Origin of the sequence: Methylobacterium phyllostachyos (assembly GCF_900103445.1) — a bacterium.
Lineage (GTDB): Bacteria > Pseudomonadota > Alphaproteobacteria > Rhizobiales > Beijerinckiaceae > Methylobacterium > Methylobacterium phyllostachyos.
On record NZ_FNHS01000018.1, the window covers coordinates 1 to 57,432 of the forward strand.

The following is a 57,432-nucleotide window of genomic DNA, read 5'->3' on the forward strand; positions in this document are numbered from 1 at the left end:
ACCATCGCGCCGAACCCGCCCCGCGAGCCCTCCTCGATCGTGATCAGAACCTCGTGGCTCTGCGCCAGATCCAGGATCAGCGCCTCGTCCAGAGGCTTGGCAAACCGCGCATCCGCCACCGTCACGGCCACGCCCTGCTCGGCCAGCGTATCCGCCGCCTTCAGCGCCTCTGCCAGACGCGTGCCCAGCGACAGGATCGCGACCCGCGCCTCCGCATCCTTGCGCACCACCCGGCCCTTGCCGACCGGCAGCACCGCGCCCCGCTCCGGCAGCTCGACGCCCACCCCCTCGCCGCGCGGGTAGCGCAGCGCGATCGGGCCGCTGTCATGGGCATGCGCCGTCGCCACCATGTGCACCAGCTCGGCCTCGTCGGCGGCCGCCATCACCGTCATGTTGGGCAGGCAGCACAGATACGCGAGATCGAACGCGCCCGCATGCGTCGCCCCGTCCGCGCCGACCAAGCCGGCCCGGTCCAGGCAGAACCGCACCGGCAGGTTCTGCAGCGCCACGTCGTGCACCACCTGGTCGTAGGCCCGCTGCAGGAAGGTCGAGTAGATCGCCACGAACGGCCGGTAGCCCTCGGTCGCCAGACCGCCCGCGAAGGTCACCGCGTGCTGCTCGGCGATGCCCACGTCGAAGGTCTTGTCCGGATGCGCCTTGCCGAACAGGTCGATGCCGGTGCCGCCGGGCATCGCCGCGGTGATCGCCACCACCTTGTCGTCGGCATCGGCCGCCTTGATCAGGCTCTCGCCGAACACCCGCGTGTAGGCCGGCGCGTTCGGCTTGGCCTTGGCCTGCACGCCCGAGACCACGTCGAACTTGACCACGCCGTGGTAGCGGTCGGCGGAGGCTTCCGCGGGCGCGTAGCCCTTGCCCTTCTGGGTGACGACGTGCAGCAGGATCGGGCCGTGCTCGGCGTCGCGGACGTTCTTCAGCACCGGCAGGAGGTGGTCGAGGTTGTGCCCGTCGACCGGGCCGACATAGTGGAAGCCCATCTCCTCGAACATCGTGCCGCCGCCGACCACCAGCGAGCGGGCATACTCCTCGGCCGCGGCCGCGCGCTGGTAGATCGCCTTTGGCAGGAGCTTGCCGAGCTGCTTGGCGGTCTCGCGCAGGGATTGGTAGGCGCCGCCGGACGCGAGCCGGGCGAGGTAGGCCGACATGGCGCCGACGGGGGGCGCGATCGACATGTCGTTGTCGTTGAGGATGACGATCAGGCGCGAGTGCAGGGCGCCGGCGTTGTTGAGCGCCTCGTAGGCCATCCCGGCCGACATCGAGCCGTCGCCGATCACCGCGATGGCGTTGCGGCGCTTCTGCGCGCCGCCCGTCTGCTTGGCGGTGGCGTTGTCGAGGTCGCGGGCGACCGCCATGCCCAGCGCGGCGGAGATGGAGGTGGAGGAGTGGGCGGCGCCGAAGGGATCGTAGACGCTCTCGCTGCGCTTGGTGAAGCCGGAGAGGCCGCCGCCCTGGCGGAGCGTGCGGATGCGGTCGCGGCGCTCGGTGAGGATCTTGTGCGGGTAGCACTGATGGCCGACATCCCAGACGATGCGGTCGTCGGGGGTGTCGAACACGTGATGCAGCGCGACGGTGAGCTCGACCACGCCGAGCCCCGAGCCGAGATGGCCGCCGGTGATCGAGACGGCGTCGATCATCTCGGCGCGCACGGCGTCCGCCACCGCCGGCAGCTCCGACTCGGGCAGACGGCGCAAAGCCGCCGGGTTCGGGACACGATCCAGCAACGCCGATTGCTCAGGAGATATTGCCAATGGTCGCATCCGCTCGTTCGAGTGTGGCGACGGCCGCTTCGCGTGCCCTCGGCCCTCGCGACGCAGGCACCCGGAGGTCCGCGTTCATGCTAGAACCCGCCCGCCCGTCGCTGTCATGATAGTGCCAGTTACGGATGATCGGCGTCCCGATCAATGTCAGGGCATCGTTTTTTTCAATCACGTGCCCTTACCGCCACAAGAGGTCTCCCTTTGAGTCCGGCTCGTCTGTGCACAATCCTGCTCACGCTGGCGATTACGGGTAACGGCCCGGCTTGCGCCGAGCCGCGACCGCTGGATGGCAACCTCGACTTCCTCTGCAACTTCCTGGGGGATTGCCCAGCGCGGCTCGCCCCGGGTGGTCCGGATCGCGACGTCCGGCCCTTCAGTGGGAACCTCGGCCGCCCCTGCGCGTGGCGGGACCGACCGACACCGGAGGGTGTGCGGCGGGTGCGGGTGTGCTGGTGAGCCCGCGCCAGAGGCTCTTTGCCGCGGCCCTGCTGCTCGTCCCGCTCGCCGCTCCGGCGGCGCGGGCCCAGGAGGCCTGCCCGGCCCTGTTCGCCGACGGCCAGGTGCCGGTCCTCACCAATCCCAAGCTCGCGGCACGTACGGTTCCGCTGTGCTTCGAGGCCTTCGCGGTGCTCCATTCGGGGGTGACGCGCACGCCGCTCTATTCCGCGGAGCATCTGACCCGCGCCAGCGTCGCCGCGGCCCGCACCGTGGCGCGCGACGATGCCTTCCACGAGGAGCCCCGGCTGCCGGCGGATGAGCGCGCCTCGCTGGAGGATTACGTCCGCAGCGGCTACGACCGGGGCCATCTCGCGCCGGCGGGCGACATGCCGACGCTGAGCGCCCAGGCCGAATCCTTCAGCCTCGCCAACATCGTGCCGCAGAACCGGGTCCTGAACCGCGGGCTCTGGGCCGATATCGAGGAGAGCACGCGGCGGCTGGCGAGCCGGCGCGGCTCGATCTTCGTGGTCACCGGCGTCATCTTCTCCGGGGACGCGGTCCAGCAGATCAAGGGCGGCGTGCTGGTGCCGACCCAGCTGTTCAAGGCGCTCTACGACCCGGCGAGCGGCGAGGCCGGCGCCTATCTCGCCAAGAACGACGATTCCCGGGACTGGCGCGCAGTCTCGATCGACGAACTCGGCCGTCAGGCCGGGATCGACGTTTTTCCGGGACTCCCGGTCGGCGCCCGGACCGGCGCGATGAGCCTGCCCGACCCCCACGCCTCCGCCCGCGCCGACGAGCGCCGACCTCGCCACGAACAGAGCTGGCAGGACTGGCTCCAGCGCGAACTTCACCGCGCCCTGCGCAAGTTCGTCCGCGACGTGCTGCGCGGAATCTTCTGAGAGGGATGCATGCACGAGGATAAGCACCGCGCCAAAGCTGAGCCGCCAGCCGATTCCTTCACGCCCTTCGCGGACGATGCCGGGGTGCGCACGATCGCCGCCCTCAGCTTCGAGAACGGCACTGACCGGATCGCCCTGCACGGCTCACTTGACCTGACCCGGGACAAGACCGGCCTCGCCCAGGCCCGCCTGCTCAGGCAGACGCTCGACGCCATCGTGAAGGCGCTGGAAGGCGAGGACCTGCCGGAAAAAGTGGCCGAGGCCCCGGAGGCGGCCCCGAAATCGGTCCCGAACCCGTTCGCCTGAGCGGCCCGTCAATGAGGGGCCGCGCCGGCATCCGCGCCGCCATCCTTGCCGCGTCCCGGCGGGCCTGATAGTCGAACAGCGTGATTCCTATATCGTCGGGGCGTGCGTACAGGACGGGGGATGGGCCCCGCGCCTGCCCCGTGCCGCTGGCACGCACCGCGCATCCCGCACACCACGCCGAGGATTTCCGCGATGGCTCGCGAATTCATTTACCACATGAAGGGCCTGACCAAGGCCTATACCGGCGGCAAGAAGGTCCTGGATAACGTCAACCTGTCGTTCTACCCGGACGCCAAGATCGGCGTGCTCGGTATCAACGGCGCCGGCAAGTCGACCCTGCTCAAGATCATGGCGGGCATCGACAAGGAGTTCACCGGCGACGGCTGGGTCGCCCAGGGCGCGCGCGTCGGCTACCTGCCGCAGGAGCCGCAGCTCGATCCGAACAAGTCGGTGCGCGAGAACGTCATGGAGGGCGTGGCCGAGAAGCAGGCGATGCTCGACCGCTACAACGAACTCGCCATGAACTACTCGGAGGAGACCGCCGACGAGATGACCGAGCTCCAGGACCGGATTGAGTCCCTGGGTCTCTGGGAGCTCGATTCGAAGGTCGATCAGGCCATGGAGGCGTTGGGCTGCCCGAGCGACGAGCAGCCGGTCGCGACCCTCTCGGGCGGCGAGCGCCGCCGCATCGCGCTCTGCCGCCTACTGCTGTGGGAGCCGGAGCTGCTGCTCCTCGACGAGCCGACCAACCACCTCGACGCCGAGACGGTGAACTGGCTCGAAGGCCACCTGCGCCAGTATCCGGGCGCGATCCTGATCGTGACCCACGATCGCTACTTCCTCGACAACGTGACGAGCTGGATCCTGGAGCTCGACCGCGGCAAGGGCATTCCCTACGAGGGCAACTACTCGGCGTGGCTGGTGCAGAAGCAGAAGCGCCTGGAGCAGGAGGGCCGCGAGGATATGGCCCGCCAGCGCTCGATCGCCCGCGAGCAGGAGTGGATCGCCGCCTCCCCGAAGGCGCGCCAGTCGAAGTCGAAGGCCCGCATCACCCGCTACGAGGAGCTGGTTGCCAAGCAGGCCCAGAAGATCGACGCTGCCGCCCAGATCGTGATCCCGATCGACGAGCGCCTCGGCAACAACGTCATCGAGTTCGAGCATCTCAACAAGGCGTTCGGCGATCGGCTCCTGATCGAGGATCTGTCGTTCAAGCTGCCGCCGGGCGGCATCGTCGGCGTGATCGGTCCGAACGGCGCCGGCAAGACCACCCTGTTCAAGATGATCACCGGCCAGGAGAAGCCCGACAGCGGCAAGATCGAGGTCGGCGAGACGGTCAAGCTCGGCTACGTGGACCAGTCGCGTGACGCGCTCGATCCGAACGCCACGGTCTGGCAGGAGGTCTCGGGCGGCAACGACATCATCTATTTCAACAAGCGCGAGATCAATTCACGCGCCTATTGCGCGGCCTTCGCGTTCAAGGGGCCGGACCAGCAGAAGAAGGTCGGCACCCTCTCGGGCGGCGAGCGCAACCGGGTGCACCTCGCCCGGACCCTGAAGGGCGGCGCCAACGTGCTGCTGCTCGACGAGCCGACCAACGACCTCGACATGGAGACCCTGCGCGCCCTTGAGGACGCGCTGGAGGATTACGCCGGCTGCGCGGTCATCATCAGCCACGACCGCTGGTTCCTGAACCGCATCGCGACGCACATCCTGGCCTTCGAAGGCGACAGCCACGTCGAGTGGTTCGAGGGCAACTTCTCCGATTACGAGGCCGACAAGGTGCGCCGGCTCGGGGCGGATTCGATCATGCCGAAGAAGATCAAATACAAGCGCTTCTCGCGCTGAAAGCCGGCCGGTCCGCGTTCTCGCGCGGACCGCCGCTGGGCGCCCGGTGGACGCGGCCATGATCGCCGCGGCGGTCGGGACCAAGTCCGTGTACCCGCGACGGGTCGATCCTATCGGCGCACCGGCAGCCCTTGACCGGCTGCGCCGATCGCCTCGGGTTCAGGCCGTATCGGGTGGGCAGGGTGCGGCGGCCGTTTTCCGAGGCTCGCGTTCCGTTCTTCATCTTTCGACAGGTTCGGGGTCGAAGCCTGCTGCGTCCTCCGGGGCCTGCGATGACGAATCTGCACCGACGAGCACGCCTCGCCTGATGCTCCACCGCCGATGATGCCCCGTACCGATCCGGGACCGCACCCGGTCTGTCGCCGGCGCCCTCGGGTCGGATTCGGCGCTGTGCGCCTGTCAGGAAAGTGAGATCCCGCGACGCGGCATGCGGACGCCGCAACCTTCACCGGGATGCCCACGTCTGATATCGCCGTCGAGATTAGAGGCTGCCAGGTTAGACTATTGCATCTTGCGCTCTCGATGATAGCAGCCGTGTCGACCGCGCTCGTTCTCGGCGCCTCCGCATCCGCGGCAGCCTCCGACATCACGATCGCGGCGATCGCGACAGGCCGCCTCTACGTTCTCGGACGTACCGAGCATCCACACACGACCGTCGTGCTGGACGACCAGTTCCGAACCGAGTCGGACCAGACGGGCAAATTCCAATACGAACTCGTCTACCACCCGGCCCGCTGCATCGTATCGGCCGCGATTGACGGCAAGACCTACGAGGCCGCCGTCAGCAATTGTGGCGAGCAATGCCAGCCGACCGCGTCGGAGCAGGCACGGCCGATGGCGGCGGCGGTCCCCTCCCCTGATCAGCCTACGCCGGCGACGGCTTCTCGATCGTCTGGGGAGCCAAACGCGAACCGTTCCGCGAAGGCAACTCCACCCTCCGGGGCTGCCGCACCGCCGCCGTCCCTGGCGGGTGCAGCGGCGGGGGTGGCTACGGACTCCCTGTCCTTGCCCAGTCGAAACGCCAGTCCGACCGCCAACGATCCGGGGCGTTTCAACGCCATCACCAATCCCCCGCTCCCCCCGGCCCGGCCACATCGGCCCGCTCCCCGGTCCGAGGCCGCGACGCGTGTGCCGAGGCCTCTGCAGCCGCAGAAGCCAAAGCCCACTCCGCGCCAGGATCAGGACGACCCGGAGACCGTTCCGCTCGAATAGACGCGGACCCGATCAGGTTGCGCCCGTCAGACACATGTGCGGTGCACGGGACTTGGACGGGTGGAACGATCCCGCTCTCTCGGGTGCGGGCACACCGCTGTGGGCGACCAGAAAGGTCAGGACTGGGGCCGCCCACCGCGGGACCCCTCACCTGCTCCCATCTCCCTAGGAGGAAGGATGGTTCGCTCGTTCGGCGAGGCTCGCTCAGCTAACGTGTCCCGTCACGCTGCGATCGGCCACGCCTTCGAGCCTCTTTCTCGATGCGCACGCGTGCGCCGAACCGTGGGGACTTCGGCAGAGAGGCGCTAGCGCCCTGGGGTGTGCCGCCCCCGACTCCATGGCGCCGTTTGGGCGCTGTCGCCTCACGCGGAGGATGCGGCATTCATCGCGGCAGGGCCGGAATGCCGCCTATCAGCCATCATCGGACGGGAGAGAAGCGCAGCCGCTTGCGCCGATGGTCAAGATCTTGCCTGGACGTGACGGCCGGGGCTTCGACAGATCCGCGGCGTCGCGGAAACGAAGACAGCAGGCCCGTCGGAACATCATTCTTCGGACTTCATCCGCTCGCGATGACGTGCCTTTGACGCTCTTGCTCGAGGGCATTCTGTCCGTAATACCAGACAGGCGACAGGCCAGACAGTATTATATTTTTGCCCCCGCGCGATTGCACGTGAGAGAGACAATGCACACCGCACTCGCAGCACAAGTGTCGTATGGCCAACTCAGAACTTAAGCGCCTCGTGATAAAGATCGTTAACGGTCTTCGAGCGACCAATCAACTGTAAGCCCACAACTTTTCGCTTCGGAGATCATGCAGCATATTTGACATAATGCTTATCCTCAGATAGTTTGGCGACCAGAAATTGGAACAGGCTGTTAAGCTATTTGTTGAGTGCGCAAGCCACGGTGGGTGAGCCGGAGAACCGCATGAGCGATGTACTCCCACCTCATTTGCCAAAGGAGACGCTGCGCAATTTGTACATGGGGCAGTTCAAGCTATGACGAGCTGGCATCGGATCGTAAAAGCCTGTCTATTTATCTATCTCTTGGCCATCGGATGTTCTGCCGCTCAAAGCGCGGAACAGCGCGAATACGCCCTTGGTCCGCAGGATAAACTCCAGATTCGGGTTTTCGATCTCAAGCCGTCCACGGGGGAGGCCTACCAGTGGCAGGCGTACAATGGAGAGTATGTCGTCGGATATGACGGCAGCCTGTCGCTCCCGCTGATCGGCAACGTCAAAGCGCTGGGCCGCTCGACGACGGATCTGGAACGCGTCGTCTCCGACGAACTAAAGGACAAGGTTGGTCTGGCGAAGCCCCCGAGTGTCAACGTTCAGATCATACGATACCGGCCGGTTTACGTAACCGGCGACGTGGAGAACCCGGGCGAGTTTGACTACCGACCAAACCTCACGGTTCTGCAGGCTCTGGCTATCGCCGGCGGAGTCGCGAAGGAGCGCGACGAGGAGACCACCTCCCGCCGTGCGACGCGGGTTACGGAGGGCGAGCTGCGCGTCCTGCGCGCCCAGCAACTCGGTTTTCTCATCAAGAAGGCGAGGCTCGCCGCGGAGGCGGACGGTGCCTCTACGTTCAAGATCCCCGCTTCGGTCGCGGGCCTGTCCGCGGATTACGATGTCGATAAGATCAGTGCCTCCGAGCAGGCCGTGCTGGACAACCACAGATCGTCTCAGGCCGCACAGGTTAACCTGCTCACACAGGCGCGCAAGACCGCTATCGACGAGATCGCTTCGCTGCAGAAGAAGGACGAGACGCTCCAGAAGCAGATCGATCTGTCCAAGCGGGACCTGAACCAGCTCGGGGATTTGCTGTCCAGGGGCTTGACGTCCACGCAGCGTCAATTGCAGGCCGAACAGACCCTGACCACCTATGAAAGTGGCCGCCTGGACGTCTTGGTCACGAAGCTGCGGACCGAGCAGGATGTCGTGCGCATCGATCGGGAGATGGCAGAGCTGAAGAACAAGTACCGGTCCGAGGCGCTCGCACAGAACCTGGATGTTGACGCGAAGCTCCGGGAGACAAACGAGAAGATCGCGACCGCGGGGCTGTCGATCTCCGAGGGCCGTCGATCCCGGTCTGGGATTCAGCGGAACAAGGGGAACGCCGGCCTGAACTTCAGTATCGTGCGCTCGACCAACAGCCAAGCCACGAACGTCGATACGCCGGAGACGACGACGCTGAACCCGGGGGAAGTCCTGATCGTCGAGAGACAACCGGCGACGCTGCCTCCCGGGCTGGGCGACCGGACGGACGCCGACGCGCCGAACTGATCGGTCGCTCCCGGCGCCCGCTCATACCGGCCGTGCAGCGACCGGGGTAGGCTGAACCACAGCGCTTCGTGCCGAAGGATCGCCTGTTCGCCACATCGATGCGCTGAGCGACGGGCCGGCCTTGGCACCTGCCTCACTCAAGCGTCGGACAACCTCGGCGGTTTGGACTGAGTGACAGGGTTGTCCCGCAATGCCATTGTAAAGACATGACCGCGAGACATCAGAGATCGGATCTTGGCCGCAGGGCCGCGTTCTTCGACCGCGATGGTGTCATTAATATTGATCACGGATACGTCCACACGGCGGAGCAGCTCGAGTTCGTCGCGGGAGCCGCGGCGGCGCTGCGGACCTGTCGCGATGCGGGCTTTCTGATCTTCATTGTGACGAACCAGTCGGGTATCGCGCGCGGATACTACGACGAGGATGCGTTGAAGCGCTTCCACCAGCATCTCTGCGCGGAACTGGCGGCGCATGACGCCCGTGTCGACGACATCCGATACTGCCCACACCTCGAGGATGCGGCCATCCCGGCCTACCGCCAAGCGTGCGCGTGCCGGAAGCCGGCCCCGGGCATGATCCTCGACCTGGCGCAAACCTGGTCGATCGACCTCACGCGGTCCTTCATGGTCGGCGACAAGACGAGCGACATGGTCGCCGCGGCCGCCGCCGGGGTGCAGGGGTACCAGTTCCACGGTGGCAATCTCCACGACTTCGTGGAGGCCATCCTCAAGGGATCGGGGGTGTAGGCTCCCCGCTCACAGGTCGCCAAGGTAGGCTCGAAGATGACTGCCGTCGTTCGTTTGCGCCAATGGCTCCAGGATTCGGCGCTGCCCCTCTGGTCGACCATCGGTGTCGACGGCGAGCGCGGTTTCGTCGAGCGGCTTACGTCCGAGGGCGTACCGGATCTTGCCGCATCCAAGCGGCTGCGGGTGCAAGCCCGGCAGATCTACGTCTTCTCCCACGCACATGTGCTGGGCTTGGCCCCGAACGGTCTCGCTGTCGCGACCCTGGGCCATGATTTCGTGATGCGGCATGGCTTTCCCGACGGCGTGGAGAAGGGCGCCGTCCACGCGCTCGCCCGCGAGGGGGCGGTGCGCGACGCCAAGCGCGACACGTACGACCACGCGTTCCTGCTCTTCGCCTTCAGCTGGTATTATCGCGCCAGCGGTCGCCCCGAGGTTCGCGCCACGATCCGCCGGCTCGGCGATGCGATCTGGGCCCTCCTCCGGCATCCCGGCGGTGCAGGCTTCGCGATCGACGACAGCGGTCTCGACGATCTGCATCAGAACCCGCACATGCATCTCTTCGAGGCCGTGCTCGCCGCCTACGAGGCGACGGGCGACGCGGTGTTCCTCGATCGGGCCCATGAGCTCTTCGCCCTGTTCCGCAGCCGGATGTTCGATCCCGAGCGGGGGGTGTTGCGGGAGTTCTACGACGCGCGCTGGCAACCCGTAGCCGGTGAAGCCGGGCAGATCGTCGAGCCCGGCCACCATTGCGAATGGATCTGGCTGCTCAAGCGCTATGCCGATTGTGCGGGCGAGACGCTCTGCGACGAGGCCTATCAACTGAACGCATTCGTCGAGCGGTATGGGCGGCCGGGCGGTGGCATACTCCTGTGCGACGAGGTGTGGATCGACGGCCGTGCCAAGAAGTTGAGCACCCGTTCGTGGCCGCAGACGGAAGCGGTCAAAGCCGACATCGCGCTGGCCGAGGCCCGCGGCGAACCACTTGGCCCCCGGGCAGATGCCACCGTCGACGCGCTGCTCGACACGTTTCTCGACCGCTGGATCGCGGGGGCCTGGATCGATTGGGTCGATGTCGGCGGCACGCCGCTCGTCCAGGCCATCCCGGCCAGCACCCTGTATCACATCTTCCTGGCGTCGTCGGAGTATCTGCGAGCGCGCAACGCCCTCGCCCCCTCGTGACCGGGGCCTCCGCCGGCCAGCGCCCGGCTCAACGGTACGGATCGTCCTGCCGCAGGTAGCCGCGGACGTAATCCGACACGCCGTCCTCAAGCGATGTGAACGGCTCCGCATAACCGGCCGCGCGCAGGCGCTCCATCTCGGCCTTGGTGTAGTACTGGTACTTCCCGCGCAGCTGCTCGGGCATCTCGATGAATTCGATGGCCTCCGGGAGATCCAGTGCAGCGAACAGGCTGCGCCCGAGGTCCAGCCATGAGCGGGCTTGGCCCGTTCCGAGGTTGAATAGGCCCGATACCCCCGGGTGTTCGAGCAGCCAGGTCACCACCCGGGCGCAGTCCTTGACGTAGATGAAGTCTCTGAGCTGGCCGCCATCGGTATAATCGGCTCGGTAGCTGCGGAAGAGACGCAGGGGTTCCCCGGCAGCGACGCGCGCCGCGTTGTGGGCGACCACGCTCTTCATGGACCCCTTGTGATACTCGTTCGGACCGTAGACGTTGAAGAACTTGAGCCCGACCCATTGCGGTGGCGTCGGCTGCCCCTGGGCGACGATCCGCGCGATCCGCCTGTCGATGAAATGCTTGCTCCAACCGTAGGCGTTCAGCGGGCGGAACCTGGCCAGCGCGTCCGGTGAGAACATGTCGTCGAAACCGGCATGCCCGTCGCCATACGTTGCCGCGGATGACGCGTAGATCAGCGGAACACCATGGTCAGTGCACCACGCCCAGAGGTCCAGAGTCAGGCGGATGTTGTTGTGGGTGATACTGTCGACATCCGTCTCCGTCGTGGCGCTGATCGCGCCCATATGGATGATGCCCGCCACCGCGTTTCCGTTTTGCGCGAGCCATCGGAACAGGTCTTCCGGCATGATGATGTCGGCGATCTCGTGCTTCGCCAGATTCCGCCAGCGCTCGTCCTGGCGCAGCCAGTCGCACACGACCACCGCGTGGCCGGCCGCGGCCAGCTCGGCCGCGATGTTTGAGCCGATCATGCCGGCACCACCGGTGACGAGATACATGCTCACGAGACCTTCCGTGTCAGCCGATCGATGATATCGCTGGTGCTGTGCCCAGCCGCGATGTCGGCCAGGAACACCTCGCCGCCGTATCCGAGCACCAAGCTCGAGCCTACGACTTGGTCGACCGTGTAGTCCTTGCCCTTGATCAGCACGTCGGGGCGGATCGCGTCGATCAGCCCGATCGGTGTATCGTCATCGAACAGGATGACGAGGTCCACCGATTGCAGCGACGCGAGCACGATCGCGCGCGAATCCTCGTGCTGGACCGGCCTTAACGGGCCCTTGAGCCGCTGGATCGAGGCATCGGTGTTCAGCCCGACGATGAGATGATCGCACGTGCTCCGAGCCTGAGCGAGCTGGGATACGTGCCCGGGATGGATGAGATCGAAACAGCCGTTCGTGAACCCGATGCGCTTGCCGCTGGACCGCCACCGCGCGACCTGCGTCAGCGCCTCGTCGGGAGACTTGATCTTGCGGTCCGTGGTCTGAACCCATTCCTGGCGCAGCTCGCGCGCGAGCTCATCGGCGGTGACGACCGCGGTCCCCGGTTTGGCGACTGCCATGCCCGCGGCCACGTTAGCGAGTTCGACCCCCTCCATCAGCGGCAGACCCGCCGCCGCACTCAGCGCCAAGGTCGCGATCACGGTATCGCCCGCGCCCGACACATCGAAAACCTCCCGCGCCAAGGCAGGCAGATGCCGGACGTCGCGGCCGCGTTCGGCCAAAGTCATCCCGCGCGGTCCGCGGGTGATCAGGATGGCCGGCGAATGCGCCATGCGTTGAAGCAGCTGCTCGGCCGCCTCCGTGACCGACCGGTCGTCTCCGTCGCACGGGATGCCGGTGGCGGTGCTCGCCTCCCCGGCATTGGGCGTCATCAGCGTCACCCCGTCATAGCGCGAGACGTCGCTGCTTTTCGGGTCGGCGATGACGGGTTTACCCGCGGCCCGCGCCTGCGCGATCACGTCCCGGAGCAGGTCCGGGCTCAGCGTCCCCTTAGCATAATCGGACAGGACGACGGCATCGGCCTGCGGAAGATGGCGCGCAAACGCCGCCAAGAGGGGTTCCGGCGCGGCCGCGTGGGTCTGCTCCGCATCGACGCGCAGCATCTGCTGCTGAGCGGCGATGTAGCGCGTCTTCTGTGTGGTCGGGCGGCCGTCGCTCACCAGATCCGCCTGGATGCCGGGTTCGCTCGTCACCTTGGCCCGTAGGGCGAGACCGGCGGTATCGTGACCGGCAAGCCCAATCAGGATCGCCTCGCCGCCGAGCGCCGCGATGTTACGCGCGACGTTGCCGGCGCCGCCCAGCATGACGTCCTCCCTCCCGATACGGACCACCGGAATCGGCGCCTCCGGCGAGATGCGGGTGCACTGGCCGTAGACGAACGTGTCCAGCATCACGTCGCCAAGCACGATGACGCGCCTTCCCTGCAGCTCGTTCAGGCGCTCGGCAGACCAAAACGTCATCGACATCACCGTTTTCAGACTGCCCGGCCGGGCGGTTGCAGCTCAGGCGGTCGCCATCGGGAATGCCGCAGGCGACCCTCGGATACCGGTCTCAAGCCCTGTCGACGAAGCGGCTTGGCTCGATCCGCAGCACTTGAGTTCCACGCCCGACTCTGCCGCGGGGTCCAGTCACGCGTTAGACGGCGCGAATATAACTGATTGCGGCGATCATGACACCGTGCTGACCGAGGGCGTCCAATACCGAGGCGCGGACACCGCGGCCTTACACACATCCAATACGCGTTGTCAGTAGTCAGAAGCGGCCAAGGATCTGCAGGCGCCGTCGTCAGATGCGCTCCTTCGCGCCTCACCCATATCGCCTGCCGAGCGGCGCACAGGATTGCAGAATGGTTCTGCCGCCTCACTCCGACCAACCGATCGCCGCGCACAAGCCATCGGCGAGCGTACGACACCGGGGATGCCTGTAGCGCGATGACGGTTATCGCAGGCGCGCCCGACCCCAGGGGGAGCGGCTCAGCCCTCAACGTCGACGAGGATCGTCGATATGATATCCGCGTTGGACGAACGAATGAGGTTGAGACAGAACTGGTACTGATCCGGGAGCAGCCGCCCCGTTTCGGCGACCAGGATGGCGCCGTCGATGTAGTCGAAGAGCGTCCTCGCCGCCTTGCTGGTGCGGAGATCGGGCAGGTCGATCAACACCAGCGGACCGGCATGTTCGGTGTTCCTGAGATTGGTCAGCACGTTGTCGAGCGGCTCACAGAGATCGTAAGATTTCCCAGGAGAGTAGCAGTAGATGCGTACGTACTGCTCCGCGGGGGACTCGCTCTCCATCGACGTCTTGGCCAGCGGATACATCGATGAATCCGATGACGACGTCTGGGCCGCCTGTCCGCGCGTCACGAAGGAGCACGCATCGACCACGATGACGTGGCCGCCGCCATTCGAGATATGTTGCGCCACGTCGCGCAGCAGCCGCGATCCGATCCGGGGCTTGTTGTAGGATACGAAGCCGATCGCCGTCGACCGGCGGTGGCGGGAGATGAACCTCAGATACGTATCGATGTCTCCGATCGCGTCCCTGTGCGGCCGGCCGCGCAGCTTGCTTCGGCCCGTGGGATCGCTCGCCTGGACGGTTGCGATGCACTCGACCCGGGAGATGCGCTCCAGATCGTCCGCGCCTTTGATCGCCTCGCTCAATTGGTGCCATATCGTCGAGGCGATGATGGCGCCGATCGGGCCCAAGATAGCCGCGTAAATGATGACGAGGATGGGTTGCGGATATGAGCGGCCCAGTGGCGCGACCGCGCTACCGATGACCCGCGCATCCGCGTCCGGAAAGAACATCGTCGGGACGGTGCCGTCGATGACGGCACGCTCGGCCGCGTTCAACTCGGACTTCAACCGCTCGATGCGCACCTGCAGATATTCGGAACCGCCCTGCGCCGCAGCCGCCTTCGCGGCGATCTGCTCATAGATGTACTGCATCACGACGGCGTTGGAGAGCCGCGCCGCAAGTTCCGGCGTCTCCGCGTACGAGGAGATCTCGATGACGTAGGAGAGACCGATGCGGCGGGCGTTCACCCGCTGCATGAAGCGCTGGAAGGCGATCTCGCGCTTCACCTCGCTGCTTTTCTCCTGATCCGGGCTCGTATGCGCTGGGGTTGACCCGCGGAAGAGGCCGAAGATTTTGCGTGATGCCGTCGACAGGATGCCATGGTTGAGGCTGAGCAGCTGGACGTCTTCCGGCTTCAACTTGTTAAACACAGCCCTCAACAGGATCTCGGATCGGATGACCTGCAGCTGGCTATCGGCCTGCGCGCTATCGAGCATGACCGGCTGGTTCGCCGACGCGTCGCTCGCCGACCCCACCTGTCTCCGCGGCTCGAGGGTCAGGCTCGCCGTTGCAACGTAAATGTCGGCCGCGAGACTCAAGTAGAAGATGGCCGAGAAAGCGGCGGCCAGCGACCACCAGAAGATCCAGCGCCGGTTTCTCTGGATGCTGTTTCGCAGATCCGAGAGTTTTAGATTCAGAATTGCGCCGGATTGCTCATGGGGCGGAACGATTTTCTGCGGCGCGATCTTTCCATCATTATTTGCGACTCGCTTTGTGGCAAAGTTCAAATCATGCTGGTTCATACATCGCTCCACGAGCGGATGAGGTTCCTCACCTCATCCGCGGACATCGCCGCAACCGCTTTAGAAGACCACATTTGCCGCCAAAATGATTATGATATGTTGCGCACCCGTATTACGCACCCGAAAATTCGGTTTTTTACTAACACTTCCGCCATTTTCGAACAAGGACGGCTCCCTTCGGCGCGGATGCCGTCGGCACTGACGTTTCCGATGACGCGGTCGTGCGGCGATCCGCCGAAACGGCATCGGTCGCGATGTTTGCCTTGATCGACACTCCGCTGGAGAATCCCGGCCGAGGCTCGCCCAGACAATTCTGCCTGCGCAGGGCTCGAAGGGGGCACACGCCGCCCTGCCAGAAGGCGAACGTCGTCGCCGCGGCTTGCTTCGTATTTGATTCGATCTTAGAATTCAAAACTAACACTGCGCTGTAGACGACTCCGCAGCCGTAAAATATTGAGATCAAAATGCATTTTAGTTCAAGCGTTAAAATCCTTTCGAAAGCGATGATTTGTGCGGTCGCGCTGTTGGCCGGCGTCGTAATCTTCGACGGTCGCCTGCTGAGGGGTGCAGCCTCTCCCGCCGCGGAGAGCGACGATCACGACAGTCCTGTGGGCCCGTCAACCGTCAGCGCTTTCCTCGACTCGCTCGGCATCTGTATCCATCACGCCCAAGGCGTCCCGATGCAATCGTACATCGCGCCATTGAGATACATTGGCTTGAAAAACGTTCGAGATGATTTTGGAAACGATACGCAGAGTTACATCAATCTCTATCAAGCGATTGGCGTACGGGTCAGCCTGATCGCACGGGCCGAGCCCATGGACCACAATATCAATCGCTTGCGGCAGATCGCTCAGGCGGGGGCCCTGCTGTCGATCGAGGGTCCGAACGAGCCCAACAATTTTCCGATTGTCTATAATGGAAAAAAGGGCGGAGGCTCGGGCCTGTCGGCGGATTGGACCTCGGTCGCGGAGTTCCAGAGGGATCTGTACGCCGCCGTCAAGAAGGACGATGTCCTGTCGGCGCTTCCCGTCCTCGGCCCGTCCGAAGTTGGCGCGGAGCACCCGAATGTTGGGCTCCAGTTCAAGGCGCTCGACGAATCGTCAGGCACCGCCTTTCCAGCTGGAACCAAGTTCTACGATTTTGCGAATGTGCATAACTACGTCTCATCCAATAAGAACGTGTATGTCGACAACCAAGCTTGGCAGGCGGCCGATCCGCTGCTCAACAGCTATTGGGACGGCCTGTTTGGCAACCACGGCGTCACCTGGGGCTTCAAATACAAAGGTTACCCCGATGCCGCACTGGCCCAGCTTCCGCGGATGACAACGGAGACCGGCTGGGACTCGAAGAAAAATCCCGGCGGCGAACGTGTTCAAGGTATCATCATACTCAATACCTTGTTCGCCCAATTCAAGCGGGACTGGTCCCGCACCTTCATCTACATGCTGCGGGATGGCGAGGGCGGCGTAGAGAATCAGGGCGTGTTCAATGCCGACTCGACACCCAAACTCGCGGCGACGTATCTTCATAACCTCACCCGGATCCTGGCGCCCGACGGTGTCACCCTTGCCTCGGACCTTGCGGCCTACAGGATTACGGGCCGGCAAAATACCGTGCATGACTTCTCCCTCAAGGCCGCCGACGGTTCGCGAATCCTGGTGATTTGGAACGAGCGGGTCGAGGGCGGCAATCCGATCACGATCGACTTCGGACAGGTGAAATCCGACGTGCGCGCCTTCGATCCGGTTCAGGGGGTCGATGCGATCGCGACTTATCAGGCGGTGGAAAAAATCACTTATACAATCAAGGACCAACCGCTCATTCTGAAGGTATCGTCTCCGAAACGGTGATCGCCCGCCGCCTGGATTTAGAACCGCGCCGTCGGTCGCAGGGGTCGATGCCGACAACCCCTGCTGACGTAGAAACGCTGCACGCGCATTTCGTACCGCTACCGATAGCTGTCGTTTCCCAGGCGTCGGAGGTCGGCCTCGACCATGAGCGTGCAGAGGGCATGAAGGTCGGTCGACGGGAACCAGCCAAGGGTCTTCCGTGCCTTGGTGAAATCGCCAATGAGCGTATCGACCTCAGCCGGTCGGAAGAATGCCGGATCGACCTCCACGACCCGCTGCCCGGTCTGCCGGGACAAGGCAAATTCGTCCACGCCGGAGCCGGACCAGTCGAGATCGACGTCCGCCGCCCGGAAGGAGAGCGTCACGAAGTCCCGGACCGATGTGGTTTTATTCGTGGCGAGGACGAACGTGTCGGGCTTGTCGGCCTGCAACATGAGCCGCATGCCTTCGACGTAATCTTTGGCATAACCCCAATCGCGCATCGCATTCAGATTGCCCAAGCGCAGCACGCCGCCCGATCCGCGGACGATACGGGCCACGCTGGACGTGATCTTCCGAGTCACGAATTCCGTGCCGCGCAACGGCGACTCATGGTTGAACAGGATGCCTGAGGCAGCGAATATATCGTAAGACTCCCGGTAGTTGATCGTCATCCAGTGCGCGAACAGCTTCGAGACGCCGTACGGGCTTCGCGGATAGAACGGCGTCGTCTCGTTCTGTGGCGTGCCCTGGACCAATCCGAACATCTCGGCCGAGGACGCTTGATAATAACGCGTCTCCGCCTTTCGGGCCCGGATGGCTTCGAGAAAACCGAGTGGGCCGAGGCCTGTGATCTGAGCCGTGGTGAATGGTTGTTCGAAGGACACCTGAACGTGTGTCTGAGCCGCCAGGTTGTAGATCTCGTCCGGCGAAGATCGGTCGAGCAGACGCAGCGTCGAACCAAAGTCCGTCATGTCGTGCTGAAGCAGGACTAGATTCGAATGATTGCGAATATTTAATGCTTCGAGCCGCCAAAAATTCTCGGAGCTCGACCGGCGATACGTCGCATAGACCTTGTACCCACGCTGCAGCAAATTTTCAGCGAGATATGTGCCATCCTGGCCAGTCACCCCGGTAATGAGTGCCGTTCTCATACTAAGGAATCCTCATTGATGAGAAAAGACTGGTGTTCAGCCAACTTTTCGCTGACGTAGCGCTTGAATTTTTCCCGAAATACGGCCGTCGAGAAATTTTCTGCGTGGGCGCGGATCGCTTGGCGGTCGAATCCGTGGTCCATCGTCTCGAAGCGGGCAACGGCATCGATGATCGATTCCGTGGTCTGCTCGTGGAAGTGCAATCCGGTGACGCCGTCGACGACGGTCTCTCGTGCTCCGCCGCGGCCGAAGGCGATCACGGGCGCTCCGCAGGCTTGAGCCTCCAGCGGAGCGATCCCGAAATCCTCCTCCGACGCGAAGATGAATGCCCTGCATCGGCGCAGGTGATCCTGCAGAACATCGTTGGGCTGAAAACCGAGAATGGTAATATTGGGCGTTGCGATGGACTTCGCGTATCGATATTTCGGCCCATCGCCGATGACCACAAGTCGCTTGTGTGGCATCTTCGTGAAGGCCTCGACGATCAAGTGCATTTGCTTGTAAGGCACCATCCGCGAGGCGGTGACATAGAAATCCTCCCTCGCCACGTCGCTTAGATTATAACGGTCGGTATCCACATTGGGATATATAACATCCGAATTGCGGCGATAGGTTTTCCAAATGCGTCCGGCGATATATTTAGAGCACGCGATATAATGATCGACACCATTCGATGTTCGCTGGTCCCAGATGCGGATCTTATGGAGGTAGTAGCGCGCCAGGGCGCGCCGGATCGGTCCGAAGCCGGATTCTTGGATGTACTGGTTTTGCAGGTCCCACGCATACCGCATTGGGGTATAACAGTAGCAAATATGCAGCTGGCGGCGTGTAGTGATCACGCCCTTCGCCACAGCGTGACAATTGGAGATAATCAAATCGTATTTTGAGAGGTCGTGTTGTTCGATTGCCAGCGGCATCAAGGGCAGCATGTAGGTGTAGTATTTTCTTGAAAACGGTATTTTTTGTAGAAACGAAGGCTTGATAGAGGCGCCCTTAAAATTCCCCCGATTGTTTTCAGATAAAAAATCGATTAAGCAAAATATGTCAGCCTCGGGAAAAATACTTGCCATCTCCGCCAAAACTTTGTCTGATCCAGCATATGTCGTAAGCCATTCATGGATCAAGGCCACTTTCATCGTAGACACTTCTCGAAGCCGCATAACCAATTCGAATTTAGCATAACCGGAAAAATTTGGAACCCAATCAATTTCCAGACCGGTTTAGCAAATCTGATGCCAATATCAGCGCATCTGATACACGACTTGAATGACCTTGCTTCATACGTTTCGTCGGCAATCCGGTTCGTTCCGATCATCCGTTGACTCTCGGTTGGTGCGAGATGGCTCGCAGGGAGGCCCCGCACTGCGGCGAGGTTCGTGTCGGTGCAGCGATGGCTCGGTCGATCACATCCGGACGGCGTATCTCGGGTAAAAAACGCCCGGGCACGCCAGCGGAAGCCAAGCACCTGTGATAAGCTCTCTGGTGGAGCCCGGGCGGGCATATCGCGGTCGTGCGGCGCACGGTCCCGGCCATGCTCGCTCAGCGTGGAAGCCGGTAGGGCTGGTGGCGCGAGGCCGTGTCGTGCAGGACCAAACTCGGCGGGACGACAATCCACTCTGGTACGACTACGTCCTGCCAGACGAAAAGCCGGCGCGATGGCTTTTGGCGCTCGCGAGCCTGTTCAGCCTCCTGGTGGCGGCCGCGCGGGCTTTTGGCTGGATCTATGGTCTGCCGGCCAATCTTCGGCGCATGACAGCGCGGGTCTCGGACATGTGGCGGCGTTCGCGTGCCCGATGATGTTCGTATCTACGATGGAGCAGGCACCGAGATCGACCCATCAGCACGTCCCCGCCCGGCTGCGAATGCTTTGCACCGAAGGTCTGGCTGTCTGCCGCATCACTTTGGGGCTTGATGTCGGATGCCCCGGCTCGGTCTAGCGGTTCGCGTGCGCCATGCGGCCGTCGATGGCTTTATGGGCCAGCGTGCGATGCCGTCTGACTGCATCTCGCCTTAGTGGTTTGAGTTTGCTCTATCTGCGGGTGCCGTCCTCGGGACGAATTGCCGAGACCGCCGCGACCCTGCACCCGCTCCGACCGCAGCGTGCATTCGATTTGTAGCGTGCACCCTTGCTCCCGGCCATCGCAATGCCGTAACGGTCGGCCATCGGGCGGTTAGCTCAGTTGGTAGAGCGTCTCCTTTACACGGAGAGGGTCGGGGGTTCGAGTCCCTCACCGCCCACCACGCCGTGACCCGGATCCTGTCTTGCAGCACCGGCTTGGCGAGCGGCGTCCGCTGATCCTGTCGGGGCAAGAATCTGCTGGGCGGAATTAGGTGTTGGAGCGGATCGTCCGCGGCTCAATGCGCTGAATACGCGCGAAAGCTTTGAACACAGGGCGACGATCCATCGGTCGCGACGGACAAAACGCCGCCCGCTCCCCGGGATTTCGCGTGCGTTCTGAACCCACCATCCGTTTTGGCAGCCCGCCTGACGATTGCCGGACCGGCAATCTCACCACGCGACCACTGGTATGGTTTGCGACAATCGGTGGACACACCTGTCTCCATTCGTGACACAGGAAGTGGTAAATGATTTGCTAAGACCTCGTACCGCGGCAAGCCTCGCGGTTAGGAGGGTGTCACCGTTGAACAAGGACAAACCGGACTCGAGTTTTGACCCAATCTGGTACGATCGGATCGAGCCCGACGTGCGGCCCGGTCCAGCGCTGAACGCAGCGGCTTACCTGCTGCTTCTGCTGATCGCCGGCTTCAGGATAGCTGTGTCCGTCTACGGGCTTCCGGACAGGCTCTGGTGCCGCACCTCCGCCGGCATCGCCCGTCATCGGGCTGCGAGAAACTAGGTAGGCGATCCCGGCCCGCGCCGAGCACTTCGACGCGTTGCGCCGGAAGGTCCAGTCCAGACTATCCTCAAGGCCTGGGTCATCGGCCAGACCGGTTCAGCATCGACCCGCACCGCCTCATCCCAGAGCCGTGCGCGGAGCGGCAAGTCCGATCGAGCCCCCATCCCGGTCCTCGGACCGACAGGCACTGTCGCGCCGAGATGGTCTCCCATTCGGCGGCGCGATTCTAGGCGGTCGGGTCGGCGCGCGCCTCCGGGGCCGTGATCGCCGACGGGGCCAGCGATCCGTCCGTCTGACCGCCAAGGGTGAACCCGGTAGCCTGCAGTTTGGCACCGCTGACGCGAAACCAACCGATCGGATGACGGGGTTGAAGGGTTCGGCCGATAACGACGCCTTTCAGGAGATCCAAGATCACCGGCAGGTAGAACCCCGTCGGTCTCCCCGCGGCGCGGTAATGGTCCGCATAGGTTGGGGAATTGACGTCGCTGACGTTGTACACCTCGACACCAACCCCGGCAGTAGTCAGTGCGCGCTCCGTGAGGTGGACGAGTGCCCGGGCGACATCCCGGGACGCGATGAAGTGGCTGTTCCGGTAGAGGGAAAACAACCGTCTGGCCCGTGGCCATTGGAATGACCGGTCCAGAAATCCGGGCGGTTGCGCAACCGCGATCCGGCACAGGTCGATGCGCATCACGTCCGCGAACGATCTCAGGAGAACCTCTCCCAGAACCTTCGTTCTCGCATAATGGCGCATGTAGTTCTCGGCGAAGTATTGCTTCTCGATCGGAGCGTTGACGTCGATGACCGGGCTGTTCTCGTCCACGAGCTTCGTGCGCGGCGACCCATAGACGACGATCGAGCTCGCTTGGCAGAAGTAGCGAATGCCCGCAGCCCGCGCCGCCTCAGCGAGGCGACTTAGCGTGGTGACATTCGCGACCTGCATCTCGCCAACATCCGAAAGGCTGGCGGCCAGGTTGATGATTCCATCGACCCCATCCACCAATGCGGACAGGCGCGCCTGTGGGAGATCCGGATCGGCGAAATCGACCTGTACCCAATCGACCCCTGCCGTCCCCGGCAGGCGGCGACGAAACGTGCTTCTGACCCGGTAGCCCTTCGCGAGTAGGCTTGCGACGACCTCGGTGCCGATATTGCCCGTGCCGCCCGTGACCAGGATGAGCGGCCTCTCCCCCGCGCCCGGGGCATCGCGGGTCAGCGCTTCAAGACGGGCGGCGGCGATGCGGGGCCGCAGATGGTCCGCCAGCCGGATCGCCAGGGCGAGAATCATCAGCGTCGGATTGGCATGCCCGCTCGTGGGGAAAACGGACGCGCCCGCAACGTACAACTCCGCCACGTCGTGAAGCTGGCAATCGACATCGACAACGCTGGTTTTCGGATCGCTCCCCATCCGGGTCGTCCCAGCGGTGTGCGCCATGTCGTGGATGAGGAGTCGGCCGGGATCTCCCGCTACCTCCGGGGCCAGCTCGAAGCCCTCCAGGCCGGCCGCGGCGAAATCCTCGGACAACAGGTGCGCGAACCGGACGATCGCCGCACGGAGTTCGCCATCGCTGCTCCAGCAAACGCGCGCCAGCGGAATCCCGTGGCGATCACAGCGCTCCGAGAGTTCGACGCGGTTGTTCGGCCGGGGCGGTTGTTCGCCGATGAGCCGTATGGTCAGCCCGTCGATCTTGCGGCCGCGTCCACGTGCTTGGTAATCGCGCGCGACGAAATTCGCGTCGATCTTTACCGCCGCGTCCGCAATGAGACGTCGGAGGCGTAGCGGTATCTTCCGGTAGTTGACCAGCTTTCGGCCGAGGGTCGTGACGACCAGATGCAGGTTGCCCAAAACGAGCCCGAGGTCTGCAATAACGTTCTTGCTTTTTCCGCGTCCGAGGCGCGCCAGCGCAACGAGCGGGTCCGCCTCGGAAATCTGCGTGACCGCGAAGACCGCCATGTTCGGCAGCCGCAGCTTGCGCTGGCGCTCAGGCCGCAGCGCCAGCCCATGCGAGTACATGTAGATCCTCAGGTTCCGCTGAAGCGGGTAGAAACCCAGGATCTTGGCGGCCGCGTCCCGATGTTCGGCCTTGAAGCTGCCGATCTCAACGCTCGGGTGGTCGGTCAGATATCGGCCGATCACGTCATGCGCGTCACCCAGCACGGATCCCAGTTGGCGCTTCGCCACGAGAAGGAGGCGCGCATTCTCGATCGCCCCTCCGGACAAGACCACGTGCGGGGCGCTCAGACCAAAAACCTTCCCGCCGGTGAGTGACGGCGTCACGGAGATTCCGGTCACGCGCTGGTCGGCGACCGAGATCGATGTGGCGGTCGCGTTGAGGAAGACCACGACATCCGAGTCGCGCAGGCTCCGGAAATCCGCCCCGAGCCGCATCACGTCGGTGAGGTGCGATCGGGACCGCGCGAATTGCCAGAAGAACGGATGGAAGGACTGCAGACGGCCGATCGGCCCCGGCTCCGGGATCTTGGCCGAGGCCCAGAAACCACGGTCGGCAATCAAAGGTCCAAGATCGAGATGCTCGGCCGCTCGATCGAGGTACGGCATCAGGTCCGCACGCGCGAGAGGCCAGCCCGAATCCGCGATCCACTCCCGGGTCTCGAAATCCACCTCGTCGAATGGCGCCACCTTCCCGGCCCATCCCTCCGTCGATCCTCCGAGCACGCGGCAACGGACGCCGAACCTTTGCGTGTCCTCGTTCCAGAACTTGAGCTGGGGTCCGTGGAAGGCCCGCCGGGCGTTCTGCAGCCTGGGATCGAGGAGATCGCCCGATACCTCAACGGCGTTCAGGTCTTCGTGCCGTTCCGTCTGCTCGAAGCCGCCGCTCTCGACCAGCGCGATCCTGAGACCCTGCCCCAACAACTCCCGGACGATCGTGAGACCCGCAGCACCGCCGCCAACGACGATGAGGTCAAAGGTGCCGCACTGCGCGATCTCGCCGTCCGGGCAATTCTCGAGGTCGAGAAATCTCATCGTCAGCGCCCTTCGCACATAGGTTTGCGACATACCACAAATTGAGAACCGCCGCCGCCAAGGAGAGCGGCTTTTCAATTGATCGACGGGCGATCGTCCCGGATACCCGCATGCCCAGCCCCGCGCCGGAGCGGCCTGTGGCTTCACCGGCAAACGCGCGCCGACACGGAATCGGCCGAACCGTGGGACGGCAAGTTGCAGCGTCCTTCACCGGAAGGGTCCGCAGCTCCGTGCACGAGCGCGCGGTCGAACAAGATCTCGGGGCCATGCCCGATTTGGCGGCGTCGGACAGGGCTCTAAGCCGATACTTTAGCCCGCCGCACCTCGGCCAGAACCGCGACGACGGATCCGACGGCACGTCCGATCGAGAAGCGCTCGCGGGCATCGCGATAGCCCTGCTCCGCCATGCGCGCGCGGGCCGCCGTGTCACCGACCAGCGTGGAGATCGCCCGCGCAAGCGCCGTGTCGTCGCCGGGCGGCACCAGAAGTCCGTTCACCCCGTTCTCGATGATCTCGGACACGCCGCCGCCCTCCGCCGCGATGACCGGCCGCTTGGCAAACATCGCCTCGACGATGACCCGCCCGAAGGGCTCCGGGCTCGTCGAGGCATGGACGACGATATCGACTCCGGCGAGAACAGCTTCCACGTCCTCACGGAATCCGACGAATCGCACCCTGTCTTCCACGCCGAGCTCGCGCGATAGATCGACCAGGGACTCCTCGTAGGTGTTGTCGCCGTGGATGGCACTGCCGACGAGCACGCCCTGAACATCCGGACAGTGGCTCAAAGCCTTGAGGAAGATGTGCTGGCCCTTCCACGGCACGAGGCGGCCGAAGATGCCGACGATCGGTCTGCCGTCGAGGTTGAAGCCATTCCGCAGAGCTTGGGTCGCCGCAGGCGGCGTGTCGGCGAAACTGCTCTCACTGAACCCGTTGTAGCAGATCCGGACCAAGTCCCTACGGCCGCCGCTTGCTATGAAGGCCTCAGCCGTGGCCGCCGAATTGGCCACGACGCGATCCGCAAAGCGATTCGCGAAGAAGACGGCGGCGCGGCGGATCATGGGCCGGAAGCTGGGGTCCGTGAGAATGTCGTGAAGGATCCACACCATCGGGCAGCCAGCGCGCCAGCTGGCTATCGAACACACGAACAGGGCCTTCTGCGAATTGGCGACGACCGCGTCGGCGCCCCTGATCATCTCCGACAGGGGCCTGACGATCTGCAGGATCCCGGTCAACGCTTTGACGATGCTTAGGAGAGACGCATTGCGCTTGACCTGGATCACGTGGCCCGACTTCGTGATGAGGCGCGCGTCCTTCCCCAGCTTCCTCAGGTCCGCCACGAGGGGGCCGTCCTTGAAGAAGAGGGCGCTCCATGGCTCGGTCGAATGTTTGAGCAGATCGAGGAGATAGAGCTCGGCGCCCCCCTTCTCAGCCGTCTGGCTGACGAAGAAAACGGTCATTTCAGAGCGCTCCGCGAAGATAGGTTTCGATGAGGCAAAACGGGCCGGCATCCATCGCGAGCCTTGGGACCGGGGAGATGCGGCGGTGCATCGACACGGACGCGTCCCGCGGACCTTCCGTCGTGCCGGCCGATCCCCGAATTGCCGACTGTCCGGGCATCATCGCGCCGAGCCGTCCATGCGGAATACGTCCTCGTACCGGGCCGCTGCCCGGTCCCAGGAATACTGCCGCGCATTCTCGTAGCCGGCCGCGACCAGACGAGCGCGCAGGTCGGGGTCGCCCGCAAGCCGGGCCAGCTTCCCCGACAAGTCTTCGACATCGTGGGGATCGAACAGGATCGCGGCGTTTCCGGCGATCTCTGGCATGGCAGAGACATCCGCGCAGAGAACCGGACAACCGCACAGCTGGGCTTCGAGGATCGGCAGGCAGAACCCCTCAGCCAGCGAGGGCACGCAGAGGCACAGGGCTTGACCGTAGACGGCGGACAGCTCGTCGTCTGTCAGCCCCTTTAGCCGCGTGAGGCTGAATCGCTGCTTCTCCTCGGGACTCAGCGCGGCGAGCAAGTCGCCGTCATCGTGGCCGACGTGGACCAAGGAAACATCCGCCAGGGCGGCCGGCTGCCTCGCCATGGCCTGCGGAACGACGGGGAAGTTCTTGTTGTAGGTCGCATTGCCCACGATAAGGACGTACCGAGCCGGGACCGCCACGGGCGCGCGCCCGGGCGCGCCACCGCCGTCCCGAAGGGTGGGAGCGGAGTGGATCACCTCGATCCTCGCTCGCGAGCGGGGAAACGCGCGTTGCAGCTCCAGCTTCGTCGCGTTGGAGACGCTCACGACACGTCTGTTCCCCCACAGCATCAACCTGAAGATCAGTTCCGATGTCAGCCTTCCGCGGAGCGGCGTCTGTCCGGCCAAGGTCCTGAAGTAGAGGTCGTGGACAATCACGGCGCGTGCTTTCGCGCCGAGAGGCGCGCCGTAAGGATCGGCATTCAGCAGGTAATCGATCTTATGCCGACGACAGAACAGCGGCATCGAAAACATTTCGAGCAAGACGGACAGGATCAGGATCTTGGGCCGGGCGATCGTGATGACTTCCAGCCGGGGCGACTGCAACGCGCGCGGCAGGTCTGATTTTCGCCACGACGACCGCAAGACATACGCGAAGTCGTCGTTCTGGATGAGCTGCTCCAGCAACGAGAAAATCATCTTCGAGACGCCGGAATACTTCTTGGCGTGCTGACTCGGCATATTGATCAGGACGCGTTTCATCGAGATTCCCAGCGCGATTATCAAGCAGTGGTCGCCGCGGGTTCAGCCTCGGCGCGGCGGATGTCGCGGCACCGCGGCGTCAGCGGATCGTGCGCTCGGCCTCGACAAAGGATTAGCCATGGTCTCGGACCATATTTCCGCTCATCGTCACACGCATATCAGTGCTTGTCGACGTAATGGGGGAATATAGCGCCTGTCCACAAGCTTATGCCGATTTCGCCCGACCCGTGCGGCGGCCGATGGCGCTGAAGATCAACGCCGTCAAACGCGCGTCCGGCGCCAACCATGGCCCTGCCGCTCCTGCCATGCGCGACGGCCGCGGGCGGATGCCGCAATGGACCGGCCGCGCTGTCCGGTCAGGTTCCCTCGGCGGCGACCGGCCGCCATCGGCGGAGACCGACACTGTCGATCAAGCCGAAATGCAGTCCGATGAGCACGGCCACAAACGGGCCGAGGTCTGGCGTCGTGCCGGATAGGGCCAAACCGGCAAGGATCGGGATCAGGGCCAGTTGCGGCCCGATCCCGCTCAGGGCCAGCCGCAGCCCGGCCTCGTCGAGGAAGATCTTCAGGAAGAACAGGATCAGGAACGCCGAGCCCGGAACGCCCGTACTGGCCAGGACATTGATCAACGAGTTGGACGAGCGGGCCGATCCGAGGCCGATACCGAGCCCTCCGGACGAGAAGAACGAATCGAGTGTCGTTTTGGACCATCTCGATCGTTCCTCATAGGAACTCGTAAGCGACTTCTCGAAGATGAGCTGATCCGCCAACTCGAACATCTTCTCCTTGAAGAACGGCTGCGTGTAGAGCACCAACAGGAGCACAATCGCGGCGCAGGACGACGCCAGGAAGAACTGGACTGCAAAGCGAGCGTCCCTCCGATTCCCGAACAGGACCGAGAAGGTCTGCTGAACCGCGCAGACGATGAACGCGGTGAAGATCATGCCGTAGGCGGTGGATGAAGCCGACAGACAGGAAAAGGCCAAGCAAAGCAGCAAGGAGACCAACCAGAGGGCGTCGATCCGGAAAACCCCGCGCAAGAGCAGCAGTATCGAGAAGCATCCGGCCGCCAGGAAGCCGAACGACGACGCCTCCGGGGTTGCCCCGACGATCCGTTTGATGCTGCCGATCTGCGTATCGGCCACCAGCGCGTAATTCGCGTTGCGGAAGAAAGCCAGCACCTCGTTCAAATTGAGGAGGTCCAGAGCGCCGGTGATGACGATGATGGCAACGAGCGGGTAGATCGACCCGCGGACGAGTTTCGCCACGTCCGTTTCAGTCGCCAGAAAACCGACCGAGATCGCCATCAGGAACGACAGCGTCATATACGACGCCTGCGTGATGTTGCTCGACGTTCTGGTGAGGGGCTGTAGGATCGAGATCCCATCCGTCGGGATCTGCATCGGATAGATAAAAATTTCACCTCCGAAGACGATCGGGAAGAGGTATGTCGCCACCACTCCGTAAAGGATGAACAATGTGTACAGCCCGAACAGGTTCAGGCTGAATGCAGCGGCGAAAAATCGCTTCGGACCTTCCCGCAGGAAGATCCGCACCGCGAACAACAGGAAGCAGAAGAAAGGCGCGGTGATCGAGACGCCCCCCGTCACCGCCGGTGGCGCCACCGCAAGCGCATTGAACGCGAGCAGGAAGACCGACATCTTGAACAACGCTTCGACGCCCCTGAGCGAGGCGCCCAAGATCAGGATCCAAGCAACGACAGTACCGCCATCCATGGCTGATTTCCCAGAACGCCCTCGGCCGAGGTAGAAACTGGTCCGACGCAGGCGAGCGCGTCAGACCAGGGGCTTGAACCATGGCCCGGCCGCGATGCGATCAGCCGCGGCCCCGGCCCTCGAAAGTTGCTACTCAGCAGCGGCCGCCGGGCACTTGACCGATTTCCCGAACTGGACTGCCATTGACGTTTCCCGTGGCTCCACATGCCCGATGACGCGGGCGCGCAATAGGGCCGACAATCGCACGCTGGGCGGCATGGATGTCCACGAGCCGGATTTCCGCGCAGCTCGGGGCGTCGCCGGCTTACGCATGACAGCGCTGCTCAAGGTCCGCCCACGTCGCATCGCCGTTTCATCGGAGCGGCCCAAGCAGTGGCCCGGTCGCGCCCGTGAATTCGCAGATGCCGCGCGTGCAGGCGCCGTTCTACTTCGACGGATACGCCGTTATCTCCTCGGAGATGACCGGGTGCTCTTTGGTTTTCCCCGGACGGCCTCGCCCGTAAACAGAGCGATGTTCCAGCGGTGCCTGGATGACACCGTCCCCGAAGGCGACTTCGAGGACGGTGCGATGATCGCCACGCCATCTTGTCGATCACTGTCGGCGGACGGATGTCTGCTCGGATCGTGCAGGGCCGCGGCACGTCGTATCGCGGAGCGTGATTGAACCTGTACGACCCGGCATCCACGAACTGGCTGAGCAAACTTAGTGTCCTGTCTTTACTGAGACATGGCAGTTTCGATAGTCGAAATCGACGGTTTGCACAAGCAGAACGCCATCATTGAACCCTAATCTGGCTCCAGGCGCTCCGTATTCAGAGGCATGGCTTACCAGGCCATCCGGATCCGCGCGCCCACTGCTGCGGGCCCGCGTCGCGCCACCCGGCCATCGAGCCGACCGGTCATCCGATCGGGACATTAGGTCGCGAACCCATAACGGTTGGCACGGTTGAGCCGCGCCGTCGTTAGCCCTCTGAGCAGGAGGGACCTGGATGGCGCGGTTTGACCTGACGGATGCGGAATGGGCGGTGATCGAGCCTCTGTTGCCGACAGACGTGCGCGGCAAGGAGCGGGTAGATGACCGGCGGGTGCTCAACGGGATCTTCTGGCGGCTGCGCACGGGGGCACCCTGGGCCGACATCCCGGCGCGCTACGGCCCGCATACGACCTGCGGCAACCGCTTCCGGCGCTGGCGCAAGCGTGGCATCTGGGATCGGCTTCTGGATGCGGTGTCAAAGGCTTACGAGGGCGACCTGCAGATGATCGACGCCACCAGCGTGCGGGTGCACCAGCATGCCGCCTGCGCCCAAAAAAAGACGGTCGATCCGGTGGCATGGGTCGCTCGCGTGGCGGCCTGACGAGCAAGATCCACGCGCTGGTGGATGCCGAGGGCCGTCCCGTGGCCCTCAAGATCACGGAAGGCCAAGCGCATGACGGACGCTCAGCGGCCGACATGCTGGGCGGGTTGGGTGCAGGTCAGATCCTGCTGGGTGACCGGGCCTACGACAGTGACGCGCTGCGAGCACAGATGGCCGAGCAGGGCGCGTGGGCGAACGTGAGGCCGATGCCCAACCGCAAGCAGGTGCTGGCCTTCAGCCCGTTCCTGTACAAGTACCGCAACTTGGTCGAGCGCTTCTTCAGCAAGATCAAGCACTTCCGAGCCGTCGCTACCCGCTACGACAAGGATCCCGACAACTTCCTGGCAAGCGTCAAGCTCGCAGCCCTGCGGGTCTGGCTGCGAGCTTTATGAGTCCGCGACCTAGCCCGCCGACGGGATGCAGCCGGTGCCGCGGGCCTTCGATGCGCGGAAGGAGCGGAGCCAATGTGATGTGTGCGGCGACCGCCCGCCGCGACGGTCTCGCATGGTGACCCCCGCCCGCAGTTAGCTCCTCCGATCATCGGGGCGCAGGGCGGGGCCGAGTTGCTCAGATACTCGAAAACCCATGCTCAAGACTTGACAGCCATTTTGATCAGCCGCATCAGTCGGTAATTATCGATTCGGGATAGGCCATACTTCAATTGCGGGGGCGCAATTTGCAACAGTATATCCAGCAACTCATCAAGCTCCCGACCTCACCTAAAGTTTTCTTCTCAACACTCAACCTAGCCGCATTCGGTTTCTGCCTGGGCTCACATTCGATCATAACACCGCAAACTTCGGGTTTGTCGCAATTATTTACTTCAGCCATCAAAATGCCTGTGCTCCTGATCACGAGCACGATCGTGTCTTTCATTCTCGTCGCACTGCTTAACCTGCTTTTGAGGACCGGCTTTCGCACCGTATCCATCGCGCAGGCCGCGGTCACATGCTTACTGTTCACCTCTATTATTCTGATCCCGTTCGGCTTGATTATCCTGCTCCTTACGACGTGGGAAAACTATTCTCTCATCATCCTGACCAGCTACGCCGGCCTGTCCATGGCTGGCCTCATCGGGGTTGGCGCCTTCGCGTATGTCCTGAACGCACGCCACAGATCGAGTTGGGATCGAAGGCCCTTAGCCATTGCCGCCGTTTGGTTGGTCTGCTTCGGCGTGACGAGTGCCGAACTCGGCTGGCGGTTCCGCCCCATCGTCGGGTGGAGTGGCCAGACCTTCGCCGTCTTCCGGCACGACGACACCGGAATGTTCCAGCAACTCCGGTGCGAGGTGCGGAATACCCTGAACCTGGGCGGCGTGAAGCTCCCGAAAGCCGGCGAGGAGTCGGATACGAAGGACTGGCCCTGCTGATGCGCGCCACCGGAGCCAGCCCGGCGCCGGAGCTGTGATATGCACGTCCGGCGACCCCGCGGGTGCCGGATGCGCTCCTCACCCGAGGCGCGCGCGTGCCTCGTCCAGGATCGCCGACAGGCTCTGCACGAGGGGAATGGTCGGTGTCCATCCCGTAGCCGTGACGAAGGCCGTCGGATCGCAGCCTTCTGCCCGAACACCCGCGGCCCGGACCCGCTCAGGGACGATCCGGACCGAGAAGGACGCATCCGTCAGGCCGCGCAGCGCGTCGAGGATCCCGGAGACAGGGGTCACGATGCCCGATCCGACGTTGTAGATGCCGCCGTCCGGCAATGCCGGGATGCGCTCCGTCACCCGCAGGCAGGCGGCGGTGAAATCAGCGACATCGAAGAAATCGCGTCCCGCCGAGAGGTCGCCGACCTCAAGGCAGGGCGGCGCGAGGCCGCGTTCGATGCGAGCGATCTGCCCAGCGAAGGAGGCGACCACGAAGGTCTCGGCCTGACCGGGTCCGATATAGTTCGATGGCCGGAGCACGAGGTGCTTCACCCCGGCATTCGCCAGGACATCGCGTAGGATATACTCGCAGGCGGTCTTGGTTCGCCCCGAGATGGTGTCGGGCCGCGGCGTCACCCCCTCGCCCGGGCGTGACAGATCCCGAAACGCCTCGCCGTAGACCACGGTTGCGCTCAGGAACACCAGGGTCGCGCGGGACGTCGCCAGCGCCTCCGCGAGGTTCAGGGTGCCGAGAAGATCCGCCCGCCAGGCATAGGATGGCGTCTCGCTCGACTGCGCCACCGAGGCCAGGGCCGCGAGGTGGAACACGATGGTCGGATCGAAGGCCGCGACCGCCTCGGCGAGCCGGCCCGCATCGAACGGATCGACAGCGAGAAACGCCACATTCTCCAGCGGCGGCTGGAGGGCCCGGTCGATGCCGAGAATGCGGCTGCCGGGCGGTAGATCCCGACGCAGCGCCTCGAGCAGGCGGCGGCCGAGATAATCTCCGGCTCCGGTAACCAGGACGCGCATGAAACCAGCCCCTGCCCGGCGCGATCGATGGCGGCCGAGATCGACCGACCGCATCTATACCGGCTCTGCCTGGGAGGCGAGCCACGTCCGCAACGGAGCGGCGATCAGGACCGCATGGGCCTGGGCGTCACACGCGATTGCGGCCGCCGTCCAGCGTCGAAAAAAGATGCGTGATCGGAGCCGTCACCGGAACCGCCCACGATGCATTGCGGTATGATCGCGGCGCCGACGGCCCTGCCCGACGTGCCCCCGATGACGCACACCCAGCGATGGGCCATGTGAAGATCACCCAGGACCCGGAACGCCCCGCGATCGACCTCACCCCGGCGCCGGCCGCCGGGCGCGCGGTCGCACCGCCTCCGGCAAAACCCCTCCGCGACGCACGGGTCGATGTGCTGCGCGGCCTCGCGCTGCTGACGATTTTCATCGATCACATTCCGCGCAACGCCCCGGCACTGGTCACGCTGCACAATTTCGGATTCTCGGACGCGGCCGAGATCTTCGTGCTGCTGGCCGGCTACTCCTCGATGATCGCCTATGGCGGTCTGTTCCGCCGAGCGGGGGCCCGGACGACGCTCGTGCGCATCGCCCGCCGCTGCCTGCGCATCTACCTGTTCCAGGCGGGGCTGCTGCTCGCGACGCTGATCATCGTCCGGATCTGGATGGATCTCACCGGCCTCGTGCCGCGCTTCGGGGTGGCGCCCCTGCTTCAGATGGGCCTCGTGCCGGGCCTGCTGCGCGGGCTCGCGCTGAACGCGTTGCCGAATTACCTCGATATCCTGCCGCTCTACATCCTGCTCCTCCTCCTGTTCCCGCTCGTCTATGTCGGGATGCGGCGCGGCATCTGGGGGGTGCTGGCGCTCTCCGGCACCGTTTGGTTCGCCGCCAACATCGATCACCAACTCAACCTGCCGAACGCCGTTGCGGTCGATGACGGGTGGTACTTCAACCCCTTCGCGTGGCAGTTCCTGTTCGTGATCGGTGCCGCCCTGGCGCTTGCGGTCCGGGCCGGAGACGGGCTGCTGCCCTTGCGCAACTGGGCCGCCGCGGCGGCCGGTGCCTATCTCGTCTTCGCGTTGCTCCAGGGCGGGTCCTGGGCCGCCTGGGGCCTGCCGGATCTCAGGCCGCTCGCGATCGAGGCGCCGGACAAGAGCCATGTCGGCCCCCTGCGCCTGCTCGACATCCTGTCTCTGATGTACCTGTTCTTCAGCGCTCCGGCGGTGGCGCGCCTCTGCCGATGGCGCGGGCTCCGACTGATCGACGCCTGCGGCCGGCATTCGCTGGAGATTTTCGCGGCCGGCTGCATGGCGGCGCTTATCGGCCGCATCCTCTACCGGACCTTCGACGCCACATGGCCGCTTCAAGTCGTGGTCAATGTCGGTGGCTTGGCGGCGATGCTGGGCCTCGCGCACATCCTGGATGCGCGCGCAAGGCGCAGAGACGACCGGCAATAGACAGCCGCGGGCCGGTGCGGGATGAGGACAGACGATGCCGCCGATGAGCCGGAAGGGCGACCTGCCGCAGAAGGTCTGCGAACAATGCGGAAAGCCTTTCGCATGGCGCAAGAAATGGGCGCGTGTCTGGGACGAGGTACGCTATTGCTCCGACCGCTGCCGGGCCGAGGCCCGCACGGCGCGCAGGCAGGCCGGGGCGGAGACCTGACCGTTCAGGTCAGAGCGGCGAGCGCGGCCGGCGTGTCGATGTCGAGGCCCGTGGCCGCATCGCCAGGGATTTCCAGCACATCCGTCCGCCCGCGGAGGAGCGGCCCGGCGCCGTGATCGCCGCGCAGGTTTGCGATCTCCGCACCGAGGCGGCGCAGGTTGAGGAGCACCGGGTTGCCGGAACGCCCGTCCTGCACGGGGACCACGGCAGCTGGCTCCCCATCCGCGAAGGCCGCCACGAGGCGGTCGATATGGGCGGCCGTCACCCGGGGCATGTCGCCCAGCACCACCACGGCAGCCGCGCAGGATGCCGGCAGCGCCCGGATCCCGGCCCGCAGCGAGGTCGCGAGACCGGCAGCGTAATCGGGATTCGCCACGCGAATTAATTCGAGACCGTCGAGCGCTGCCCGGACCGCATCCGCGTGCGCGCCCAGCACGACGACCACCGGGCGCGGCCCCGCACCCAGGGCGGCCTCCGCGGCGTGGCGGACCAGGGGCTTCCCGTCGAGGGGCACGAGCAGCTTCGGCTCCGGACCGAACCGGGTGCCGCGGCCCGCAGCGAGCAGGATCGTCCCGATCTCAGGCATCGGCCTCGCCGACGGTCTCGCCTCCGGCACGGGGTTGGGGCCGGGAGACGATCTCCATGAGCAGGCCGCCGACCCCCAGGGCCACGATGTCGGCCCGGGTGACGGGCAGATCGGCCAGCAGGCGATGCAGGATCCAGTCGAAGCCGTTCTCCTTGGGCGAGCGCGCACAGCCCGGGGCGCCGATCACCGGGATATCGCCGCGGCTTCCCACGAGCAGCAGGTTGCCCGGATCGACCGGCATTCCGAGATGGGCGACCCGCCCCCCGGAGGATTCGATCCCCGCCGGGATGACGTCGCGCCGGTCGGCGATAGCCGAGGCGCCGAACACCACCACCAGGTCGGCCCTGGCCCCATCGATCATCCCCGCGAGGGCGTCCGCGACGGCCTCAGACGCGTGCGGAACCCGGGTCTCGGCCACGAGGGTGGCGCCGGTGGGGGCGAGGCGCTCGGCCAGCACCCGGAGGGTCTTGTCGATCGTCATCTCCTTAAGGCTCGGCAGCCGGGTCGAGACCACACCCACCCGGCGGCGGCGATAGGGCGCCACCGCGAGGGCCCCGCCCCCGGCCGTCACGCAGGCGCGGTCCAGCAAAGCGCCCGGCACCGCGTAGGGGATGATCTTGACGGTCGCCACCATCTCGCCCGCCACCACCGGCTTGAACCGGGGGAGCGTCGCCACCGTGACGGCCTCGTCGACCGCGTTCGCGGCGTCGATCCGGGCCGGATCCAGGGTCAGCACCCCGGCGGTCTCGGCGAAGAGGTTGCAGCGGCCGGTGAAGGGGGGCTCCACCCGCAGATTCTCGCCGGCCAAGTGGGTTGCGAGGCGCGCGGCGGCGGCGTCCTCGCCGACATCGCCCGATTCGAGGGCGGCCGTCACGATCTCCGACAGGCCGGACCGGGCCAGATCCGCCGCCAGATCCTGTGGGATCACCGCGCCCTTGCGCAGAGTCAGCCCCTCACGCCGCACCGTATGGGCGCTGATCAGCCCGGCCGCCTCCGCGACCGGGACGGGCCCGAACCTCACGCGGCCTCCGGACGGGGCACGCGGCGCAGGGCGGCCACGACCTCGCCGAGCACGGCGAGCGCGATCTCGGCGGGGCTCACGGCCCCGATGGGCAGCCCGATCGGGGCGCGGATCCGGCCGATCTGCTCAGGCGAGAACCCGGCCTCGGTGAGCCGGGCGACGCGGGCCGCATGCGTCTTCCGGGAGCCGAGGGCGCCCACGTAGAAGCATCCCGCGGCGAGCGCCGCCTTCAGCGCCGGATCGTCGATCTTGGGATCGTGCGTCAGGGCGGCGAGCGCGCAGTAGCGATCGAGGGCCGGCACGCGAGAGCCCAGGACGGCATCCGGCCATTCCGCCACGAGCTCGACGCCCGGGAAGCGCTCCGGCGTGGCGAAGGCGGTGCGCGGGTCGATCACCGACAGCGCGAGGTCGAGCCCCGCCGCCATCGGCGCCATGGCTTGCGAGATGTGGACGGCGCCGATCACCACGAGCCGCACCGGAGGCACGTGGACGGTGAGGAAGAGCGTGCGCCCGTCCACCTCCACGAGGCCGCTCTTGGCCGAGGCGAGATGCTTGCCGAGCACCGGACCGAGCGGGTCAACGGCGATTTCCGCTTCCTTGACGAGGCGTTGCGCGCCATCGGCAATGTCGGTGACCAGGATGGCGGCCCGGCGGGCGGCCCGCTCGGCGTTGAGTTCGGTCAGGAGATCGGCGCGCATCAGTCGACCCGCTCGACGAAAACCCGGATCCGCCCGCCGCAGGACAGGCCGGCCCGCCACGCGGTCTCGTCGGCGACGCCGAATTCAAGGACGCGCGGTGCGCCGGCCTCGATGACCTCGATCGCCTCGGTGATCACCGCGCCCTCGACACATCCGCCCGAGACGGAGCCCAGAAAATTGCCCGCGTCATCGACGATGAGATGGCTGCCCACCGGACGCGGCGCGGAGCCCCAGGTCTCGATCACGGTGGCGAGCGCCACGGCGCGGCCATCGCGCCGCCAGGATTCGGCGGCGGAGAGGATGTCGGTATCGGTGCTGAGCATAGCGCGCGGAAGCCTTCGGCGGGCGCCCCCCCGCGGGCTTACAGGTATGGCCCCGGCGGCGGCGCGCAAGGCGGTCCGGGGCCCGCCCGTTGGGTCGCGCCTCAAGATACCATGGCGGAGAACGGCGAACGCCAATACTCTACGGGTCCTTTTGTGTGCGGAGTCGGTGTCCCAAGACGTGTCCCGCCTGTCCAATCCAACCCCTCATCCTGAGGTGCCGGAGCGAAGCGGAGGCCTCGAAGGAGACCTTCAGGCCGCGCCGCGACCTCCGAGGACCGCCTTCGAGGCGGCTGCGCCGCACCTCAGGATGAGGGCGTGGATTGGAGAGGGTAGGCAGATCGAATCCGGTGCCCCCCGATGGGCCCGGCCCAGGCGCCCGCCCCCATGAACGCCCCCGATCCCGCCCTCGCGCGTGCCCTGCGCCAGAATCCCCCGCGCTCGGGCCTGCACCGGCTGTGGAAGCGCGTCAGCCGGGCGATCGGCGACAGGCTGCCGAAGGGGCTTTATGCCCGCTCCCTGATCATCATCATCGCGCCCGTGGTCCTGCTCCAGTCGGTGATCGCCTACACCTTCATGGAGCGGCACTGGCAGCTCGTGACCAAGCGCCTCTCGGCCGCGGTCACCGCCGATGTCGCCGCTCTGATCGACATCTACGAGAGCTATCCGCAGGATAAGGATGCCGACACCCTCTCGCGCATCGCGGGCGAGCGCCTGAACCTCGACCTGGACATCCTCAAGGGCGCCAAGCTGCCGCCGCCGGGGCCGCGGCCGTTCTTCTCGATCCTCGACGAGGCCCTCTCGGACGAGATCCAGCGCCAGATCCGCCGGCCGTTCTGGATCGACACGGTCGGCCGCTCGAACCTGATCGAGATCCGGGTGGCGATCCCCGACGGGGTGATGCGCATCACCGCCCGGCGCAGCCAGGCCTACGCGTCGAACTCGCACATCTTCCTGGTCTGGATGATCGGCTCGTCGCTGGTGCTGCTCGGCGTCGCGATCCTGTTCCTGCGCAACCAGATCAAGCCGATCCTGCGGCTCGCCGCCGTGGCGGAGGGGTTCGGCAAGGGCCGGGAGATCGAGTTCCGCCCGCGCGGTGCCCGCGAGGTGCGGCAGGCCGGCCACGCCTTCATCGAGATGAAGCGGCGCATCGAGCGGGCCATGGAGCAGCGCACCACGATGCTGAACGGCGTCAGCCACGACCTGCGCACCATCCTGACCCGCTTTCGCCTGTCCCTGGCGCTGATCGAGCAGACCGACGAGATCGAGGATCTGACCCGCGATGTCGATGAGATGAGCCGGATGCTCGAAGGCTACCTCGCCTTCGCGCGTGGCGATTCGGCCGAGCCCGCTACGCCCACCGACATGCGGTCCCTGCTGCAGGACCTGCGCACCGACGTGGAGCGTCTGGGCGCCCACGTCTCGGCGGTGGACCTTGCCGGCGCACCGGAGGTGACCGTGCGCCCGGGGGCCTTCCGACGTTGCCTGTTCAACCTCGCCTCCAACGCCGCCCGCTACGGCGAGACGGTGGCGATCTCCGGCCGGCTCGAAGCCCGCGCCTTCCTGGTCTCGATCGACGACGACGGGCCCGGCATCCCCCCGGAGAGCCGCGAGGCGGTGTTCAAGCCGTTCGTGCGGCTCGACGACGCCCGCCAGGATGCCGGCGGTTCCGGCCTAGGCTTGGCCATCGCCCGGGACATCGCCCGCGCCCATGGAGGCGACATCACGCTGCAGGACAGCCCGCTCGGCGGCCTGCGGGCTACGGTCCGGGTCCCGGCCTGAGCCGGGCTCAGGCGTCGGCGGGCCGACGAAGGCGCAGGAATTCGTCCTGGGCGTTCCGCACTAGGTGGTCCAGCTTGGCCGCGTCGAGACCGGCCGCGGTCAGGCGTGCGCGCAGGGCGGCTTCACCGTTCCAAGCATAGCCGGCATCGGCCGGCAGATAGCGCAGCAGCAGGGGGCTGACGATCGCGCCGCGCCGATAGGCCGGGTGGCGCAGGAGCCTGCCGATCTGGGCCGTCAGCATCTCGATGGGGGACGCGCCGACGCCGGATGCGCCCGCACCGTTGCCCGTCCATTTGACTGCGGATCGGCTCATGCGAATTCGATCTCCCGAGATCAATATCGGGCCGAAAGATTGAGCAAGCGTGAGCGGATCGGGGGTTCGGCGAAAAACTGCAACCTTCGGGGTCCCAACCGTTGCGGCAGGGTGCTATGCAGGGGCGCGTCCCACGGGCGCGCACGCCGTTGCGCGCCGGATCCGAGTGCCGAACATGAACCCGCTCGTTCCCCTCTTCATCCTGCTCCTGCTGCCGCTCTCGGCGATCGGCCTCGTGCTCTACACCGACACGGGCATCGAGCCGGCCCTGTTCTACGCGTCGGTGAAGACCTTCGTGATCCTGGGCGTGATCGCGGTGGGCATGTCGTTCGCCGCCATGAAGCTCGGCGAGCGCACCAAGCACTGACGGTTCAATCCACGGAGGGCGCGATGCTGCACGTGGTCCCGGCCTTCTCCCGCATCGGCGAGGAGAACGCCTTCGCGGTGCTGGCCCGCGCCCAGGCCCTGGCGGCCCAGGGCCGCGACGTGATCAATCTCGGCATCGGCCAGCCTGACATGCCGACCCCGGCCCACGTGGTCGAGGCCGGCATCAAGGCCCTGCGCGACGGCCACCATGGCTACACGCCGGCGGTGGGCATCCTGCCGCTCCGCGAAGCGGTGGCGCGCGACATCCACCGGCGCCACGGCGTCGAGGTCTCACCGGATTCGGTGATGATCGTGCCGGGCGGCAAGGTCACCATGTTCATGGCGATCCTGATGTTCGGCGCGCCCGGCGTGGAGATCCTGTATCCAGATCCCGGCTTCCCGATCTATCGCTCGATGATCGAGTTCACGGGCGCGACGCCGGTGCCGGTGCCGATCCGCGAGGAGAACGGTTTCGCCTTCTCGGCGGCCGAGACCCTGGCGCTGATCACCCCGAAGACGCGGCTTCTGATCGTCAATTCGCCCGCCAACCCCACCGGCGGCGTGACCCCGAAGGCCGAGATCGACGCCCTGGTGAAGGGGCTGGCCGACCATCCCGACGTCGCGGTGCTGTCGGACGAGATCTACGGCACGATGACGTATGACGGCGAGCACCATCACTCGCTGCTGAACTACGAGGAGATCCGCGACCGTCTGGTCTACCTCGACGGCGCATCGAAGACCTACGCGATGACCGGCTGGCGGCTGGGCTGGTCGGTCTGGCCGAAGCCCCTTTATGAGGCGGCGCGCAAGCTCGCGGTGAATGCGCATTCCTGCGTCAACGCATCGACCCAATGGGCCGGCATCGCGGCCCTCGACGGCCCACAGGATTGCGTGACCGAGATGGTCGCCGCGTTCGACCGGCGCCGCGCGATCGTGGTCGATGGGCTGAACGCCTTGCCGAACGTCTCGTGCATCGCGCCTAAGGGCGCGTTCTACGCCTTCCCCAACATTTCCCGGACGGGCTGGAAGGCGAAGGCGCTGGCCGCGACGCTGCTCGAAGAGGCGGGTGTGGCGGTGATCGGCGGCCCGGATTTCGGCGTCCACGGCGAGGGCTATATCCGCCTGTCCTACGCCAACTCGGCGGAGAACATCCGCCGGGCGCTGGAGCGGATGGGGACGTTTCTCAGCGCGCGCAAGCCAGGCTGAGGCGGCCAGATCTTGAGGAACACGAGGCCGTCCCGCGAGCGGGGCAGCCCGGCGACTGTTGCCTCAGGTCCGACCTATCCGCGGCGTGACCGGTCGTCCGCCGGATTCCTTCAGTCGGAGTGGCGGACCAATTGCGGTGGAAGCTCACCGAAGCCGCGTCGCATCGATAACCAGGAAATATTGGCACGCCTCCGCCCCGAGATTGGTGAAAGCATGCCCGGCATCGGCCTCGAAATACAGGCTGTCGCCCTCCTCGACCACGACCGCGCGGTCGCCGATCGTGGCGCGCAGGCGTCCCTTCAGCACGAAGATATACTCCGACACGCCGGGGCGATGGGCGACGAACTCGCCCGTGGTGGCGCCCGGGGGAAGCGTGTTGAGCACCCAGTCGATTCCCCGTCCGGGCAAGACCGGAGAGAGGCAGCGACGCAGGAAGCCTGACGCCTCGTCACGCAAAACCGGCTGCCGGGAAGCAGGGATCAGCAGCACCTCGCGTTCGGTGGCTGGCGCCATCAGGCGCGAGAAGGTCACGCCCAGCGCTTCGGCGAGGCGCGAAAGGACAGCCGTCGATGGGACGGCCTCGCCGCGCTCGATCTTCGAGATCATCGAGCGGCTGACGCCCGACAGGGCCGCAAGGGCCTCAAGGGAGAGGTGGCGCTCCCTCCGCCTGCGGCGGATCTCCTCGGCGAGGATCTGGATCTGCGAGCGCGCCTCGGCCTCGATCTGGACCCGTCGCACCTCTGTCGTGACCGTCATCGGCGTTTCGTCCTGACCCTCCGGCTGACGCTTCGTCCTTGAGCGCCTGAAGCTGATGGCGGGGTGATTAGCACACGACGCGCGGGAGCACCCGTGCGATCCGCGGCCGATTGGCACGACGCTTGTATCTGCCTGAGTGGAAATTCATCTCGAAAAGTGGATGCCCGCGCATGGTCGATGCCGCATTGCCATTGGACGTGCCTCAGATTGCCGAGCCGGACGCGGTGACGCCGACGGACAGGCGCCAGATCGTGTGGTCGAGCGTCATCGGCACGACCGTCGAATGGTACGACTTCCTGATCTACGGCACGGCCAGCGCCCTCGTCTTCAACAAGCTGTTCTTCCCCAGCATCGACCCCGCAGTGGGTACCATCGCGGCGTTCGGCTCCTACGCCGTCGGGTTCCTCGCCCGCCCGCTGGGCGGGGCGGTCTTCGGCCATTTCGGCGACAGGGTCGGGCGCAAGGCGATGCTGTCCCTCACCCTGATGATCATGGGGCTTGGCACCTTCCTGATCGGATGCCTGCCGACCTATGGGCAGATCGGCATCCTCGCGCCGATCCTCCTCGTGGCCCTGCGCCTCGTGCAGGGGATCGGCATCGGCGGCGAGTGGGGCGGGGCCGTGCTGATGGTGGTGGAGAGCGTGCCGGCGGAACGGCGCGGGTTCTTCGGAAGCGTCGTCCAGCTCGGCTACCCGATCGGCGTGATCCTCTCGATCGGCGCGTTCGCGCTGACAGGCCTGATGCCCGAGGCGGCGTTCCTGTCATGGGGTTGGCGCATCCCCTTCCTGGCGAGCGCACCCCTCGTCGGGGTCGGCCTGTTCATCCGCCTGCGCCTCCACGAGACGCCCGCATTCCGCCGGATCAAGGCGCGGGCTGTGACGGCGCGGCTGCCGGCCCTGGAGATCCTCACCGAGCATCCCGGCATGTTCCTGAAGGCTGTCGGCCTGAAGGTCTCCGAGATCGCCTACGTGAGCATCGTCACCGTGTTCTCGATCTCCTACGTCACCGGCCAGCTCGGCCTGTCGCGGGGCGTGATCCTGAACGGAATCCTGGTCGCCGCCCTCATCGAACTCTTCACGATCCCCGCCTTCGGCTGGCTGTCCGACCGCTACGGGCGCAGGCCCCTGTTCATCGCCGCCTGCCTGTTCTCGATCGCCTTCGCGTTCCCGATGTTCAGGCTCCTCGACACGCGCGACCCGACGATCATCACCCTGACCGTCGCGGTGGCCCTGAGCTTCGGGCAGGGCATCATGTTCGGGACCGGGGCCGCCTGGATGTCCGAACTGTTCGATGCCCGCCTGCGCTACAGTGGCGCCTCCCTGGGTTTCCAGGTGGGGGCGGCGCTGAGCGGCGGCTTCACACCGCTGATCGCCGCAGCCTTGCTGGCCTGGAGCGGCGGCGCGACCTGGCCGATCTCGGCCTACCTGATCGCCCTCGCCTGCGTGACGCTCGCGGCGACCTTCGCGGCGCCAGAGACGGCCCGCCGACGGATCGACTGAGCGGCCGCGGGCCGTCCGCAGAAAGAGGGTTTCGCCAGTGGACGAACATCCACTCCAATGGAATAGTGCGCGACGCCCCGACACAAGAGGAAGACGGATTTGAACAGAACCATCATCGCCACGGATGCGGCGGCCCCGGCCGTCGGTCCCTACGCGCAGGCGACCCGTGTCGGCGACCTCGTCTTCGCCTCGGGACAGCTGCCGATCGATCCGCAGACCGGCGCGTTCCCGGAGGGCATCGAAGCGCAGACACGCCGCTCGCTGGCCAACCTCGCCGCCGTGCTGGAGGCTGGAGGCGCCAGCCTCGCGAGCGTTGCCAAGACCACCGTGTTCCTGAAGGACATGAACGATTTCGCCGCGATGAATGCCGTCTACGCCGAACACTTCCCCGGCGCGGCGCCGGCGCGTTCGACGGTGGAGGTCGCGCGCCTGCCCCGCGACGCGCTGGTCGAGGTCGAGGCGATCGCCCTGGCGACGGGACCTGTCCGATGAGCGCGACTTCCGCACCCCGCCACATCGAGGCCTTCGCGCACGCGGCCGGTTCGGTGGCGGCCGGCGTGCCTGGGGGGGCGACCGGGTGGCACGGCACGCTGCTCAACATCCATATCGCGCCGGCGGCGAGCTACGAGATGGAGGAACTGACCGAGGCCCATTGCGTCGCCGGCCGCGGCATCGAGGGGGACCGCTACTTCCTCGGCACCGGAACCTACTCGCCCAAGCCGGACACCCGCGAGGTGACGCTGATCGAGCAGGAGGTGCTCGACGCCCTCGCGCGCAACGATCCGCCGCTTCAGGGCGGCCCGATCCAGCTCGCGCCCATCGATCACCGCCGGAATCTCACCGTGCGCGGCGTGCCGCTCAATCATCTCGTCGGCCGCCGATTCCGCGTCGGAGAGGTGATCCTGCGCGGCGGGCGCCTGAACTTCCCGTGCAAGTACCTGGAGGAACTGCTCGGGCAGCCGGTCTACCTGCCGCTTTACAATCGCTCAGGCCTGAATTGCGGGATCGAGCGTGGCGGGATCATCCGCCCGGGCGACCCGATCACGCTGTTGGATTGAAGCGATGTCCACCCGCATCGTGATGAAGCTGAGGGTCGCGGAATCCGTCGCGACCACGCCGGAGGTTGTCCGCCTGACCTTCGTCCACCCGCAACGTCCCGAACTGCCCGCCTGGGAGGCCGGTGCGCATGTCGATCTGCGCCTGCCGGACGGACGCACGCGACAGTACTCGCTGTGCGGCGATCCGGCTGACCGAAGCCGGTACGTCCTGGCGATCAAGCGCGAGGATGCCGGCCGCGGCGGCTCTCTGTGGACGCATGCCAACCTCACCCCAGGCGCCGTCGCGCACGTCTCCCATCCGCGCAACAATTTCGGTCTGGCCCCCGGCGCACGGCGCCATATCCTGATTGGCGGTGGAATCGGCGTGACCCCGCTCGCCGCCATGGCGCGGTCGCTCGCCGCGCGTGGGGCCGACTACACGCTCCACCTATGTGCGCGTTCGGCCGGACAGGCGCCGCTGCTCGCGGAGTTGCAGGCGCTCTGCGGCGACCGGCTCCGGTGCTGGTTCTCGGCGGACGGTCCGCGCTTCGACCCCGCCATCCTCGGTGCGCCGGAGGACGGCGTCCATCTCTACGCCTGTGGACCCCAGCGGCTCACCGACGCCGTGCAGGCCACGCTGGGGAGGGCCGGCTGGCCGGCCGAGCGGGTGCATGTCGAGCATTTTGCGCCGATCGACGACGCGGACTTTAAGCCGGAGCCCTTCGACGCGCTGATCGCCTCGACGGGCGAAGTCGTCCACGTCCCCGCCGATACCTCGCTGCTCGAGGTCCTGCGCCGACGCGGCTTTGCGATGCCCTCATCCTGCGAGATCGGCGTGTGTGGCTCCTGCGAGTGCGGCTACCGGGACGGCACCGTGATCCACCGCGACGTCGTGCTGCCGCTCGTCCGACGACAGGACCGGATGATGCCCTGCGTCTCCCGTGCCCGCGTGAACGTCACGCTCGAACTCTGAGTGTCCGCTGCCGATGCCGGCGCACGGCACGTCGGCGCCGCTGCAGCGCCCTGAGCGCAGCGGCGGGTTCCGGGGCACGAACCAAACAGTCAGGGCTCAACGCCCCGCCATCGCGGGGCCACCCCTTTCCCACACGGCAGGAAGGGCCGGTCCGCTCGCCAACTCGGTCGGCGGACGACCGATGCGTACCGTGCTGTCGCGTCAGCGCCGGTCCGCTTCTTGCTCGCCCCTGGCCCAAGGGTGCACTCAAGGCTGCCGAACCGGGAGATCCCGTATGCGTCGATCCCTGCACACGGATCAAGAAATTGCCTTCCTGCTGGACGAGGCCGCGCGGGGCATCCCCATCGCCGACATCTGCGCGAGCGCTCGTATCTCGCTCGGCACCTTCTATCGCTGGCGGCGTCGGCTCGGCGGCTTGAAGCCCGCGGGCGTGATCCGGCTCGATCAGGTCGAGCGGGAGAATGCCGGCCTCCGTGCCGAGGTGCACCGACTCCGCGCGGTGCTGCTGAAGCAGCCGTTGCGCGCAGAGCCGGCGCGACCGATCCCGACGGAGCGCGCGGGCCTGCGCCAGAAACCGAGCCATCGCGGGGCTCACGCCTGCGTCGGCCGGTTCGCCTTCGTACGAAGCGCGAACTGAGACGCCGGAGCTACCGGCCTCGGTATCACCGGCGGCGCAAACCCGTGGTCCGGACTCAGACGGAGCCAGACGCCGCAGACTCGAGGGCCGCTTTGGGCATGAGCATATGCACGCCCTTGTTGCCATCGACCGTCTGGGTGATCCGCAGGTTTCCGGCGAGCGAGCACAGCATGTAGGCTTGGTTGCGGGTCAGGTTGGTCCGGGCGCAGACGAGGCGAACCATCTCGCGCACGGCCTGGCGCATCGCCTCGTCGAGGCTCTCGTGGAGGCCGATCGACATCAGGTCGGTGGGCGTCTCGGCGAAGGGCCACGCGCCCGGGAGGTCCTTGCGCACGGTGAGTCGGAACGTGCCGGTCAGCCCGGTCTCCAGCGCCGTGATGCAGACCTCGCCGTCGCCCTGCACGCCGTGGCCGTCGCCCGCGTAGAAGCCGCCGCCGGCGTTGAACACCGGCAGGTAGAGGGTCGTGCCGACGCGCATCTCCTTGTTGTCCATGTTGCCGCCGAACGCCCGGGGCACCGGCGTGCCGACCCGGCCCCAGCTGGCCGGCGGGGCGGTGCCCAGGATGCCGAAGAACGGATCGAGCGGTAGCTCCGTGCCCCAGGGCAGGCGGCAGACGCCGCGTGCGGTGTCGATGTCGGCGTGGACGGTCTCGTAATCGGTGAACTCGTCCGGCAGGGTGCCGAGCAGTGGCAGGATCGCGACGAAACCCCAATCGAGGCGGAACTTCAGGTCGAGGATGTCCACCTGCAGCATGTCGCCGGGCTCGGCGCCCGCCACGTGGACGGGGCCGGTGACGAAGTGTGGGCCGGGGCCGCGCTCCAGCGTGTCGAGGGCGTGGAGCAGGTCGGCCGGGACCCGGGCCGGATCGGGATGGAGCGACTCGCGCCCGCCCGCCGGATGCGAGTGCAGGGTGACGGTGTCGCCCGATTGCACGGTCAGCACCGGCGGCAGGGCGGCATCGAAATAGCCGAGCACCATTGTGTCGGGCGTGGCGGGGATCTCGTGATGCGTGGGCACGGCGTCTCCTTCGCGGATGTCAGATGGCGATGTGACGGGTCAGGGCTTCGTGGCTCAACGTCCCGGGATCACCGCGCGCGACGACGCTGCCGCGCGACAGCACCACCACCGTGTCGGCGACCCGGAGGGCGAAATCGAGATACTGCTCCACGAGGAGCACGGTGATCCGGCCCTTCAGCCCGGCGATCACCGCCTCGATGGCGGCGACGATCGAAGGCTGGATGCCTTCGGTCGGCTCGTCGAGCAGCAGGGCGCGGGGCCGCGTCGCCAGCGCCCGTGCGATGGCGAGCTGCTGCTGCTGCCCGCCCGAGAGGTTGCCCCCCGGCCTGTGCCAGAGGCCGCGCAGCGCGGGAAACAGGGCGACGGCCTCCTCGACCGCGTCCGTCCGCTCCAGCCCGTGCGCCCGGGCCGCGACCCGCAGATTCTCGGCGACCGTCAGATCCGAAAAGATCTCGCGCCCCTGCGGCACGTAGGCGAGACCCGAGCGGGCGCGCCGATCGGACGTCAGGCGCGTCAAGTCTGTCGCGTCGAGGGCGATCCGGCCGCGGCTCTCCGGGATCAGGCCGGTGAGGCAGCGCAGGAGCGTGGTCTTGCCGGCGCCGTTGCGGCCAAGCACGGAGAGGCAGGCCCCCGGCTCAACCGCGAGGGCGATGCCGCGCAGCACCTGCGCGCTGCCGTAATGCTGATCGAGCCCCTCGACGGCGAGGCGCGCGGGTGCGGGCGTATGCGTCATCGGCCGAGGAACACCTCGATCACCCGAGCATCGGCCCGCGCGCCCGCCATGCTGCCCTCGTAGAGGGTCCGCCCCTCGTGCAGCACCGTCACCCGGTCGGCGACGGCCTCGACGAAGGCCATGTCGTGCTCGATCACCAGGATCGCCCGGTCGGGCCGGCGCAGGGCCCGGATCAGCGCGGCGGTCTGGGCGGTCTCGGTGTCGGAAAGCCCAGCCACGGGCTCGTCGAGGAGGAGCAGCGCGGGCTCGGCGGCCAGCACCATGCCGATCTCCAGCCACTGCTTCTCGCCATGCGCGAGGCGGCCGGCCGGCACCTCCGCCCGGGCTCCGAGGCCGATCTCGCAGAGGAGTGCGGCGATGCGGGCCGGGCGGTCGCGGGCTGGCAGCGCGGGACCGCAGCCGATCTCCAGATTCTCTCGCACGGTGAGGGCCGGGAAGACGCTGGGCTCCTGGAACTTCCGCCGCACGCCGGCCTTCGCGATCTCGGCCTCCGAGCGCTTGGTGAGATCGACATGATCGCCCAGCATCACCCGCCCGGAGACCGGCTTGGTGATCCCGGAGATCACGTCGAGCAGCGTGGTCTTGCCGGCGCCGTTCGGGCCGATCACCGCCCGCACCTCGCCGGGATCGACCGCGAGCGAGACGCAATCCAGCGCCGTGAACCGGCCGAAGGCGACAGTGAGGGCGTCGACCACGAGGGCGGTCATGGGGCGCCCCGCAGCCAGGTCGGGCGCGGGCGCCAGCCCACGAGGTCGAGGAGCCCGTTCGGCAGGACCAGCACCACGAGCAGCACCAGCCCGGACAGGATGAAGGGCCACGCCTCCGGCATCGCGGCGCTGAGCCAGAACTTCAGGCCGTTGACCAGGATCGCGCCGATCACCGCCCCGCCGAGCCGCCCCAGGCCGCCGATCGCCACCCAGACGGCGATCTCGATGGAGAGGTCGGGCGCCAGCACCCGCGGGTTGATGATGCCGACCTGCGGCACGTAGAGGATGCCGGCCAGCGCCGCGATCATCGCCGAGAGGCACCAGATCCCGAGCTTGAGCCGGGTGGTGCTGTAGCCCAGCGTGCGCAGGCGGGTCTCGTCGTCGCGGCAGGCGAGCATCCGCCGGCCGATCGCGCTGCCGACGAGGAGCCGCGTGCCTGTGAGCACCCCCGCCAGCGTCAGGAGGGCGGCGACCGCCAGCCCGGTGACCACCCCGGGGGAGCCCATCGGCCAGCCGAACAGCAGCGGGAAGCCGGTCATGCCGTTGTTGCCGCCGAGCCCGGTATCGTTGCGATACATCAGCAGCATCGAGACGTAGACGAGCGCCTGGCTGATGATCGAGAAATAGACGCCGTTGACCCGCGAGCGGAACGAGGCGAACCCGAACACGAAGGCCACGAGGCCGGCGACCGCCAGGGCCAGCACGAGGGCGTAAGCCGCGTGGTCGAGGCCGGTCCAGTAGGCCGGCAGGCGCGTCCAGCCCATGAACTGCACGAAGTCCGGCAGCACGCCGGTAGCGGCCACGCCCTGGGCCAGCAGGTGCATGGCGCAGACATAGCCGCCGATGGCGAAGAACAGCCCGTGCCCCAGGCTGAGGATGCCGAGATAGCCCCAGACCAGATCGAGGGAGACGGCCAGGATCGCGAAGGCGGCGAGCTGGCCGAGCGCATTGACGAGGTACGGGGCGGGTGGCGCCACCACGAGAGCCGCCGCGGCGGCGAGGCAGAGCCCGACGAGCCCGGCGACCAGAGGGTCGCGCACGGCGCGGCGGGCGGGTCCGGCAGGAGTCGCAAGAGTGGTCGGCATCCCGCCGCTCATCGCCGCCGCCGCACCGCGAACAGCCCCTCGGGCCGGCGCTGCAGGAACAGGATGATGCCGACCAGCACGATCACCTTGGCGGCGACCGCGCCCGAGATCGGCTCGATCAGCACATTGGCGCCGCCGACCCCGAGGGCCGCCACCAGGGTCCCGACGAGGCTGCCGACGCCGCCCAGCACCACGACCATGAAGCTGTCGACGATGAAGCCCGAGCCCATGCCGGGATTGACGCTGTAGATCGGGCACAGCGCCACACCGGCGAGCCCCGCGAGGCCGGAGCCCAGCCCGAAGGCGAGGCGGTCGATCCGGCGGGTCGGCAGGCCGAGGCAGGCCGCCATGTCGCGGTTCTGGGTCACTGCGCGGATGTCGAGGCCGAGCGGGGTGCGGCGCAGGATCAGCAGGGTCACCACCAGGGTCGCGACCGCGAAGGCGATGGCGAACAGGCGGTTCCAGGTCACGACGAAGTCGGCGTAGAGCGGGACCCCACCGCTGACATAGGCCGGCATGACGAATTGCAGGTTCTGCGTGCCGACCGTCACGCGCACGAGGTTCACCAGGAACAGGCTCACCGCCCAGGTGGCCAGCAGGCTCATGAGCGGCCGCCGGTAGAGGTGGCGCAGGATCAGCGTCTCGACCACGATCCCCACCAGGGCGACCGCCCCGAAAGCCACCGGGATTGCCGCCACCAGGTAGAAGTCGAGCAGGCCGGGGGCGAAGCGGCGGAAGGCCTCCTGCACGCCGTAGGTGGCGTAGGCGCCGAGCATGATGAACTCGCCCTGGGCGAGGTTGATCACGCCCATCAGCCCGAAGATGATCGCGAGCCCGGCCGCCGCCATGAACAGGATGCTGGCGAAGCTCAGGCCATTGTAGACGACCGCGAGCCCGTCGCCGATCGCCACAGCCCGGGAGACCTGCGCGAGCCCCGCATCGAGCGCCGCCCGGAAGGCCGGATCGGAGGCGTAGGCGGGGTCGCCCTTGAGGGCCGCGAGCCGTGCCTGCGCGGTCCCCGAGGGACTGGCCGCCACGGCGGCGATCGCCGCCCGGCGTCGGGCCGGATCGGGCGACGACAGGGCGGCCGCCTGGGCGAGGCCGGTGATCGTCGCTTTGAGGGCCGCATCCGTCTCCGTATCCCGCGCCCGGTCGAGCACGGCTGCCGGAACGGTGGCGATGCGGCGCTCCACGACCGCCAGCCCGGCACTGCGGGCGGCGGGATCCGGGCCGGTCAGCAGGGCGATAATGCCCCGCGCGGTCTCGACGGCGGCGCGCTGGCGAAGGCCAAGAACCGGCGCGCGCGCCTTCGGGGCCGGCCGCACCGCGCCGGTGAGCGCGTCATGACCCTCCGGCGCGCCGGGCCGGTCGAGCAGGAGGGTGCCGTCCGCCGGGCAGGACAGGCGGCGCTCGGCCAGCGCGCCGAGGAGGCCGCCAGCGAAGGTGAGATCGTCCGCCGGCAGGTCGCCGCCGACCTGCACAAGGCCCTCGGCCGCGCGGACCTGCGCAGCGCCATCCCCGCACAGATCCGCCGCGAAGCGCGTCCGGTCGAGGGGCGCGGCGCAGGCCGGGACCGCCAGCAGTGCGAGACAGCAGAGGGCCAGGAGCGCGCGGAGCAGCTCAGCCATAGGGGCTGAACGGGACCGGCGCGGGGGCGTTCGGGGATTGCCAGAGCACGTCGAAGCCGCGCTTCTCGTTGACCGAGCCGATGAACACGCCGCGGGAGACGTAATTGTTCTCCCCCGTCATGGTGAGCGTGTAGCCGGACGGATCGTCGAAGCTCAGCCCCGCGAAAGCCTTGCGTACCTCCGGCACCGCGAAGGAGCCGGCCTTGGCGGCGGCGAGCGCCCAGAGGTTGACGCTGTCATAGGCCGAGACCATCGGGTCGATCACCGTGTCGGCGCTGAACGGGACGTTCTTGGCCTTCACGTAGGCGGCCCAGTCGGCGAGGAATTTCTGGTTCCGCTCGCCCTTGGCGGCCTGAAGATAGGCCCAGCAGTTGAGGTGGCCGACGAGCTTTCCGGTATCGAGCCCTTCGAGGTCGGCCTCCACCATGTCGAGGCCGAGGATCGGCACGTCGGTGGCGCTGATGCCCTGGTTGGCGAACTCGCGCAGGAAGTCGGGGATCGAGGAGCCCACGACGGTGAGCACCACGATCGGCTGGCCGCCGGGCTGGCTGGCGAAGCTGCGGACCTGATTCACCAGCGTCTGGAAGTTCGAGAAGCCGAACGGCACGTATTCCTCGCGCCACGCGGTCTCCGGGATGCCCTTGCTTGTCCAGTAGCCCTTCAGCTGCTTGTTGATCGTGCGCGGCCAGACATAATCCGAGCCGATCATGAAGAAGCGCTTCGCGCCGACCCCGTCCGGGCCCATCAGGTAATCGACCGCCGGCAGCACGGAACTCGCGGGCGGCGAATTCACGTAGACGACGTTCTTGGAGTTCTCGTCACCCTCGAAGTGGAGCGGGTAGAACAGCAGCCCGTCATTCTGCTCGACCACCGGCAGCACCGACTTGCGCGACACGGAGGTCCAGCAGCCGAACAGGGCCGCGACCTTCTCCTGCTGGAGCATCTGCCGTCCGATCTGCGCGTAGAGCGGCCAGTCCGAGGCGGGATCGGAGGTCACGACCTCGATCTGGCGGCCGTTGACGCCGCCGCGCCCGTTGATCGCGTCGGCGGCCATGCGGACCACGTGGTTCAGCCGGCCCTCGAGATTGGCCATCGTGCCCGACGACGAGAACAGGCAGCCGAGCTTGACGGTGTCGGCCGCAGCGGCTGGCCGGATGAGGGCGGGGGCTGCCAGCAGCGCCGCCGTGCCGACGAAGCTTCGCCGCGTGAGAACTGTCATCGGACCCGAAGCTCCTGTGAAGGACGAACCGATTGTCGGCCGCCGTCCAGGAGACGGAAAGGTCAAAGAGACTGCAGGTCCGCGTGGGCCTTGCGCGTATTGGCAGCACTTGTTCGCGCAGTGGGCCGCTTTCAGTGGAAAACGTCAAAATTGACGCTTCGAATACGTGCGCGCCTGTCGTTTGCCTTGGGTCAGCGCCGCTTGGCACGACCTGCGTGGGTCTGAGCCGCGAACGCCGCCCGACCGAACCGCGCACCACAGCTGGCACGCTTCTTGTGACGTTGCCGCCAGCGCAGCGTCGCCCTGGGCGGCGGCTCCAGGTTGGCGTGCCGTCGAAACCCTGAGGTGCCGGGAGACCGGATCTCTTCGACCGCTTCGGCCCTGTCCCGAGCCCAAGATCTTCGCGCGTCCGGCCGCAAGCCGACACGCACCGCCCGAAAGTCTCCGCCATCCGCCTCCTGAGGAGAGCCGCCATGTGCGACCGTCACGGCGACTACCGCGTTCCCAAGTTCACGCCCGACTTCTCACAGTTCAAGCCCAGCCGCAGGCGCTTCCTCGGCGGCACCGCCGCCGCGCTCACCGTCGCGGTGGGTCCCGGCATGATCGGCCGGGCCGCGGCGGCCACCGGCATCCGGGCGACCCACGGGACCGGCTTCTGCAACCTGAACTTCTTCCTGGCCGAGGCGATGCAGCTCGCCAAGGATGACGGGCTGACGATCGACTTCGTGAACACCCCGACCTTCTCGGATCAGGTCACCTTCCTCGGGATGGGCCAAGTCGATGCCGGCGTGATGCCCTATACGAGCTTCATGGCGCTCTACGATGCGGGTGCCCCGGTGAAGATCGTGGCCGGCGGCGGCATCGAGGGCTGCGTGCTGGTGGCCCAGCCCGGGCTCGACAGCCCGGATAAGCTGAAGGGCAAGACGCTCGGCACCTTCCAGCTCGATACGCTCGAGGTCCTGCCCTACGATTGGCTGAAGAAGAACGGCGTCGCCTTCAAGGACATCACGGTCCGCTACATGGGCTCGACCCCGGAGGCCGTGGAGGCGTTCCGCGCCGGGGCGCTCGACATCATCTCGACGATCGAGCCCTACGGCACGGCGCTGCTCACCGACGTGAAGGGCGCGGTGAAGCTCTCCGACGGCACCGACATCTACGGCAAGGGCTACACCGATTGCGTGCTGGCCGTGCGCGACGAGCTGATCGCCAAGAACCCGGCTGCGGTAAAGGCCCTGATCAAGGGGATGATGAAGGCGCAGGCCCTGGCCGAGAGCGACCCCCAGGCCGCCCTGAACAAGCTCGTCGGCTCCTACTACAAGACCTCGATGAGCAACGCTCAGCTCGCCATGGGCCGGCAGCCCTCGGTGGTGGACGCCCGCAACCAGACGCAGTTCATCCTCGACCGGACCGATTCCGTCGCCGAGATGGGCTACATCAAGAAGAAGCCCGGCCGCGACGCGATCGACTGGACCCTCCTGGAACAGGTCATCGCCGAGAACCCGGACCTTTACGGCAAGCTCAAGCTGAAGTCGGCCTGAGCGGATGGCCGTCGATCTCGCGCGCGCCGCCGTCCCGCACGTCCGGCCGCGCCTCCCGTTCGGTCAGCGCCTCGCGCTGCCCGACGGCTTCGTCCCGCTCCTGCAACGGACCGGCTGGATGCTGGTCTCGGTCGGCTGCTTCGCCGGCCTCTGGGAGCTGCTCTGGGCGTTCGGCATCGCCGACGCCAAGCTCCTGCCGCCGCCGCACATCTTCCTCGGCAACCTCGCCGAGCAGGCGCGCTTCTTCAACACCGCCCAGCGCTGGCAGATCGGCACCGGGATGAACGCGGGCCCGAGCCCCGCCATGGCGGTGTTGATCACGGTCCTCGCCTCCACGGGTCGGGTCCTGGCGGGCCTCGCCCTGGCCGCCACCCTGTCGATCCTGGTGGGCGTGGCGATCCGCTACGTCGTGCTGGTGGAGCGGCTGACGCTGCCGACCATCACGCTGCTGGCGCCGGTCTCGCCGATCGCGTGGCTGCCGGTGGCGATCTTCATGTTCGGGATCGGCAACGCCCCGGCGATCTTCATGGTGTTCATCGCCCTGTTCTTCACGATGGTCCTCTCGACCATCCACCAGATCGACGGGGTCAACCGGAACTACATCAACGTCGCCCGGACCATGGGGGCGTCGAAGCGCCAGATCTACGCGCGGGTGATCGTGCCGGCGATCCTGCCGGGGCTGCTTGCGGTGCTCCGCCTCAACCTGTTCGGCGCCTGGATGGTGGTGCTCGTCGCCGAGGCGACCGGCGTCGGCTACGGGCTCGGCCAGGTGATCATGCTGGCGCGCAATACCTTCAACCCGTCGCTGGTCTTCTTCACCATCACGCTGATCGGCCTGCTCGGCTTCGCCTTCGACCTGCTGTTCCGTCTGGTCCAGCGGCGGATGCTGTACTGGCTGCCACGCGACGCGGGGTCCTCCCTTGGTCTCTGAAGCCGTCTCCTGCCACGGCGTCGCCAAGGTCTGGTCGGCCGGCACCGCCCGCGCCCACGAGGCCCTGCGCGACATCGACCTGACCGTGCAGCCCGGCGAGTTCGTGGTGTTCCTCGGACCCTCGGGCTGCGGGAAGAGCACGCTGCTCTACCTGATCGCCGGGCTCGAACCCGCCTCCGGGGGCGAACTCCTGGCCTTCGGCACACCGGTCACTGGCCCGTCGCCGGAGCGCAGCCTGATCTTCCAGGAGACCTCGCTGCTGCCCTGGCTCAGCGTCTGGCAGAACGTCAGCTTCGGGCTGTCGCTGAAGGGCGTGCCGGAGGCCGAGCGCCGGAGCATCGCCCGCACGGCGCTCCAGCGGGTCGGCCTCGCCGAAGCCTTCGACAAGCGGCCCGACGAGCTGTCGGGCGGCATGCGCCAGCGCGTGGCGGTGGCCCGGGCGCTCGCCATGCGCCCGAAGGTGCTGCTGATGGACGAGCCCTTTGCGGCGCTCGACGTCCAGACCCGCCAGAAGATGCAGGACTTCCTGCTCGATGTCTGGCGCGACAGCGGCGCCTCGGTGCTTTTCGTGACCCACCACATCGACGAGGCGGTGGCGCTCGCCGACCGGGTGGTGGTGTTCACCGCGAGGCCGGGGCGGATCAAGACGATCGTGCGCAACGACCTTGCCCGCCCGCGCGACCCGTTCTCCCCCGAGGCCGAGGCGATGCGGCGGCATCTCACCGAGCTTCTGCGCGACGAGGTCGACCGGGCCTTCGCCGAGCAGGAAGCGCTCGTCTGACCCTTTCCCAATCAAGACGGACCCAACCATGGCCACATCGCTGATCCGCAGCCGGCGGATGATCACCCGTACCCTCGATCACGATCGCTGGGAGGAGATCGCCGACGGCGCGGTGCTGCAGACGGACGGGATCATCGCGGCGGTCGGCACCTATGCGGACCTGCATGCCCGCTACCCCGACGCCCCCGTGATCGGCTCCGGCCGGGAGATCCTGCTGCCGGGCTTCGTCAACGGCCACCACCATGTCGGCCTGACGCCGGTGCAGCTCGGCTCCCCCGACATGCCGCTGGAACTGTGGTTCGTCACCCGCATGGTGGCGCGCAACCTGAACCTCTATCTCGACACCCTGTATTCGGCCTTCGAGATGGTCGGATCCGGGATCACCACGGTCCAGCACATCCACGGCTGGATGCCCGGCAGCCTGGAGGAGGTGGAGGCGCGCTCCAACGAGGTGCTGCGCGCCTATCGCGACATCGGCATGCGGGTCTCGTACTGCTTCGCGGTCCGCGACCAGAACCGCCTCGTCTACCAGGCCGACATGGACTTCGTGGCGAGCCTGCCGGCGCCGCTGCAGGACCCGATGAAGCGCTGGTTCGAGCGCTTCCAGATGTCCCTGGAGGACAATTTCTCCCTGTTCCGCAGCCTGCACAGCGGACAGGAAGGCGCCAGCCGGGCCAAGATCCAGCTCGCGCCCGCCAACCTGCACTGGTGCTCGGACGCGGCCCTCGAAGGCTTGGCGGGGCTCTCCGAATCCTACGACGTGCCGATGCACATGCACCTCGTCGAGACCGCCTACCAGAAGGCCTATGCCGAGAAGCGCGGCGGCGGCACCGCGCTCGAATATCTCGATCGGTTCGGCATGCTCGGGCCCCGCCTGACGCTCGGCCACGGCGTCTGGCTCAACGAAGCCGACATCGACCGGGTCGCGGCGACCGGCACCTGCATCTGCCACAACTGCTCGTCGAACTTCCGGCTGCGCTCCGGCGTGGCGGCGCTGAACCGCTTCGAGGCGAAGGGGATCAACACGGCGATCGGCCTCGACGAGGCCGGCATCAACGACGACCGCGACATGCTTCAGGAGATGCGTCTCGTGCTGCGCGCCCACCGGGTGCCCGGCATGGACGAGGCCGACGTGCCCGGCATGGCGCAGGTACTGCGGATGGCCACGGTCGGCGGCGCCCGCACCACCCCCTACGGCGACAGCCTGGGCACGATCGAAGTCGGCAAGGGCGCCGACCTCGTCCTGCTCGACTGGAACCAGATCGCCTACCCGTATCTCGACCCGGAGACGCCGCTCCTCGACGCGGTGATCCAGCGGGCCAAGACCGGCGGCGTCACCACGGTGCTGTGCGAGGGCGAGGTGCTCTACGCCGACGGGCGCTTCACCCGGGTCGACAAGGACGCCGCCCTGAAGGCGCTCCACGACGACCTGTCGCGGGCGCTCTCTGACGACGAGGTCGAGCGGCGCCAGCTCTCGAAGGCGCTGCTGCCCCATGCCCGCCGCTTCTACGCCGACTATATCGACCCGTCGCGTCACGAGCCGTTCTACCGCCCGAGTTCGCGCGTCTGACGGCGTGCGGCTCCTCCTCGTCAACCCGAACACCTCGGCGGCCATGACGGCGCGGATGGAGGCGGCCGCGGCGGCCTCGCTCGCTCCCGACGCGGCGCTCACCGCGGTCACGGCGGCCCGGGGCCTGCCCTACATCGCGAGCCGCGCGGAGGCGCAGCTCGCGGGGTCCGCGGTGCTGGAGATCCTGGCCGAGCACCAGGCCGGCTACGACGCCGCCGTGATCGCGGCCTTCGGCGATCCCGGATTGATCGCGGCGCGGGAGCTGTTCGATCTGCCCGTTGTCGGCATGGCCGAGGCGGCGATGCTCACCGCCTGTCAGCTCGGCCAGCGCTTCGGCCTCGTGACCTTCTCGGGCACATTGTTACCCTGGTACGAGGATGCGGTCGCCCTCGCCGGCCTGTTGGGCCGCTGCGCCTGCGTCCGGGCGGTGGCGGCGGGCTTCCGCTCGGTCACGGAGGTCCAGCACGAGTTGGAGGCCGAGATCGTCACCCTGGCCAACCGGGCGGTCACCGAGGACGGGGCCGACGCGGTGATCCTGGCCGGGGCCCCGCTCACCGGCCTCGCCCTCCGGGTCGGCGATGCGGTGCCGGTACCGCTGATCGACCCGCTGGCGGCCGCCCTCGGTCAGGCGCAGGCGCTGGTCCGGCTCGGAGCGCAGCCGCCGCGGGCGGGCCGCTTTGCCCGGCCCCCGGCCAAGCCCGCCACCGGGCTGGCACCGGCCCTGCGGCGGCGGATCGAGCGGCGTGACGCCGACGATCTCTAAGGCGGATTGCTCAACCCGGCGCAAACACGCTGCCCCAGCCGGTGATCGCCGCGGTGTCCAAGCCGGCGAGGTCCATCGCCTTCCAGAGACTGACCGCCACGGAATCGTAGACCGGGATCCCGAGTTCCGCCTCGAGCGCGGGCGCGAGGGCGGCCCCCGCGAGGTTGGTGCAGACGATGGCGGCGGCCTCCGCGCCCTCGGCCGCGACGGCGCGCACCATCGCGGCGATCTCGGTTTCTTCGGCTTCCGCGAA

The 57,432-nt window shown here is 66.6% G+C and carries 48 protein-coding genes, 1 tRNA gene and 1 pseudogene (1 of these 50 only partly in view); 26 read left to right on the top strand and 24 right to left on the bottom strand.

The annotated features are described in order from the left end of the window. The coding region (gene dxs / locus BLQ49_RS24010) for a 1-deoxy-D-xylulose-5-phosphate synthase (protein WP_091720996.1) at positions 1–1,775 on the bottom strand (1,775 nt) is incomplete at its 3' end. A 452-nt stretch (positions 1,776–2,227) separates the two neighbouring features. Between dxs and BLQ49_RS24020 the strand changes: the two genes are divergently transcribed. The 6 genes from BLQ49_RS24020 (at position 2,228) to BLQ49_RS24050 (ending at position 10,691) form a co-directional block, all read left to right on the top strand. After that, positions 2,228–3,115, top strand: a complete 888-nt coding sequence (locus BLQ49_RS24020; protein WP_425284030.1) for a DNA/RNA non-specific endonuclease — start codon at positions 2,228–2,230, stop codon at positions 3,113–3,115. Between the two features lie 9 nt (positions 3,116–3,124). After that, positions 3,125–3,421, top strand: a complete 297-nt coding sequence (locus tag BLQ49_RS24025) for a hypothetical protein (RefSeq protein WP_091720765.1) — start codon at positions 3,125–3,127, stop codon at positions 3,419–3,421. Between the two features lie 192 nt (positions 3,422–3,613). Further along, the gene (gene ettA, locus BLQ49_RS24030) at positions 3,614–5,266 is read left to right on the top strand and encodes an energy-dependent translational throttle protein EttA (RefSeq protein ID WP_091720770.1); all 1,653 of its coding nucleotides are present in this window, start codon (positions 3,614–3,616) and stop codon (positions 5,264–5,266) included. A 2,210-nt stretch (positions 5,267–7,476) separates the two neighbouring features. Further along, positions 7,477–8,766: a polysaccharide biosynthesis/export family protein gene (locus BLQ49_RS24040; RefSeq protein ID WP_091720775.1), complete on the top strand. Its 1,290-nt coding sequence runs from the start codon at positions 7,477–7,479 to the stop codon at positions 8,764–8,766. A gap of 206 nt (positions 8,767–8,972) precedes the next feature. Continuing rightward, positions 8,973–9,512, top strand: coding sequence for a D-glycero-alpha-D-manno-heptose-1,7-bisphosphate 7-phosphatase (locus tag BLQ49_RS24045; protein WP_091720778.1), 540 nt, complete (start codon positions 8,973–8,975; stop codon positions 9,510–9,512). A gap of 36 nt (positions 9,513–9,548) precedes the next feature. Next, on the top strand, positions 9,549–10,691 hold the full coding sequence (locus BLQ49_RS24050; protein ID WP_091720780.1) for an AGE family epimerase/isomerase: 1,143 nt from the start codon (positions 9,549–9,551) through the stop codon (positions 10,689–10,691). Between the two features lie 28 nt (positions 10,692–10,719). Here the strand turns inward: BLQ49_RS24050 and rfaD are convergent, their stop codons facing one another. The 3 genes from rfaD to BLQ49_RS24065 form a co-directional block, all read right to left on the bottom strand. Next, the gene (gene rfaD, locus BLQ49_RS24055; protein WP_091720783.1) at positions 10,720–11,703 is read right to left on the bottom strand and encodes an ADP-glyceromanno-heptose 6-epimerase; all 984 of its coding nucleotides are present in this window, start codon (positions 11,701–11,703) and stop codon (positions 10,720–10,722) included. A 2-nt stretch (positions 11,704–11,705) separates the two neighbouring features. Continuing rightward, complete coding sequence (rfaE1, locus tag BLQ49_RS24060; RefSeq protein ID WP_091720998.1) at positions 11,706–13,166, bottom strand: D-glycero-beta-D-manno-heptose-7-phosphate kinase; 1,461 nt, start codon at positions 13,164–13,166, stop codon at positions 11,706–11,708. A 513-nt stretch (positions 13,167–13,679) separates the two neighbouring features. Then, entirely contained in the window at positions 13,680–15,305 is a 1,626-nt protein-coding gene (locus BLQ49_RS24065) for a Wzz/FepE/Etk N-terminal domain-containing protein (RefSeq protein ID WP_091720785.1), read from the bottom strand. Between the two features lie 464 nt (positions 15,306–15,769). Here BLQ49_RS24065 and BLQ49_RS24070 point away from each other — a divergent pair, with 464 nt between their 5' ends. After that, entirely contained in the window at positions 15,770–17,158 is a 1,389-nt protein-coding gene (locus tag BLQ49_RS24070; protein ID WP_143012309.1) for a glycosyl hydrolase, read from the top strand. 98 nt (positions 17,159–17,256) lie between these two features. Here the strand turns inward: BLQ49_RS24070 and gmd are convergent, their stop codons facing one another. Beyond that, a complete protein-coding gene (gene gmd, locus BLQ49_RS24075; protein ID WP_091720791.1) occupies positions 17,257–18,291 on the bottom strand; it encodes a GDP-mannose 4,6-dehydratase in 1,035 nt (344 codons plus the stop codon). Next, positions 18,288–19,427 (bottom strand): glycosyltransferase family 4 protein, encoded by a 1,140-nt coding sequence (locus tag BLQ49_RS24080; RefSeq protein ID WP_091720794.1) that lies wholly within the window; start codon positions 19,425–19,427, stop codon positions 18,288–18,290. The genes gmd and BLQ49_RS24080 overlap by 4 nt, the downstream gene beginning before the upstream one ends. Positions 19,428–20,456: 1,029 nt before the next feature. Here BLQ49_RS24080 and BLQ49_RS24085 point away from each other — a divergent pair. After that, a tRNA-Val gene (locus tag BLQ49_RS24085) sits at positions 20,457–20,532 on the top strand. An 843-nt stretch (positions 20,533–21,375) separates the two neighbouring features. Here the strand turns inward: BLQ49_RS24085 and BLQ49_RS24095 are convergent. The 4 genes from BLQ49_RS24095 to BLQ49_RS24110 all read right to left on the bottom strand — a co-directional run bounded on the left by BLQ49_RS24095 (position 21,376) and on the right by BLQ49_RS24110 (position 28,600). After that, positions 21,376–24,135, bottom strand: a complete 2,760-nt coding sequence (locus tag BLQ49_RS24095; RefSeq protein WP_091720801.1) for a GMC oxidoreductase — start codon at positions 24,133–24,135, stop codon at positions 21,376–21,378. A 296-nt stretch (positions 24,136–24,431) separates the two neighbouring features. Beyond that, on the bottom strand, positions 24,432–25,595 hold the full coding sequence (locus BLQ49_RS24100) for a glycosyltransferase family 4 protein (protein WP_208859113.1): 1,164 nt from the start codon (positions 25,593–25,595) through the stop codon (positions 24,432–24,434). Between the two features lie 159 nt (positions 25,596–25,754). Next, a complete protein-coding gene (locus BLQ49_RS24105) occupies positions 25,755–26,864 on the bottom strand; it encodes a glycosyltransferase family 4 protein (RefSeq protein ID WP_091720806.1) in 1,110 nt (369 codons plus the stop codon). Positions 26,865–27,220: 356 nt separating this feature from the next. Then, complete coding sequence (locus BLQ49_RS24110; protein ID WP_091720809.1) at positions 27,221–28,600, bottom strand: hypothetical protein; 1,380 nt, start codon at positions 28,598–28,600, stop codon at positions 27,221–27,223. 154 nt (positions 28,601–28,754) lie between these two features. Between BLQ49_RS24110 and BLQ49_RS29200 the strand changes: the two genes are divergently transcribed. From BLQ49_RS29200 to BLQ49_RS24120, 3 genes and pseudogenes are all read left to right on the top strand, one after another. Then, entirely contained in the window at positions 28,755–29,264 is a 510-nt protein-coding gene (locus BLQ49_RS29200; RefSeq protein ID WP_143012310.1) for a hypothetical protein, read from the top strand. Positions 29,265–29,589: 325 nt separating this feature from the next. After that, positions 29,590–30,347 (top strand): annotated as a pseudogene (locus tag BLQ49_RS24115) (IS5 family transposase). A gap of 284 nt (positions 30,348–30,631) precedes the next feature. Next, positions 30,632–31,324: a hypothetical protein gene (locus BLQ49_RS24120; protein WP_143012311.1), complete on the top strand. Its 693-nt coding sequence runs from the start codon at positions 30,632–30,634 to the stop codon at positions 31,322–31,324. A 78-nt stretch (positions 31,325–31,402) separates the two neighbouring features. On the opposite strand, the gene BLQ49_RS24125 is transcribed toward BLQ49_RS24120, so the two are convergent. Further along, on the bottom strand, positions 31,403–32,350 hold the full coding sequence (locus tag BLQ49_RS24125) for an NAD-dependent epimerase/dehydratase family protein (protein ID WP_091720818.1): 948 nt from the start codon (positions 32,348–32,350) through the stop codon (positions 31,403–31,405). Positions 32,351–32,628: 278 nt separating this feature from the next. Between BLQ49_RS24125 and BLQ49_RS24130 the strand changes: the two genes are divergently transcribed. Then, entirely contained in the window at positions 32,629–33,804 is a 1,176-nt protein-coding gene (locus BLQ49_RS24130) for an OpgC family protein (RefSeq protein WP_244507744.1), read from the top strand. 34 nt (positions 33,805–33,838) lie between these two features. Next, positions 33,839–34,012, top strand: coding sequence for a DUF2256 domain-containing protein (locus tag BLQ49_RS24135; RefSeq protein ID WP_208859114.1), 174 nt, complete (start codon positions 33,839–33,841; stop codon positions 34,010–34,012). A gap of 4 nt (positions 34,013–34,016) precedes the next feature. Here BLQ49_RS24135 and BLQ49_RS24140 read toward each other — a convergent pair whose 3' ends face one another. The 4 genes from BLQ49_RS24140 to BLQ49_RS24155 are packed head-to-tail and all read right to left on the bottom strand — an operon-like array spanning position 34,017 to position 36,640. Beyond that, a complete protein-coding gene (locus tag BLQ49_RS24140; RefSeq protein WP_091720827.1) occupies positions 34,017–34,598 on the bottom strand; it encodes a nucleotidyltransferase family protein in 582 nt (193 codons plus the stop codon). Continuing rightward, the gene (locus tag BLQ49_RS24145; RefSeq protein ID WP_091720831.1) at positions 34,591–35,619 is read right to left on the bottom strand and encodes a molybdopterin-binding protein; all 1,029 of its coding nucleotides are present in this window, start codon (positions 35,617–35,619) and stop codon (positions 34,591–34,593) included. The genes BLQ49_RS24140 and BLQ49_RS24145 overlap by 8 nt, the downstream gene beginning before the upstream one ends. Further along, a complete protein-coding gene (locus BLQ49_RS24150) occupies positions 35,616–36,317 on the bottom strand; it encodes an XdhC family protein (RefSeq protein WP_091720833.1) in 702 nt (233 codons plus the stop codon). Before BLQ49_RS24150 ends, BLQ49_RS24145 begins: the two co-directional genes overlap by 4 nt. Further along, entirely contained in the window at positions 36,317–36,640 is a 324-nt protein-coding gene (locus BLQ49_RS24155; RefSeq protein ID WP_091720836.1) for an XdhC family protein, read from the bottom strand. The genes BLQ49_RS24150 and BLQ49_RS24155 overlap by 1 nt, the downstream gene beginning before the upstream one ends. 384 nt (positions 36,641–37,024) lie before the next feature. On the opposite strand from BLQ49_RS24155, the gene BLQ49_RS24160 reads away from it, so the two are divergent. Beyond that, positions 37,025–38,419 (top strand): ATP-binding protein, encoded by a 1,395-nt coding sequence (locus BLQ49_RS24160; RefSeq protein WP_091721001.1) that lies wholly within the window; start codon positions 37,025–37,027, stop codon positions 38,417–38,419. A gap of 7 nt (positions 38,420–38,426) precedes the next feature. On the opposite strand, the gene BLQ49_RS24165 is transcribed toward BLQ49_RS24160, so the two are convergent. Beyond that, complete coding sequence (locus tag BLQ49_RS24165; RefSeq protein WP_091720839.1) at positions 38,427–38,732, bottom strand: hypothetical protein; 306 nt, start codon at positions 38,730–38,732, stop codon at positions 38,427–38,429. Between the two features lie 175 nt (positions 38,733–38,907). Between BLQ49_RS24165 and BLQ49_RS24170 the strand changes: the two genes are divergently transcribed. Both BLQ49_RS24170 and BLQ49_RS24175 read left to right on the top strand, forming a co-directional pair. Further along, the gene (locus BLQ49_RS24170) at positions 38,908–39,099 is read left to right on the top strand and encodes a hypothetical protein (RefSeq protein WP_091720841.1); all 192 of its coding nucleotides are present in this window, start codon (positions 38,908–38,910) and stop codon (positions 39,097–39,099) included. A 23-nt stretch (positions 39,100–39,122) separates the two neighbouring features. Continuing rightward, positions 39,123–40,304 (top strand): pyridoxal phosphate-dependent aminotransferase, encoded by a 1,182-nt coding sequence (locus BLQ49_RS24175; protein ID WP_091720844.1) that lies wholly within the window; start codon positions 39,123–39,125, stop codon positions 40,302–40,304. A 144-nt stretch (positions 40,305–40,448) separates the two neighbouring features. On the opposite strand, the gene BLQ49_RS24180 is transcribed toward BLQ49_RS24175, so the two are convergent. Next, positions 40,449–41,060: a helix-turn-helix domain-containing protein gene (locus tag BLQ49_RS24180; RefSeq protein WP_091720847.1), complete on the bottom strand. Its 612-nt coding sequence runs from the start codon at positions 41,058–41,060 to the stop codon at positions 40,449–40,451. 170 nt (positions 41,061–41,230) lie between these two features. On the opposite strand from BLQ49_RS24180, the gene BLQ49_RS24185 reads away from it, so the two are divergent. From BLQ49_RS24185 to BLQ49_RS29865, 5 genes are all read left to right on the top strand, one after another. Continuing rightward, entirely contained in the window at positions 41,231–42,559 is a 1,329-nt protein-coding gene (locus BLQ49_RS24185; RefSeq protein WP_091720849.1) for an MFS transporter, read from the top strand. A 99-nt stretch (positions 42,560–42,658) separates the two neighbouring features. Then, positions 42,659–43,051, top strand: a complete 393-nt coding sequence (locus BLQ49_RS24190; RefSeq protein ID WP_091720851.1) for a RidA family protein — start codon at positions 42,659–42,661, stop codon at positions 43,049–43,051. Further along, positions 43,048–43,617: an MOSC domain-containing protein gene (locus BLQ49_RS24195; protein ID WP_091720853.1), complete on the top strand. Its 570-nt coding sequence runs from the start codon at positions 43,048–43,050 to the stop codon at positions 43,615–43,617. Before BLQ49_RS24190 ends, BLQ49_RS24195 begins: the two co-directional genes overlap by 4 nt. Positions 43,618–43,621: 4 nt before the next feature. Next, entirely contained in the window at positions 43,622–44,569 is a 948-nt protein-coding gene (locus tag BLQ49_RS24200) for a PDR/VanB family oxidoreductase (protein WP_091720856.1), read from the top strand. Between the two features lie 274 nt (positions 44,570–44,843). After that, positions 44,844–45,206 carry a transposase gene (locus BLQ49_RS29865; RefSeq protein ID WP_091720859.1) on the top strand — a complete coding sequence of 121 codons (363 nt, stop codon included), beginning with the start codon at positions 44,844–44,846 and terminating at the stop codon, positions 45,204–45,206. 55 nt (positions 45,207–45,261) lie between these two features. Here the strand turns inward: BLQ49_RS29865 and BLQ49_RS24210 are convergent, their stop codons facing one another. From BLQ49_RS24210 to BLQ49_RS24235, 6 genes are read right to left on the bottom strand one after another with little or no spacing between them, the layout of a single operon-like run. Then, the gene (locus BLQ49_RS24210) at positions 45,262–46,224 is read right to left on the bottom strand and encodes an acetamidase/formamidase family protein (RefSeq protein ID WP_208859115.1); all 963 of its coding nucleotides are present in this window, start codon (positions 46,222–46,224) and stop codon (positions 45,262–45,264) included. A 19-nt stretch (positions 46,225–46,243) separates the two neighbouring features. Beyond that, the gene (gene urtE, locus BLQ49_RS24215; protein ID WP_091720863.1) at positions 46,244–46,957 is read right to left on the bottom strand and encodes an urea ABC transporter ATP-binding subunit UrtE; all 714 of its coding nucleotides are present in this window, start codon (positions 46,955–46,957) and stop codon (positions 46,244–46,246) included. After that, positions 46,954–47,664 (bottom strand): ATP-binding cassette domain-containing protein, encoded by a 711-nt coding sequence (locus tag BLQ49_RS24220; protein ID WP_091720865.1) that lies wholly within the window; start codon positions 47,662–47,664, stop codon positions 46,954–46,956. The genes urtE and BLQ49_RS24220 overlap by 4 nt, the downstream gene beginning before the upstream one ends. After that, positions 47,661–48,749 (bottom strand): urea ABC transporter permease subunit UrtC, encoded by a 1,089-nt coding sequence (urtC, locus tag BLQ49_RS24225; protein WP_244507745.1) that lies wholly within the window; start codon positions 48,747–48,749, stop codon positions 47,661–47,663. The genes BLQ49_RS24220 and urtC overlap by 4 nt, the downstream gene beginning before the upstream one ends. A gap of 8 nt (positions 48,750–48,757) precedes the next feature. Beyond that, entirely contained in the window at positions 48,758–50,377 is a 1,620-nt protein-coding gene (urtB, locus tag BLQ49_RS24230; protein WP_091720869.1) for an urea ABC transporter permease subunit UrtB, read from the bottom strand. Next, a complete protein-coding gene (locus BLQ49_RS24235; RefSeq protein ID WP_091720871.1) occupies positions 50,370–51,596 on the bottom strand; it encodes a transporter substrate-binding protein in 1,227 nt (408 codons plus the stop codon). Before BLQ49_RS24235 ends, urtB begins: the two co-directional genes overlap by 8 nt. Before the next feature lie 473 nt (positions 51,597–52,069). Between BLQ49_RS24235 and BLQ49_RS24240 the strand changes: the two genes are divergently transcribed. From BLQ49_RS24240 to BLQ49_RS24260, 5 genes are read left to right on the top strand one after another with little or no spacing between them, the layout of a single operon-like run. Beyond that, entirely contained in the window at positions 52,070–53,134 is a 1,065-nt protein-coding gene (locus tag BLQ49_RS24240) for an ABC transporter substrate-binding protein (RefSeq protein WP_091720873.1), read from the top strand. Between the two features lie 4 nt (positions 53,135–53,138). Next, positions 53,139–54,065, top strand: coding sequence for an ABC transporter permease (locus tag BLQ49_RS24245; RefSeq protein WP_091720876.1), 927 nt, complete (start codon positions 53,139–53,141; stop codon positions 54,063–54,065). Then, positions 54,055–54,846 carry an ABC transporter ATP-binding protein gene (locus BLQ49_RS24250; protein WP_091720878.1) on the top strand — a complete coding sequence of 264 codons (792 nt, stop codon included), beginning with the start codon at positions 54,055–54,057 and terminating at the stop codon, positions 54,844–54,846. The genes BLQ49_RS24245 and BLQ49_RS24250 overlap by 11 nt, the downstream gene beginning before the upstream one ends. A 28-nt stretch (positions 54,847–54,874) precedes the next feature. Continuing rightward, on the top strand, positions 54,875–56,416 hold the full coding sequence (locus BLQ49_RS24255) for an amidohydrolase family protein (RefSeq protein WP_091720881.1): 1,542 nt from the start codon (positions 54,875–54,877) through the stop codon (positions 56,414–56,416). Between the two features lie 4 nt (positions 56,417–56,420). After that, positions 56,421–57,179 carry an aspartate/glutamate racemase family protein gene (locus tag BLQ49_RS24260; protein ID WP_091720884.1) on the top strand — a complete coding sequence of 253 codons (759 nt, stop codon included), beginning with the start codon at positions 56,421–56,423 and terminating at the stop codon, positions 57,177–57,179. 10 nt (positions 57,180–57,189) lie between these two features. Here BLQ49_RS24260 and BLQ49_RS24265 read toward each other — a convergent pair whose 3' ends face one another. Further along, on the bottom strand, positions 57,190–57,432 hold the end of the coding sequence (locus BLQ49_RS24265) for a maleate cis-trans isomerase family protein (RefSeq protein ID WP_091720886.1). It continues 492 nt past the right edge of the window; the window shows 243 of its 735 coding nt (coding positions 493–735); the start codon falls outside the window, past its right edge — the gene reads right to left on this strand; it ends in the stop codon at positions 57,190–57,192.

Excerpts from the sequence above, each read along its gene's own strand:
- BLQ49_RS24100 (WP_208859113.1), bottom strand. The coding sequence starts at position 25,595 with ATGACCGTTTTCTTCGTCAGCCAGACGGCTGAGAAGGGGGGCGCCGAG.
- BLQ49_RS24200 (WP_091720856.1), top strand. The coding sequence starts at position 43,622 with ATGTCCACCCGCATCGTGATGAAGCTGAGGGTCGCGGAATCCGTCGCG.
- BLQ49_RS24185 (WP_091720849.1), top strand. The coding sequence starts at position 41,231 with ATGGTCGATGCCGCATTGCCATTGGACGTGCCTCAGATTGCCGAGCCG.
- BLQ49_RS24195 (WP_091720853.1), top strand. The coding sequence starts at position 43,048 with ATGAGCGCGACTTCCGCACCCCGCCACATCGAGGCCTTCGCGCACGCG.
- BLQ49_RS24070 (WP_143012309.1), top strand. The coding sequence starts at position 15,770 with ATGCATTTTAGTTCAAGCGTTAAAATCCTTTCGAAAGCGATGATTTGT.
- BLQ49_RS24240 (WP_091720873.1), top strand. The coding sequence starts at position 52,070 with ATGTGCGACCGTCACGGCGACTACCGCGTTCCCAAGTTCACGCCCGAC.
- BLQ49_RS24105 (WP_091720806.1), bottom strand. The coding sequence starts at position 26,864 with ATGAAACGCGTCCTGATCAATATGCCGAGTCAGCACGCCAAGAAGTAT.
- BLQ49_RS24040 (WP_091720775.1), top strand. The coding sequence starts at position 7,477 with ATGACGAGCTGGCATCGGATCGTAAAAGCCTGTCTATTTATCTATCTC.
- BLQ49_RS24255 (WP_091720881.1), top strand. The coding sequence starts at position 54,875 with ATGGCCACATCGCTGATCCGCAGCCGGCGGATGATCACCCGTACCCTC.
- BLQ49_RS24235 (WP_091720871.1), bottom strand. The coding sequence starts at position 51,596 with ATGACAGTTCTCACGCGGCGAAGCTTCGTCGGCACGGCGGCGCTGCTG.
- BLQ49_RS24155 (WP_091720836.1), bottom strand. The coding sequence starts at position 36,640 with ATGCTCAGCACCGATACCGACATCCTCTCCGCCGCCGAATCCTGGCGG.
- BLQ49_RS24125 (WP_091720818.1), bottom strand. The coding sequence starts at position 32,350 with ATGCGCGTCCTGGTTACCGGAGCCGGAGATTATCTCGGCCGCCGCCTG.
- BLQ49_RS24045 (WP_091720778.1), top strand. The coding sequence starts at position 8,973 with ATGACCGCGAGACATCAGAGATCGGATCTTGGCCGCAGGGCCGCGTTC.
- BLQ49_RS24175 (WP_091720844.1), top strand. The coding sequence starts at position 39,123 with ATGCTGCACGTGGTCCCGGCCTTCTCCCGCATCGGCGAGGAGAACGCC.
- gmd (WP_091720791.1), bottom strand. The coding sequence starts at position 18,291 with ATGAGAACGGCACTCATTACCGGGGTGACTGGCCAGGATGGCACATAT.
- BLQ49_RS24135 (WP_208859114.1), top strand. The coding sequence starts at position 33,839 with ATGCCGCCGATGAGCCGGAAGGGCGACCTGCCGCAGAAGGTCTGCGAA.
- BLQ49_RS24110 (WP_091720809.1), bottom strand. The coding sequence starts at position 28,600 with ATGGATGGCGGTACTGTCGTTGCTTGGATCCTGATCTTGGGCGCCTCG.
- BLQ49_RS24140 (WP_091720827.1), bottom strand. The coding sequence starts at position 34,598 with ATGCCTGAGATCGGGACGATCCTGCTCGCTGCGGGCCGCGGCACCCGG.
- BLQ49_RS24170 (WP_091720841.1), top strand. The coding sequence starts at position 38,908 with ATGAACCCGCTCGTTCCCCTCTTCATCCTGCTCCTGCTGCCGCTCTCG.
- BLQ49_RS24245 (WP_091720876.1), top strand. The coding sequence starts at position 53,139 with ATGGCCGTCGATCTCGCGCGCGCCGCCGTCCCGCACGTCCGGCCGCGC.
- BLQ49_RS24160 (WP_091721001.1), top strand. The coding sequence starts at position 37,025 with ATGAACGCCCCCGATCCCGCCCTCGCGCGTGCCCTGCGCCAGAATCCC.
- BLQ49_RS29865 (WP_091720859.1), top strand. The coding sequence starts at position 44,844 with ATGCGTCGATCCCTGCACACGGATCAAGAAATTGCCTTCCTGCTGGAC.
- BLQ49_RS24050 (WP_091720780.1), top strand. The coding sequence starts at position 9,549 with ATGACTGCCGTCGTTCGTTTGCGCCAATGGCTCCAGGATTCGGCGCTG.
- BLQ49_RS24025 (WP_091720765.1), top strand. The coding sequence starts at position 3,125 with ATGCACGAGGATAAGCACCGCGCCAAAGCTGAGCCGCCAGCCGATTCC.
- BLQ49_RS24165 (WP_091720839.1), bottom strand. The coding sequence starts at position 38,732 with ATGAGCCGATCCGCAGTCAAATGGACGGGCAACGGTGCGGGCGCATCC.
- BLQ49_RS24080 (WP_091720794.1), bottom strand. The coding sequence starts at position 19,427 with ATGAAAGTGGCCTTGATCCATGAATGGCTTACGACATATGCTGGATCA.
- rfaE1 (WP_091720998.1), bottom strand. The coding sequence starts at position 13,166 with ATGACGTTTTGGTCTGCCGAGCGCCTGAACGAGCTGCAGGGAAGGCGC.
- urtC (WP_244507745.1), bottom strand. The coding sequence starts at position 48,749 with ATGCCGACCACTCTTGCGACTCCTGCCGGACCCGCCCGCCGCGCCGTG.
- urtE (WP_091720863.1), bottom strand. The coding sequence starts at position 46,957 with ATGACGCATACGCCCGCACCCGCGCGCCTCGCCGTCGAGGGGCTCGAT.
- BLQ49_RS24150 (WP_091720833.1), bottom strand. The coding sequence starts at position 36,317 with ATGCGCGCCGATCTCCTGACCGAACTCAACGCCGAGCGGGCCGCCCGC.
- BLQ49_RS24180 (WP_091720847.1), bottom strand. The coding sequence starts at position 41,060 with ATGACGGTCACGACAGAGGTGCGACGGGTCCAGATCGAGGCCGAGGCG.
- rfaD (WP_091720783.1), bottom strand. The coding sequence starts at position 11,703 with ATGTATCTCGTCACCGGTGGTGCCGGCATGATCGGCTCAAACATCGCG.
- urtB (WP_091720869.1), bottom strand. The coding sequence starts at position 50,377 with ATGGCTGAGCTGCTCCGCGCGCTCCTGGCCCTCTGCTGTCTCGCACTG.
- BLQ49_RS24095 (WP_091720801.1), bottom strand. The coding sequence starts at position 24,135 with ATGAGATTTCTCGACCTCGAGAATTGCCCGGACGGCGAGATCGCGCAG.
- BLQ49_RS24220 (WP_091720865.1), bottom strand. The coding sequence starts at position 47,664 with ATGACCGCCCTCGTGGTCGACGCCCTCACTGTCGCCTTCGGCCGGTTC.
- ettA (WP_091720770.1), top strand. The coding sequence starts at position 3,614 with ATGGCTCGCGAATTCATTTACCACATGAAGGGCCTGACCAAGGCCTAT.
- BLQ49_RS24065 (WP_091720785.1), bottom strand. The coding sequence starts at position 15,305 with ATGAACCAGCATGATTTGAACTTTGCCACAAAGCGAGTCGCAAATAAT.